The 56,981-nt window shown below is 57.6% G+C and carries 49 protein-coding genes, 1 other RNA gene and 2 pseudogenes (2 of these 52 only partly in view); 17 read left to right on the plus strand and 35 right to left on the minus strand.

Features of this window, described 5'->3' with window-relative positions; translation table 11 throughout:
* A protein-coding gene (locus ACX1DW_RS21465; RefSeq protein ID WP_003298783.1) for an SDR family NAD(P)-dependent oxidoreductase crosses the window boundary here: on the minus strand, positions 1-564 show its 5' portion. It extends 471 nt beyond the left edge of the window; only the first 564 of its 1,035 coding nucleotides appear in the window; the start codon lies at positions 562-564; the stop codon falls past the left edge of the window.
* Between the two features lie 480 nt (positions 565-1,044).
* Here ACX1DW_RS21465 and ACX1DW_RS21470 point away from each other — a divergent pair, with 480 nt between their 5' ends.
* Entirely contained in the window at positions 1,045-2,850 is a 1,806-nt protein-coding gene (locus ACX1DW_RS21470) for a glycoside hydrolase family 15 protein (protein ID WP_003298782.1), read from the plus strand.
* A 60-nt stretch (positions 2,851-2,910) separates the two neighbouring features.
* On the opposite strand, the gene ACX1DW_RS21475 is transcribed toward ACX1DW_RS21470, so the two are convergent.
* From ACX1DW_RS21475 to ACX1DW_RS21515, 9 genes are all read right to left on the minus strand, one after another.
* Entirely contained in the window at positions 2,911-3,909 is a 999-nt protein-coding gene (locus tag ACX1DW_RS21475; protein WP_003298780.1) for an SDR family oxidoreductase, read from the minus strand.
* A 33-nt stretch (positions 3,910-3,942) separates the two neighbouring features.
* Entirely contained in the window at positions 3,943-5,337 is a 1,395-nt protein-coding gene (locus ACX1DW_RS21480) for a vitamin K epoxide reductase family protein (RefSeq protein WP_458992356.1), read from the minus strand.
* A gap of 299 nt (positions 5,338-5,636) precedes the next feature.
* On the minus strand, positions 5,637-5,966 hold the full coding sequence (locus tag ACX1DW_RS21485; RefSeq protein ID WP_032489165.1) for a four-helix bundle copper-binding protein: 330 nt from the start codon (positions 5,964-5,966) through the stop codon (positions 5,637-5,639).
* A gap of 473 nt (positions 5,967-6,439) precedes the next feature.
* Positions 6,440-7,249, minus strand: coding sequence for a c-type cytochrome (locus ACX1DW_RS21490; RefSeq protein ID WP_101153174.1), 810 nt, complete (start codon positions 7,247-7,249; stop codon positions 6,440-6,442).
* A 9-nt stretch (positions 7,250-7,258) separates the two neighbouring features.
* Positions 7,259-8,257 carry a copper resistance protein B gene (locus ACX1DW_RS21495; protein ID WP_458992357.1) on the minus strand — a complete coding sequence of 333 codons (999 nt, stop codon included), beginning with the start codon at positions 8,255-8,257 and terminating at the stop codon, positions 7,259-7,261.
* On the minus strand, positions 8,247-8,537 hold the full coding sequence (locus ACX1DW_RS21500) for a hypothetical protein (protein WP_242100248.1): 291 nt from the start codon (positions 8,535-8,537) through the stop codon (positions 8,247-8,249). Before ACX1DW_RS21500 ends, ACX1DW_RS21495 begins: the two co-directional genes overlap by 11 nt.
* A gap of 24 nt (positions 8,538-8,561) precedes the next feature.
* Positions 8,562-10,403, minus strand: a complete 1,842-nt coding sequence (locus tag ACX1DW_RS21505; protein WP_003298774.1) for a copper resistance system multicopper oxidase — start codon at positions 10,401-10,403, stop codon at positions 8,562-8,564.
* Positions 10,404-10,503: 100 nt separating this feature from the next.
* A protein-coding gene (locus ACX1DW_RS21510; RefSeq protein WP_103455382.1) for an IS3 family transposase occupies positions 10,504-11,657 on the minus strand; the annotation gives its coding sequence in 2 pieces (ribosomal slippage) (positions 10,504-11,411 and positions 11,411-11,657; 1,155 coding nt in all).
* Positions 11,658-11,945: 288 nt separating this feature from the next.
* On the minus strand, positions 11,946-12,155 hold the full coding sequence (locus tag ACX1DW_RS21515; protein WP_015275566.1) for a co-regulatory protein PtrA N-terminal domain-containing protein: 210 nt from the start codon (positions 12,153-12,155) through the stop codon (positions 11,946-11,948).
* Between the two features lie 424 nt (positions 12,156-12,579).
* On the opposite strand from ACX1DW_RS21515, the gene ACX1DW_RS21520 reads away from it, so the two are divergent.
* Complete coding sequence (locus ACX1DW_RS21520; RefSeq protein ID WP_003292635.1) at positions 12,580-13,260, plus strand: heavy metal response regulator transcription factor; 681 nt, start codon at positions 12,580-12,582, stop codon at positions 13,258-13,260.
* Between the two features lie 90 nt (positions 13,261-13,350).
* Here the strand turns inward: ACX1DW_RS21520 and ACX1DW_RS21525 are convergent.
* Together ACX1DW_RS21525 and ACX1DW_RS21530 are read right to left on the minus strand one after the other, a co-directional pair.
* Positions 13,351-13,983 (minus strand): annotated as a pseudogene (locus ACX1DW_RS21525) (three-Cys-motif partner protein TcmP); the annotation flags it as partial.
* A gap of 257 nt (positions 13,984-14,240) precedes the next feature.
* A complete protein-coding gene (locus tag ACX1DW_RS21530) occupies positions 14,241-14,675 on the minus strand; it encodes a hypothetical protein (protein WP_017246346.1) in 435 nt (144 codons plus the stop codon).
* A gap of 570 nt (positions 14,676-15,245) precedes the next feature.
* Between ACX1DW_RS21530 and ACX1DW_RS21535 the strand changes: the two genes are divergently transcribed.
* From ACX1DW_RS21535 to ACX1DW_RS21550, 4 genes are all read left to right on the plus strand, one after another.
* Positions 15,246-16,139, plus strand: a complete 894-nt coding sequence (locus ACX1DW_RS21535; RefSeq protein ID WP_458992358.1) for a site-specific integrase — start codon at positions 15,246-15,248, stop codon at positions 16,137-16,139.
* Positions 16,140-16,331: 192 nt separating this feature from the next.
* Complete coding sequence (locus ACX1DW_RS21540) at positions 16,332-16,571, plus strand: ribbon-helix-helix domain-containing protein (protein ID WP_003089107.1); 240 nt, start codon at positions 16,332-16,334, stop codon at positions 16,569-16,571.
* On the plus strand, positions 16,571-16,981 hold the full coding sequence (locus ACX1DW_RS21545) for a putative toxin-antitoxin system toxin component, PIN family (protein ID WP_003150546.1): 411 nt from the start codon (positions 16,571-16,573) through the stop codon (positions 16,979-16,981). Before ACX1DW_RS21540 ends, ACX1DW_RS21545 begins: the two co-directional genes overlap by 1 nt.
* A gap of 3 nt (positions 16,982-16,984) precedes the next feature.
* Positions 16,985-19,978 (plus strand): Tn3 family transposase, encoded by a 2,994-nt coding sequence (locus tag ACX1DW_RS21550; RefSeq protein WP_003299771.1) that lies wholly within the window; start codon positions 16,985-16,987, stop codon positions 19,976-19,978.
* Positions 19,979-19,990: 12 nt separating this feature from the next.
* Here ACX1DW_RS21550 and ACX1DW_RS21555 read toward each other — a convergent pair whose 3' ends face one another.
* From ACX1DW_RS21555 to ACX1DW_RS21565, 3 genes are read right to left on the minus strand one after another with little or no spacing between them, the layout of a single operon-like run.
* Complete coding sequence (locus ACX1DW_RS21555; protein WP_003089113.1) at positions 19,991-20,203, minus strand: GDCCVxC domain-containing (seleno)protein; 213 nt, start codon at positions 20,201-20,203, stop codon at positions 19,991-19,993.
* Positions 20,204-20,210: 7 nt separating this feature from the next.
* Positions 20,211-20,486, minus strand: a complete 276-nt coding sequence (merP, locus tag ACX1DW_RS21560) for a mercury resistance system periplasmic binding protein MerP (RefSeq protein WP_003150552.1) — start codon at positions 20,484-20,486, stop codon at positions 20,211-20,213.
* 12 nt (positions 20,487-20,498) lie between these two features.
* Positions 20,499-20,849, minus strand: a complete 351-nt coding sequence (locus ACX1DW_RS21565) for a mercuric transporter MerT family protein (protein ID WP_003089115.1) — start codon at positions 20,847-20,849, stop codon at positions 20,499-20,501.
* 74 nt (positions 20,850-20,923) lie between these two features.
* Here ACX1DW_RS21565 and merR point away from each other — a divergent pair, with 74 nt between their 5' ends.
* On the plus strand, positions 20,924-21,322 hold the full coding sequence (gene merR / locus ACX1DW_RS21570; protein ID WP_003089120.1) for an Hg(II)-responsive transcriptional regulator: 399 nt from the start codon (positions 20,924-20,926) through the stop codon (positions 21,320-21,322).
* A 393-nt stretch (positions 21,323-21,715) separates the two neighbouring features.
* On the opposite strand, the gene ACX1DW_RS21575 is transcribed toward merR, so the two are convergent.
* Positions 21,716-22,636, minus strand: coding sequence for a cation diffusion facilitator family transporter (locus ACX1DW_RS21575; protein ID WP_011914465.1), 921 nt, complete (start codon positions 22,634-22,636; stop codon positions 21,716-21,718).
* A 400-nt stretch (positions 22,637-23,036) separates the two neighbouring features.
* Here ACX1DW_RS21575 and ACX1DW_RS21580 point away from each other — a divergent pair, with 400 nt between their 5' ends.
* Positions 23,037-23,267 (plus strand): hypothetical protein, encoded by a 231-nt coding sequence (locus ACX1DW_RS21580; protein ID WP_003282470.1) that lies wholly within the window; start codon positions 23,037-23,039, stop codon positions 23,265-23,267.
* A gap of 227 nt (positions 23,268-23,494) precedes the next feature.
* Here the strand turns inward: ACX1DW_RS21580 and ACX1DW_RS21585 are convergent, their stop codons facing one another.
* From ACX1DW_RS21585 to ACX1DW_RS21595, 3 genes are read right to left on the minus strand one after another with little or no spacing between them, the layout of a single operon-like run.
* A complete protein-coding gene (locus ACX1DW_RS21585; RefSeq protein WP_458992359.1) occupies positions 23,495-26,659 on the minus strand; it encodes a CusA/CzcA family heavy metal efflux RND transporter in 3,165 nt (1,054 codons plus the stop codon).
* Positions 26,660-26,678: 19 nt separating this feature from the next.
* Positions 26,679-27,986 carry an efflux RND transporter periplasmic adaptor subunit gene (locus tag ACX1DW_RS21590; protein WP_011914461.1) on the minus strand — a complete coding sequence of 436 codons (1,308 nt, stop codon included), beginning with the start codon at positions 27,984-27,986 and terminating at the stop codon, positions 26,679-26,681.
* Between the two features lie 41 nt (positions 27,987-28,027).
* Positions 28,028-29,269 carry a TolC family protein gene (locus ACX1DW_RS21595; protein WP_011914460.1) on the minus strand — a complete coding sequence of 414 codons (1,242 nt, stop codon included), beginning with the start codon at positions 29,267-29,269 and terminating at the stop codon, positions 28,028-28,030.
* Between the two features lie 301 nt (positions 29,270-29,570).
* Here ACX1DW_RS21595 and ACX1DW_RS21600 point away from each other — a divergent pair, with 301 nt between their 5' ends.
* From ACX1DW_RS21600 to ACX1DW_RS21615, 4 genes are all read left to right on the plus strand, one after another.
* Positions 29,571-30,890: an OprD family porin gene (locus ACX1DW_RS21600; protein WP_011914459.1), complete on the plus strand. Its 1,320-nt coding sequence runs from the start codon at positions 29,571-29,573 to the stop codon at positions 30,888-30,890.
* 316 nt (positions 30,891-31,206) lie between these two features.
* The gene (locus ACX1DW_RS21605; protein WP_013982153.1) at positions 31,207-31,881 is read left to right on the plus strand and encodes a heavy metal response regulator transcription factor; all 675 of its coding nucleotides are present in this window, start codon (positions 31,207-31,209) and stop codon (positions 31,879-31,881) included.
* Positions 31,878-33,251, plus strand: coding sequence for a heavy metal sensor histidine kinase (locus ACX1DW_RS21610; RefSeq protein ID WP_125883062.1), 1,374 nt, complete (start codon positions 31,878-31,880; stop codon positions 33,249-33,251). Before ACX1DW_RS21605 ends, ACX1DW_RS21610 begins: the two co-directional genes overlap by 4 nt.
* 240 nt (positions 33,252-33,491) lie before the next feature.
* Complete coding sequence (locus ACX1DW_RS21615) at positions 33,492-33,809, plus strand: co-regulatory protein PtrA N-terminal domain-containing protein (RefSeq protein WP_019405735.1); 318 nt, start codon at positions 33,492-33,494, stop codon at positions 33,807-33,809.
* Positions 33,810-33,851: 42 nt separating this feature from the next.
* Here the strand turns inward: ACX1DW_RS21615 and cadR are convergent.
* Positions 33,852-34,238, minus strand: a pseudogene (gene cadR / locus ACX1DW_RS21620) (Cd(II)/Pb(II)-responsive transcriptional regulator); the annotation flags it as partial.
* Positions 34,239-34,330: 92 nt separating this feature from the next.
* On the opposite strand from cadR, the gene ACX1DW_RS21625 reads away from it, so the two are divergent.
* Positions 34,331-35,221: a cation transporter gene (locus ACX1DW_RS21625; protein ID WP_011914454.1), complete on the plus strand. Its 891-nt coding sequence runs from the start codon at positions 34,331-34,333 to the stop codon at positions 35,219-35,221.
* A gap of 86 nt (positions 35,222-35,307) precedes the next feature.
* On the opposite strand, the gene ACX1DW_RS21630 is transcribed toward ACX1DW_RS21625, so the two are convergent.
* Entirely contained in the window at positions 35,308-35,940 is a 633-nt protein-coding gene (locus tag ACX1DW_RS21630; RefSeq protein WP_011914453.1) for an HAD family hydrolase, read from the minus strand.
* A 55-nt stretch (positions 35,941-35,995) separates the two neighbouring features.
* A complete protein-coding gene (locus tag ACX1DW_RS21635; RefSeq protein WP_011914452.1) occupies positions 35,996-36,652 on the minus strand; it encodes an SOS response-associated peptidase family protein in 657 nt (218 codons plus the stop codon).
* Positions 36,653-36,975: 323 nt separating this feature from the next.
* On the opposite strand from ACX1DW_RS21635, the gene ACX1DW_RS21640 reads away from it, so the two are divergent.
* Together ACX1DW_RS21640 and ACX1DW_RS21645 are read left to right on the plus strand one after the other, a co-directional pair.
* Complete coding sequence (locus ACX1DW_RS21640; protein ID WP_014819624.1) at positions 36,976-37,956, plus strand: IS5-like element ISAch1 family transposase; 981 nt, start codon at positions 36,976-36,978, stop codon at positions 37,954-37,956.
* A 357-nt stretch (positions 37,957-38,313) separates the two neighbouring features.
* Positions 38,314-38,955 carry a DUF6685 family protein gene (locus ACX1DW_RS21645; RefSeq protein ID WP_017246259.1) on the plus strand — a complete coding sequence of 214 codons (642 nt, stop codon included), beginning with the start codon at positions 38,314-38,316 and terminating at the stop codon, positions 38,953-38,955.
* A gap of 40 nt (positions 38,956-38,995) precedes the next feature.
* On the opposite strand, the gene ACX1DW_RS21650 is transcribed toward ACX1DW_RS21645, so the two are convergent.
* The 3 genes from ACX1DW_RS21650 to ACX1DW_RS21660 all read right to left on the minus strand — a co-directional run bounded on the left by ACX1DW_RS21650 (position 38,996) and on the right by ACX1DW_RS21660 (position 42,564).
* Entirely contained in the window at positions 38,996-40,240 is a 1,245-nt protein-coding gene (locus ACX1DW_RS21650; RefSeq protein WP_079328581.1) for a helicase/relaxase domain-containing protein, read from the minus strand.
* Positions 40,241-40,503: 263 nt separating this feature from the next.
* Positions 40,504-41,412 carry a DMT family transporter gene (locus ACX1DW_RS21655; RefSeq protein ID WP_019406364.1) on the minus strand — a complete coding sequence of 303 codons (909 nt, stop codon included), beginning with the start codon at positions 41,410-41,412 and terminating at the stop codon, positions 40,504-40,506.
* Positions 41,413-41,850: 438 nt separating this feature from the next.
* Entirely contained in the window at positions 41,851-42,564 is a 714-nt protein-coding gene (locus ACX1DW_RS21660; RefSeq protein WP_011914413.1) for an SOS response-associated peptidase family protein, read from the minus strand.
* Positions 42,565-42,646: 82 nt separating this feature from the next.
* Between ACX1DW_RS21660 and ACX1DW_RS21665 the strand changes: the two genes are divergently transcribed.
* The gene (locus ACX1DW_RS21665) at positions 42,647-43,078 is read left to right on the plus strand and encodes a LexA family protein (RefSeq protein WP_458992360.1); all 432 of its coding nucleotides are present in this window, start codon (positions 42,647-42,649) and stop codon (positions 43,076-43,078) included.
* Positions 43,065-44,345, plus strand: a complete 1,281-nt coding sequence (gene umuC / locus ACX1DW_RS21670) for a translesion error-prone DNA polymerase V subunit UmuC (RefSeq protein WP_458992361.1) — start codon at positions 43,065-43,067, stop codon at positions 44,343-44,345. The genes ACX1DW_RS21665 and umuC overlap by 14 nt, the downstream gene beginning before the upstream one ends.
* A gap of 125 nt (positions 44,346-44,470) precedes the next feature.
* Here umuC and ACX1DW_RS21675 read toward each other — a convergent pair whose 3' ends face one another.
* The 10 genes from ACX1DW_RS21675 to ACX1DW_RS21720 all read right to left on the minus strand — a co-directional run.
* Positions 44,471-44,836, minus strand: coding sequence for a histone-like nucleoid-structuring protein, MvaT/MvaU family (locus ACX1DW_RS21675; RefSeq protein WP_017243953.1), 366 nt, complete (start codon positions 44,834-44,836; stop codon positions 44,471-44,473).
* Between the two features lie 1,095 nt (positions 44,837-45,931).
* Positions 45,932-47,191, minus strand: coding sequence for a site-specific integrase (locus ACX1DW_RS21680; RefSeq protein ID WP_011914403.1), 1,260 nt, complete (start codon positions 47,189-47,191; stop codon positions 45,932-45,934).
* Between the two features lie 162 nt (positions 47,192-47,353).
* On the minus strand, positions 47,354-49,795 hold the full coding sequence (locus ACX1DW_RS21685) for a site-specific integrase (RefSeq protein WP_243364923.1): 2,442 nt from the start codon (positions 49,793-49,795) through the stop codon (positions 47,354-47,356).
* A gap of 98 nt (positions 49,796-49,893) precedes the next feature.
* Positions 49,894-50,272: a transfer-messenger RNA gene (gene ssrA, locus ACX1DW_RS21690) on the minus strand.
* Between the two features lie 133 nt (positions 50,273-50,405).
* A complete protein-coding gene (locus ACX1DW_RS21695) occupies positions 50,406-50,711 on the minus strand; it encodes a hypothetical protein (RefSeq protein ID WP_102838562.1) in 306 nt (101 codons plus the stop codon).
* A gap of 181 nt (positions 50,712-50,892) precedes the next feature.
* Complete coding sequence (locus tag ACX1DW_RS21700) at positions 50,893-53,745, minus strand: FAD-binding and (Fe-S)-binding domain-containing protein (RefSeq protein ID WP_458992362.1); 2,853 nt, start codon at positions 53,743-53,745, stop codon at positions 50,893-50,895.
* Complete coding sequence (locus ACX1DW_RS21705; RefSeq protein ID WP_458992363.1) at positions 53,742-54,413, minus strand: LutC/YkgG family protein; 672 nt, start codon at positions 54,411-54,413, stop codon at positions 53,742-53,744. The genes ACX1DW_RS21700 and ACX1DW_RS21705 overlap by 4 nt, the downstream gene beginning before the upstream one ends.
* Entirely contained in the window at positions 54,410-55,870 is a 1,461-nt protein-coding gene (locus tag ACX1DW_RS21710; protein WP_125866924.1) for a LutB/LldF family L-lactate oxidation iron-sulfur protein, read from the minus strand. The genes ACX1DW_RS21705 and ACX1DW_RS21710 overlap by 4 nt, the downstream gene beginning before the upstream one ends.
* A complete protein-coding gene (locus ACX1DW_RS21715) occupies positions 55,867-56,688 on the minus strand; it encodes a (Fe-S)-binding protein (RefSeq protein ID WP_458992364.1) in 822 nt (273 codons plus the stop codon). Before ACX1DW_RS21715 ends, ACX1DW_RS21710 begins: the two co-directional genes overlap by 4 nt.
* A 94-nt stretch (positions 56,689-56,782) precedes the next feature.
* A protein-coding gene (locus ACX1DW_RS21720; RefSeq protein WP_458992365.1) for an L-lactate permease crosses the window boundary here: on the minus strand, positions 56,783-56,981 show its 3' end. The gene runs 1,496 nt beyond the window's last position; only the last 199 of its 1,695 coding nucleotides appear in the window; its start codon lies beyond the right edge, outside the window — the gene reads right to left on this strand; it ends in the stop codon at positions 56,783-56,785.

Below are 56,981 nucleotides of genomic sequence, written 5' to 3' on the forward strand. Positions count from 1 at the left end.
ATGGTAAGCCAGCGGTATCTCGCTCTCGACCGAGCCGACGTTGACCAGCGTGCCGAAGCCCTGAGTTCTGAACTGGCGCATGGCCGCGTGGCTTCCGTAGATCACGCCCTTGAGATTGACGTCCACAACCCGCGCATGGTCCTCGACGGGGACGTCTTCGAAGCGCCCCAGTGCTCCGACCGCTGCGTTGTTGATCCACACGTCGATACTGCCGAAGCGTTCGATGGCGGCTTGGGCCAGGCCTTGTATGTCGGCTGGTTTGCTCACATCGGTGGTCACTACGAGTGCCGACCCTCCTGCCTCGCGTATCTGCGTAGCCAGTTCTTCGAGCACCGCGGTTCGGCGGGCCGCCAGCACCACGTCGCCTTGCAAAGCGGCAAGCCTGAGCGCCACGCCGCGACCGAAGCCACTGGAGGCACCAGTGATGACGAAGGTTTTGCCAGCTACGCTTGGCTGGTCGCTTGGTTTCAGGCGTGGGGAAACGGCGCAGCCACTGAGTTGCAGGGCGGTAAGCAGAAGCAGCAGCAAAGCCAATCTCTGCGATGAGAAGATTCGCAAAACCATTATTGGTTCTCCTGGCAAAGTCATACGGCCGAATGGTCCGTAACTCCAGTGTTGTACGACTGCCTTGTGCCAGCGCCGCCGCAGGACAGGCGAATAGAACTTTTCAGGCTAGATCATCAATCTAGTTATGGCGCGGAAACTTGATTACATTTCTGTAAGCATAGAACTGAATTATTGAGCTATACGAATGCATGCTTGGAAAAGATTTTGCTATTCGATCTATCGAGTCTGACAATTCACAATCGCAATTGAAACTACTGATTAATCGTGCAGTCGACTAATAACCTGTTTCTTGTATTTTCGCGCGGCTTGCGCTTCGAAAAGCGACATCGTTATGGTTAAAAATAAGCCGGCGTACGTCGGGTTACTCTTCATGCCAACTTCAATGCATTTATTACCTCAACGCGAGCCTGCCGCTTTGAAGCAGCAGTCCAGACTGGCCTTTGAACCGTCTGTAAGCGCACCGACACGAAGAGAACTATGAGAATTAATCAGCAACTGGCAGCTGGAAAGGCAGAATATCCAACGATCGCTTCGCTGGCGGCCATCGGTGATGGTCGCTCCATGGCATTGGTGGGCCCAGATGGCAACGTGGAATGGTTCTGTCCCCAGCGCTTCGATGCCACACCGATGATTTGGCCGCTGCTCGACCGTCAACGTGGCGGGCGGCTACAGCTGTCGACACCGGGTGACGTCAAAACGCATTATCTGGACGATTCTGCAGTATTAGAGTTCGAAGTGCACAGCGCGTCCGGGTCCGCCCGTGTCACGCTTTGTATGGAGTGGCCTGGATCGGACGATCAGCAACGCTTGCTTTGGCAGGTAGACGGCTTAGCTGGCCGCTGTGAGTTCACTCTGCAGTTTGAGCCGCGTCCAGATTTCGGAAGCGTAGCCGGTGAGGCAAGCATTTCAGCCGAAGGGTTAACCTATTCTTATATGGGTCAACAGCTGTTGCTTCAAGCGGACTGCGCACTGTATCCGGACGGCGAAGGCTGGAAGGGAGCGATCTCAGTAGATGCAGGAGGGCGTGCGGGAGTTTCTCTAAGCGTTTCCTTAGAGCAAGATGCCCCACCCGTTCCTGTGTCGATTGAATCTGTACCCGCGCGGATTGAGGCGACCCTGATTGCGTGGCGCGACTGGTGCGCAGCGCTGGAGTGCCCCGCAGCATATAGAGGCGCCGTGGTACGCAGCGCGATTAGCCTTAAGTTATTGATTTACGCACCCAGCGGAGCGGTCGTTGCCGCCGGAACCACTTCCCTACCTGAACACCTGGGCGGGGAGCGGAACTGGGATTACCGCTACACCTGGTTTCGAGATGCGGGGCTGACACTTGGTGCTCTTTTCGGCCTCGGTTGTCGGGATGAGGCACATTGTTGGGCCCAGTGGATGCAGCGAACCATTGAGCAGCATGGGACGCCGCTGGCCGTGCTATACGATGTAAACGGAGCTGCGCCACCGCCAGAACGTAATATCGAAGGGGTTGATGGCTATCGCGGCTCGCGGCCGGTGCGTGTGGGTAACGCTGCTGATGGCCAGTTTCAGCTGGATGTTTATGGCGAGTTGCTGGAGTGCGTGAGCATCTGCGATAGCATGGGCGACGATGCGATGCGGGCGCACTGGCCTCATATGCGCGCCGCTGCTGATTTCATTGCAGCGCACTGGCAGGAGCCTGACCAAAGCATTTGGGAGATGCGCAGCGCGCCGCGCCACTATGTGCACTCCAAGGTCATGGCCTGGGCCGGTCTACAGCGTGCGCTATGGCTGAAGCGCCGCCATGACCTAGACGGAGATGAGGAAAGTTGGGTCAATCAGGCCGAGGCTCTACGTCAGTTAGTCCTGCGCCGTGGTCTCAGCGCCGACGGCAATAACTTCGTCCGGGCCTTCGATGACGATAGGCTGGATGCTAGCCTCCTGTTATTAGCGCGTGTTGGCTTCGTCGAAGGCGGCGATGAACGTTTCGTCAATACGGTCGATATGATCCGCAAACAACTGGACGAAGGCGGCGGCGCGCTACGGCGCTACCCTGCTGAAATTTCGGATGGGCTAGAGGGCCGAGAAGGCGCCTTCTTCATCTGTAGCTTTTGGCTGGTCGAGGCATTAGTGCAAACCGGCCGGCCTCGAGAGGCAAAGGAACTTTACGAACAGCTGCTGCAACGCAAGGGTGAGCACGGCCTGTTCGCTGAGGAGTTCGACACCCGAAGCGGCCAGCATTTAGGGAATGTACCTCAGGCCTTTTCTCATGTCGGTTTGATAAACGCCGCCCTGAGCCTCGGCTCTGCTGATTAACGTAGCTGTAGCCGGTCTATAACGCGCTCTTGCATGGTCTAGTCGTTGCCACCCAGCTAGCTAGCGGGCAATGGCAACTACTGCCGCTACACAAATCACCATTACCAGTGCCAAGGCGCCCGTGGCCAGCTTGCCCACGGATTCGGAACTGAGGCCCAGTGCCTTGTCCTTGGCCTGCGCGCCGAAGCGCCCTTCGAGACGGTGCAGGCCCTCTACGGGATGGAACAGGTTGTCAGGCTGTTCATCACCGGCCGGCGAGTCGGTCATCTGCCCACTCCAGGCCTGCTTGGCCATCATCCGGTCGAGTAGGCCGGGCATGAACATGTTGCCGATAATCGCCTGAAAAGAGGCGCGTCCGATCCACAGTTCGCGCGGCGCATCGGTTGCCGCGCGGACAATCGCGCGCGCTGCCACAGCAGGCGTATGGATCGGTGGGACCGGCTGCGGTCGTTTTTGCATCTTGTTGCGCGACCAGTCGAACTGCGGCGTGTTGTGCGCTGGCAGCTGCACCATGGTCAGCCGCACCCGGCTGTTGGTATGGATCAGTTCGCAGCGCAGCGAGTCGGTGAACCCACGAATGGCGAACTTGGCGGCGCAGTAGGCCGATTGCAGCGGTATCGCGCGATAGGACAGCGCCGAACCCACCTGGACGATGGTGCCGCGGTTGCGAGACTCCATATGCCGCAGCGCCGCCAGCGTGCCATGCACGAAGCCCAGATAGGTCACGTCGGTCACACGTTTGAATTCCGCCGCGCTGATCTTGTTCACCGGGCCGAACACCGTCGCCATCGCCGCGTTGACCCAGATCTCGATCGGCCCCAGTTCCGCCTCGATCCGATCGGCCGCCTGATCGATAGCTTCGGGGTCGGCGACATCCGCGGCAATTGCCAGAACTTTCGCCCCAGCCGCTTCCAGCTCGTTGCGAGTGTCCGCCAGGCCCTGCTCACCACGCGCAATCACGGCGACGCGGTAGCCCGCCTGGGCGAACGCGTGAGCCGTCGCGCGGCCTACGCCTGCGGTCCCGCCACAGATCACGGCGGTCTGTTCACGGTCAGTCATGTCCGGGGCTCCTTTGTGTTCGGTGAAGGTTGGCTACCGCAACAACGCATTCCAGCCGGCATAACGATGGTGAATAGGACCTCTGGGCAGACTCAGGCCGATCACCAGCGCGCCGGCGATCAGACTACCCACGGTCGCGGCGAACCCTGCACCGTCGAGGAAGGCGGGTGATGCCAGTAGCCAGGCACCGATTGGCAGGTTCAGAAAACGCAGCGGCCGTGCCACTTCGGCGCACGCCAGGACCGAGACGGTGAGCAGCAGCGAGCCCATCAGGTGATCACTGTTGGCCATCGCGCCGTCGGTGCCGAAGATCAGGCGGGTTGACATCAGCCAGACGCCTAGAATGCACAGCAGCGCGAGCCCCCAGGGAAGGTTCACTCCGCGAAGGCCTCTGAGAGTCATCGAGGAGAGGCTGCCGTCGAACTCCGGCGTATTGTCCTCACGGGCGCCTTCCATCGCATCGCCTTTGAAGAAAGTTCTCCAAAACGGTTTGCCACGGCGCCGCGCATCCTTGAGGAACTGGCACATGGCAACCAGTTCATCCAGCGCGTAAGGCATCATCACCAGCATAGCCAAGGCTTGAGCCAGGCAAAGCGTGCACCAAGTACCGATGAAGATCGGCTGGGCGATGATGAAGAAGATGCTCACGACGCCCAGGGGCACTACCACCACGCCGAACGCGGCGACCATCCACGGCATGGTCCGCCAGCGCCGGGCATCGCCCATCACCGCCATGAGGAGCTCGATCATATAGGCCATCACACCGATCCCGGCATCGGACACCGGCCAGGCGCGCGACATGTCGGAAGTGATGATGGTTTCCGTGCCGTTGGGCTGGGTGCCGAAGAACGGGTCCCAGGCATTCGAGGTATGGCCAAGCTGATAAGCGGTTAGATAACGTGCGAGCAGAATGCCAATCACGGCGAGAATAGCTATTGGCAGGCGTTGCAGCCAGGTTGAAGGGTTGTAATCCCAGCCCGGTGGAACCGCGGCCTTCTGCATCATCCCGGACATGCTCATGCCGGGCATCATCGGCACCAGAGTGGAGAAGGCAATTACCAGCCCGCCGACCAGCAAGGCATTGCCGTAGCTCGCCGGGGAAGGAGTCCAGAACAGCAGCGGCGCGAACATCAACCACAATCCCATAATCGTGTTGGCCCATTGCGCCCAGCTGATCCGTTTGAGCGAGAGGATGGCGAACAACACGATCAACGCGCCGCTGATGACGTCGTTCCAGGTCATCAGCAGCGCGCGAGTGGCGACCTCGGGTAGATCACGCTCGGTTGCGAGGCGTGGCAGGTCGAGGTCGCCCGGCGCTACGTTCATGTAGCCGAATATGAAGGGCGCACTCAGCACCCAAAAGCCGAGCAATACATTGACGAAGTGGCACCAAAGCGTCGCGATGTGGCGCCGCTCCATCATCTGCATATGCGCATCCATACCCATATCGGACGACATGGCGCCTTGGCGTAGATATTCCCCTTGATGCTCCATAGATCTAGTCCCCAGCACTGAAGTATTGGTTACGTTGCGGCAAGAGAAAAAGCGTTACGGTGTTGCGACCGCGTGCAGGTTTGGGTGAGCTCGGCCAGCGGATATCTAGGCCTTTTCTGCTAGCAAGTCAGCTGGCTTAGCTTCAACTGCACATGCTGGGATATAAGGTCATTCCGGCGAAGCTGCTCTGGCAACGAGATGACGAGCTTTGCCAGAGCAGCAAGTCGCGAATGTTACGCAGCCATGCGCTCGCATTCTTCAGCGCACTTCATGCACGCTTTGGCACACTCTTGGCAGTGATCCACTTGATGTTTCGCGCATTCCTCTCCGCATGCACGGCAGATCTTGGCGCAAAGGGCACAAAATTCTTTAGCGTAATCACTTTCGCGACTCATCAGTATGGCGGCCAACCTACAAATGTCCGCGCAGTCGCGGTCAAGCTCGATGCAGCGTGCCATCATTTTTACGTCATCCTCACGCAGGCAAGCAGAGGCGCACGTTTCGCACACAAGGGCACAGTTCGAACAAGCTTGGATACAGGAAGCGAACATTGAGTTTGTCATTGCGTTCTCCAGGGTTCGATAGTTGTATGTCGTCGGTGCCTACTGACCGATACGGCTCATCAGCCTGTTAGCAGACACTGAATTACGACACGCTCCTACCGAGCCCGTTTCGAAAAACTTCATTACAATGTTGTAAGTTAAATCCAACCGCACCGGGGCTCTGCGGGCGCAGTTGGTGGCGATGTGGCAGTCAGATTGCCTGTACGGCTTCGCTAGTCTGTGCGAGATGATTGAGTGGGAAATGGGGGGCTCCCTGTCGCCAGGACTGGGAGCATCCATTAGAGAACGGCCGGAGCGAAAGCCGCTGAACCATATGGGCAACTAGCCTTGCGGCCTAACTTTTAGAAAGCAATTGCAGAGGCCTCCGGTACCGTTGCGTCGACCAGGATGGCCTAGAGCCGACCCTTATGCTTTTGCTGAGGCGCCTTTCAAAGAGCCTAGTCAGAACCGACTAGGCACACACATATCGGATGTTAGTGCTCGTGTTGCTTCCCGTCTGCGTGCACATGGTTATTTGCAGAGGATTTGCCTTCCGCATCGGCACGGTCATTGTCAGTGCTTTCCTCCGCCGTCTGTGGCTGGTCTGACGCATGATGGTCATCGCTTTCTTTACCACCATGATGCCCGGAGCCTGGTTGGCCGGGTGCTCCACCCGAGCTGCTAGAGCCGTGGTGATCCGAGCCGCCACTGTCGCCCTGATGGTGGTCGCCCGAGGCCATCTCGCCGTGTTGCTCACCATGCCCAGCTGGGGTCTCCCCACCACCATGCTGGTGACCACCGCTAGACGCAACGAGTGCTCGATACGCTCCTTCATCTAGCTCAGGAAGCTTCTGCAGAAAAGCCACCATTCCCCAGATGTACGGATCAGCCATGCTTTTACCCCACGCAGGCATCCCAGTGGCCTTGATGCCATGCTTGATGACCCAAAATGTTTTTGCTGGGTCACCGTATAGCCCCGCTTCAGCCAGGCTGGGTGGAGCGGGATAAAGGCCATTGCTTAGCTCGGTCTCAGCCATGCCTGGCGCCAAGTGACAACCCACACACATCGAGTCGTAGTTCCCCGCCCCGGCGCGGATTTGGTCTTCATCGTCGAGAGATGGCACGACTATGTCTTCGGAGCGAACCTCAATCGAGCGATTGCGAGCAGTTTCCAAGAAAGCGTGCACGGCTCCCGTATGAGGATCATCCGCGGCAACGTTTATTAATCCCGAGAAAACAACACCGGCCACCACCAACAGGCCTAGTGCGCAGAAGGCAGCGAAGCTAATAATTATTCTTTTCATCTAGGGTCCTTAAAACCAAAGCCTGATGCCAGCAACGAACCGCGCCTCATCTACGTCTTCGCCTTCATCTCTCGCCATATCGGCGGTATTACCGTATGCCCGGCTCCACGTGACGCCGATGTACGGTGCGAACTCACGAACGATTTCGTATCGGAGGCGGAGCCCCACCTCTGTGTTTGCGAGACCAGCGCCTACTCCGCGCGCAGGATCGTCCTTGCCATAGAAATTGAGCTCGGCAGTCGGTTGGAGGATCAGCCGGTTAGTGAGGAGAATGTCGTACTCGCCTTCAAAACGTGCTGCTGTCTGCCCACCTTCACCGACGAAGGCGGTGGCTTCCGCCTCAAAGTTATACAGAGCCATCCCCTGGACGCCTAAAGCCGCCCACGTCTGCGGCGACTCGGGCTTAAAGTCCTGGCGAACACCTGCTACCACATCCCACCAGGGGCTGATGGCACGCCCGTAGAGCGCCTGAATTTCCGCATCTTCAGTAACGCCATTCGTTCGCTCACCTTCCGAGCGAAACCAGAACCGATTGATATCGCCACCAACCCAGGCAGTAGCTTCCCAACTGAGGGTGCTACCTTCATTTGCGTTCTGGTACTCAAGTTGATCTAGCAGAAGGAACCAGGCCAGATACTTGTCATGGACTGTATGACCTTGAAGACCAAGGAAAGCCGCTTCTCTATCCGCATCGGTCAATACTGGAATGAACGAGGGATGAACCATGCCGGGCATTTCGAGCGTATCGTCATGCTTCATTTGGCCATGGTTCATCGTGCTATGGTCCATCGCACCATGACCCATCGCAGAATGGTCCGTTTGCCCACCGGAGCCATGATTCTTAGCTGCGGGCTTCGCTGAAGATGCAGGGGCTTGAGCTGCCTCAGCAGGAGGGGTTTGATGCATCGAATGATCCATCATCTCGGCAGCGTTGGCTGTCCCTCCAGCCGCTGCGCTCAACGAAACTCCGAGCGCAATCAGAGCAAAGCGAGAAGGTCTAGTGGTCATGGTGCGAATCCACCTCAGTATCAGTGGCCTTGGGGTCATGATCCATCTTGCCGTGCTCCATTTCTCCATGGTCCATCGAGCCATGATCCATGTCGTCGTGGTTCATTTTTGAGTTAGAGGTGCCTTGTGTCTGAGATGCCGGCTTGTTGCCTGGATTCTGCGATGAAGCCGATGATTGCTTGTGCTGATCATGCTTTTGCTCTGCAAACGCAGCTGACATATTCATTACGCCCAGCAGACTGAACATTAACGCGCTGCCGATAAGAGTTTTACGCTTCATAAAATTTCCCATATAAAGTTCCTCTTACTCGTCCACTCGGACTTCACGAAACATGCCCATTTCCATGTGAAGCAGTAGGTGACAGTGATAAGCCCAACGCCCGAGCGCATCGGCTGTCACGCGGTAGCTGCGCTTCGAACCTGGAGGCATGTCGATCGTGTGCTTGCGAACCATGAACTTTCCATTCTCATCTTCAAGATCGCTCCACATACCATGCAGATGAATCGGATGGGTCATCATGGTGTCGTTGACCAAAGTGATGCGTACCCGCTCGCCATATTTGAGCCGCAGGGGCTCCGAATCAGAGAACTCTATACCGTCAAATGACCAGGAGAACTTCTCCATGTGGCCGGTGAGATGGAGTTCGATCGTCCGACTGGGCTCACGGCCGTCCGGATCGGGGAAAGTGCTTCTCAAGTCGCTATAGGTCAGGACTCGGCGGCCGTTGTCTCGTAAGCCAATACCGGGATCGTTCAGCCTATGAGTTGGGCTCATGGTCTGCATGTCCACCAGTGGGTTATTGGACTCTGAGGGCGGGTGCGATTGCATACCTGCGCTCATCCCAGCCATTCCAGAGTGGTCCATCCCGGACATCCCACCCATTTTGCTGTGATCCATGCCGGCCATTGCGCCCATGTCGCCCATCCCTTGCATGTCACCGTGGTTCATGCCGGACATGTTGCTATGGTCCATCGCGCCCATGTCGCCGCCATGGTCCATGCCCGCCATACCGCCCATGCTGCCGTGATCCATCCCCATGTCGTCCATGGTGATTAGTGGTCGAGGATCGGTTTCTGGAACAGGAGCGCTCAGCCCTTCGGCAACCGCTAGCGTGCCACGGGCGTATCCTGTGCGATCCATCGATTGGGCGAAGATCGTGTAAGCCTCCTCGGTCGCAGGCTCGACAATCACATCGTAGGTTTCTGCCACGGCAATGCGGAATTCGTCGACGCTAACTGGGTTGACGTATTGGCCATCGGCTGCGACTACAGTCATCTTCAGCCCTGGAATGCGGACATCGAAATAGCTCATGGCCGAGCCGTTGATGAACCGCAGACGAAGCTTCTCGCCGGGCTTAAAGATGCCGGTCCAGTTCCCGTCGGGTGCTTGGCCGTTCATTAGATAGGTATAGGTGTAGCCGCTTACGTCGGCGAGGTCGGTGGGACTCATTTTCATCTGAGCCCACATTTTCCGATTCGCAATCGTAGCGGCCCAGCCGTCTTCGCTCACGTCGTTAATGAAGTCTCCGACAGTGCGCTTGTGGAAGTTGTAATAATCGGACTGCTTCTTGAGCTTAGAAAGGATACGAGCGGGATCCTCATCGGACCAATCAGTCAACATCACCACATAATCGCGGTCATAGCTGAACGGTTCGGGATCTTTCGCATCGATGACCAACGGGCCATAGACACCAAGCTGCTCTTGTAGCCCTGAATGACTGTGGTACCAATAGGTACCGTTCTGTTTAACCTGAAACTTATATACATACATGCCATCGGGAGCGATGCCTTGGAAGCTCAATCCAGGCACACCATCCATATTGGCCGGCAAGATCATGCCGTGCCAGTGAATAGATGTATCTTCACTCAGCTTATTCCTGACTCGCAGCGTGACGGTATCCCCTTCACGCCAACGTAGAAGCGGCCCTGGGATAGTCCCGTTGATGGTCATCGCCGTCCGAGCCGCACCGGTGATATTGACCGGCGTCTCCCCAATCAGCAGGTCGAACTCCGTGCCGGTTAGTACGCTGGGCTGGCCGGGGCTACTCACTGCCCAGACCGGAGCTCTCCACAGGCCAAGACCACCAAGGAGGCCTGCGGCAGTCAAGCCTTTAACAAAGGTTCGCCTAGAGGTTTTACGTTGCATGTGTAGGTTCCAATCAAGCTAAGGAGCCAAGCCGAAACCAGCCCTACGGGTTGGTGTTGCCAGCGGTAATTGATCATAGAGGCTCGCGCGCGGTCGGGTTCTACCCCATTTCCACGGACGGTTTGAAAAGGGCTGAAAACTTCAGATCTTGCCGGGCGACTCTACGACGCATTCGTGGGTTATGAAACCGCTCGATGTAGTCGAATAGATCCGCCCGAGCCTCATCACGAGTTCGATACGACTGATGGACAACGCGCTCCCGTTTGAGCTGACCGAAGAAGCCTTCACAGGCAGCGTTGTCGCCGCAATGCCCGACGGCACTCATACTGCACACCAGCGTGTTGCGATTCAGAAAGCGCTGGTAGTCGGCGCTGGTGAATTGGCTGCCGCGATCCGAATGCAGGATCACTGACCAGTCACCCTGGCGCTGCCAGATCGCCATCTCCACCGCTCGAATCACCATCTGCCGATCCTGGCGGTGATGCATCGACCAACCGATCACCAGCTTGCTGTACAAGTCGAGCACCACGCATAGAAAGAGTTTGCCTTCCTGGGTGGCGATTTCCGTGATGTCCGTGACCCACTTGCGCTCTGGTTCCTGCGCGGTGAAGTCGCGCTCCAGCAGGTTTTTCACGCCTGCTGGGCGGCTGCTGGCGACTCTTCCAAAGCCACGCCGCTTCCGGCGTGGCCAGCCTTGAATTCGCTCAGCCGCCATCAGGCGAGCAACTCGGTTCAGGCTGACGGCTTCGCCCTCGTCGAGCAAATCCTCGTGCATTCGTGGCGCTCCGATCACACCCCGGCTGTCCTCGTGAATCTCCCGAATGCGCTTCACCAAGCGCGCATTCTCCTGAGCTCGCGCGCTTGGTTCACGATCCTGCCAGGCGTAATAGCCGCTGGCAGAAACCTTCAGGCAACGGCACATCAATCGTACCGGGTACTCGTTGCGGCAGCGCTGGATCACCGTGTACCGCTCGATGACTCCTTGGCAAAGTACGCTGCCGCGTCTCTTAAAAAATCACGTTCCTTGGTTACTCGGGCCAACTCGCGCTTGAGGCGGGCAAGCTCCTCATCCCGCGGGCTTCCCGTTCCAGGAAAGGCTTTCTCAGTACCTGGTTGTGCCTCCCGCACCCAGCGTGTGAGCAGGTTGGGAGCAACACCAATCTCCATGGCCACCTGTCGACAGCTCGCCCCTGAACGACGAACCAACTCGATGGCTTCCCGCTTGAACTCGGGACTGTATTTCTTGCGTTTCATGAACACTCCTTCAGCTCGGTGTGAGCTTACTCGAAAGTGTCCGTGCTGACGGGGTAGAACCCGTCTGTCTTATCAAGCGACTCGCCTTTCATCGTAAATATGGCATGCCTAAGAAAGACGCGGGATTACATTTTTGTAAGCTTAAAGCGCTTCAGAAATCGCCCAAAAAATCGCCTGTGAGCATGTCAATCTCCAGGTGGAAGCTGCGCAATGGCTTTTGATTTCCGTGCAAGGATCCGGTTGCAACGATACTCAAGGTGCATGGTCACAGTTGCGTAAGGTTTCGCTTCAGCAATTAGCGTGGGCGTGCTTCGCTGAAGTTGCTTTTGAGGCTACCTCCTGGGCTTGGTCCTTCTGGTCAGCCTGATAACTAGCGATCGCTATTTGGCGAGCCTGCTCCATACGAGCAAAGGTACGATCACCACCACCTTCTGCCATTGCATAGGAAGAGCTTGCTGCGATGGCGAGCAGTACAGAAACGGATCTGAAGAATTTCATTACTTGTTACCTCGTTCGAAGACATGGGAGACCCAGCGCAGCTCCATAAATAGGGGCTTTGGCTTGGTCCTGTGTCTAAGCTAACCGAGCGTTCCTGTCAGAACCCTGATTTAGACATTACGGTTTCGTCAGTAATGCATAAAAGCAGTGAGCCCAAGCGAAAGCGCAGGTAGCGTGCATGGTGCCTTTTCGTTCAGGCAAATAGGTCTTGTTTCCAGCGGGCAAAAAAAGGGCGCCATCTAGGCGCCGATAGGCCAAAGGAGCATGGAAAAGGCCAAAAAGCAGAGTGTGGGAGCAACTGCTGATGTAGACGTTAACGCTACAAGCTGTCAGACAGATGATGCGAGCATTACGTTTCTGTAAGGTACTGGCTGCACGCCCTGACAATCGGCACACTGCTCCAAATGCCGGAGGGAATACTTTCATGAAGCTTCTTGTTGCTGAAGACGAGCCGAAAACAGGCACCTACCTACAGCAGGGGCTTTCAGAGGCAGGCTTCACAGTCGATAGAGTTGAAAACGGGACCGATGCTGCTCAGCACGCGCTTCATACCACATACGACTTGCTCATCTTAGACGTGATGATGCCTGGCCTGGATGGGTGGCAGGTTTTACAGAAAGTCCGCGCTGCTGGTAATGAGGTTCCCGTGCTCTTTCTCACCGCCCGAGACGGGGTTCAGGATCGAGTAAAGGGATTGGAGTTGGGCGCTGATGATTATCTCATCAAGCCGTTTGCCTTCTCCGAATTGCTAGCCAGGATCCGTACGTTGCTTCGCCGCGGCAATAATGTCCCCAACCAAACAATACTCAAACTCCTCGACCTTGAGGTCGATCTGCTCAGGCGTCGAGTTACGCGATCGGGGAAACGAATAGACCTAACTGCAAAGGAATTCGCACTTCTTGAGCTATTACTTCGGCGTCGCGGGGAAGTGCTCTCAAAGTCACTTATCGCCTCCCAAGTATGGGACATGAATTTCGACAGCGATACCAATGTGATTGAGGTGGCGGTACGACGGCTGAGAGCAAAAATCGATGATGAGTTCGAACCTAAGCTCATACAAACCGCGCGTGGGATGGGCTATTTGATCGACGCGCCAGACCCCTAGAGCGAAATGCTCGGCATTTCACGCGATGGGCCAAGCTACCGGTACCGATGCGGTTAAGGCGAGCCACCGAGCAAGGAGCGGTGCCGAACCTCAGTTCTCCGAGCTGGATTTCTTCAGCTGTGGCACGAAGAAGATGGGTCTCTGCGGGGGAGCTATCAGAATATCACTGGATTTGATGCTAGTGCCCTTGCGACGCCTGGTCTTGCCATCCTTACCGACCGCCAGCAAATCACCGGTCGCAACAGCGATATCGAGCGCCTGCTTTACGCGAAACTCGTCAGCCATGGTGTAGTTGGTCAATCCGCTCATCAGGCCCAAAAAAGGTTGCCGTTCTACCTCGTAGACCTGTTTGGGCAAGAGCTCTGAAAGTTCTCCTCGGACGCGGTCATCGGTGGCATCGTCGAAGTGATGCTCATCCAACAGCAAATCGTGTTGGCCTGTCACGGCGATATCCCGATTGGCGTCGTAGCCGAAAAAGCTGGAAGGCGACAGCATATGGGAAAAGTTGTTGCCGTATTTCCAGTGGATCTTCTTCATCACATCGTTGGCGCGGTAGTTGTTCGCCAGATTGATAAACCAATAGGCCATCGGGTTGCTGCCAGCAGGGCGGATGAAGAACACGGTCATGTACTGGGCACCGCTTTCCTGTTTGATCCCTTCAGACAGATGGCGTTGGATCAGGTACTGCCAATTGCGAGGCTGATGTGCCTTCAGCTCTTTCAGCATGCCATGCGCTTTTGTTGGTGCAATCTATAAGCGTGCGTCGGTTGCCGGGCATTAGTAAATGAAAGGCTACCGAGACAGTAAAGATTTGAAGTGGGCAGTCTTCAAGCTAATCAGGCGATCTGCAATAAAGCCAACGTCTAACCGAGTCACATTGAAGTCAATTTAGTCGATTAAACGTCTTTATATATAGCGCGCCTCGGTTGCATGCGGCTTTTGATTGGGAATGCAATGGCGGGACATTAGCGCGTGCACGCTTACCGTGGTGCATTGAAACTCAAAATATCCAGTTGCTCGGTCAGCCAGCGATGCGCCTGATATGTACTCTGAAATTTACGAGCTAGGATGCGTACACCTTTATCTACGCTACAGTCACGGAGCGTGAGGCCATGACCTTCTTCGTCGATTTCGTAGGTCTTTGCTTTCATATCGCCGAGCTGCATCGCCAGCAGCCTAACGTCATCGAGTGAATGAATGGGGGCTATGCTGTGCTTGCGCACGTAGGAGCGTACCTTCTCAGAAAGCTCATTGAAGTCATCTGCATTAATGCGGTGGACTATATCATCTGAATCTGGGATTTTCTCCGGATAGTCATCATCAAGTGATACGCAGTGTTCCACACCGTGAATGCTTGCTACTAGGTATTGACCGCCGACTTCGTCGCGCTCGCAGTTAAGAATTAGGATAGACATGATTTTTCCTCAGGTTGTTGTTCTGTTCATAATTCTAAGTTGCTCTGCTTAAAAAAGGCAATAGGCTAACTGTATTTTTATGCAGTCTCTGGTTAACGCCCCGGAGGCCGTTCGGCTGGCTATCTAGTAGAGTGTTCGACCCAAAACTCATAATTTAAAAGTGGCACAAGCAGTATGTCGTGGGCAGTGGTGTCTCGGTAAGCGATCGCGCCAGTCCGTCGCCGACCCAGGCTGTGAGCGCAATTTAAAATTACTCTACTTGGTTCTCGCATTTTAAAATGTGAATCGGCTGAAAGAGTGGAAGCACCTGCTGATACCCGACGCTATCCAGTCGGTCTATGTGCTGCTCCCGGCGGGTTGTCTTGATGGGTCAGGTAACATGGTGCGTTCTTGGCCAACGAACCAAAGTCCGGAATGCGATATAGAAAGGATAGAATTTTTGCACCTTTGCAATGTTTGGCTTTTGGGGTTATATAAAAAATAATGCTCTGGTTGTTGTTTTTTTGTTTTCGTATTTGCAATAATTGATTGTGTGGCATGTGTCACGCAAATAATAATTAGAAGAATAATATGAATGCAGAGACTCAAAGCGCCTATATTAGTTTGGCCAGTAATTTTTATGCGACTCGGATGCAGGGCGTTGAGCTTGATGAGCTCAATATTATTGGTGCTTTACTACGGGCGGCCCCTGATTACCGCCCGGATTATTATCGGCGCCTACGTAACGCTTTGGCGTTTGATCAAAAGCATCGAGGAAATTTCTGGGCTGCCCAAGAAATCAATCGTACGCTCAATCCGGTCACTGTGTTAAATCTGCCGCGAAAGAAAAAGCAGCTACGTCCGCAGAAGCTTTCTACCGCTGATTTCGAAGCGTGGCTACGGTGTCTGGCTGAACGAGATATGCCTGTCGAAGCGGGAGCTTTAATGGTGATATCTCTTACCGGAGCGCGACCATGCGAGCTTAACGGAATTTCTATCGATGGCCGGCGCATCCATATATCCGGTGCAAAGCTTAGCCACAACGGTTTACGCGGCGCTAGCCGAACGCTTGAGGCTGATGGAGACGTCTGCAATATCTTGAGAAACGCTCTCGCTGCTTTTAAATGTCAGCCGCGCAGTATGGATTCAATACGCGTTGCGCTTCACCAAGTCGCTACTGAGCTATTCGGTAGGAGGAAGGTGCCGAGTATGTACACACTTCGTCACCAGTTCGGCTCAAATCTGAAAGCCTCAGGCATGTCCGCAATAGAAATGGCATACGTCATGGGGCACCAGGCTACCGATTCGATTAGCCGCTATGGCGATAAAAGATTTGGACGTGCAGAAGCGGTTAAGGTTAAGCCTGCAAGCGATGCTGACTTTTCAAAGGTGAGAGATACAGTGCCTGCTCGAATGCGTGCGGACGCCGTGGCTCTTAATGATCAGCGAGACTTGGATCGTAGGACTGAGGTCGCTGACGGCTGAGGTGATGTGGTCATTTCAGCGGACAATCATGAATTCCTTAGGCTATAGAGCGTTTGTATCTAGCTCTGGTTTTGATAGCGGTTTCCACCTTTACGTCGTCAACGCTCAGGTATCTGTTCGTTTTGTCGAACCATTGCATCGCCCTTTGTGATTGGCGTATAAACACACAAACACCTATTAGCGGAGAACGCTATGAATACCATTCGCTGGAATGTCGCCGTCTCGGCCGACACCGACCAGTCGCTTCGGATGTTTCTGGCCAGCCAGGGCGGCGGCCGTAAGGGCGACCTGTCGCGCTTCATCGAAGAAGCGGTACGGGCACACATCCTGGAGCTGAGCGCTGAGCAGGCCAAGGCCGCTAACGCCCATCTGAGTGAGGCAGAATTGACCAACGCGGTTGACGAAGCGCTCGACTGGGCACGTAAGCGCTGATGCGGGTCGTGTTGGATACCAACATCCTGTTCAGCGCCCTGATCTCGCCACATGGCGCGCCCGATGCGATCTACCGTGCCTGGCGGGCGGCGCGTTTCGAGGTGGTGACCTCGCGGATGCAACTCGATGAAATTCGTCGAGCCAGCCGCTATCCCAAGCTTCAGGCCATCCTACAGCCCGCCAAGGTGGGCGCCATGATCAATAACCTGCAACGGGCTGTGGTACTGGAGCGCCTGACCATCGAGGTCGAAGCCGATGATCCGGATGACTCGTTTTTGCTGGCCATGGCCTTGGCGGGCGATGCGGACTACCTGGTAACCGGTGATCGCCGCGCCGGCCTGCTGCAACGCGGGCACATCGAACGCACGCGGATCGTCACGCCCGCCGTGTTCTGCGTCGAGGTGCTGTGATCAATGCCGGTCGGTTTTCTGACTCAAGAGCAACGCGACGGTTTTGGCCGCTATGTTGATTCGCCCAGCCGTGAAGAGCTGGAACGTTACTTCCACCTGAGCGATGAAGACCGTGAAGCCATCCAGGTGCTGCGGGGTAACCATAACCGTCTGGGTTATGCCGTTCTGCTGACCACCGTCCGCTTCGTTGGCGTTCTGCCGGACAAGCCCGCCGCCGTGCCGGTGGAAGTCCTGCAGGTGCTTTGCCGACAACTGGCGATTCCAGACCCCGACTGCCTCCAGCGCTATAGCGATCATCGCCGCTGGATACATGCCACCGATATTCAGAACCGCTTTGGCTATCGTCATTTCACCGATCCGGGCATCGGCTTTCGCTTGAGCCGCTGGCTGTATGCCCTCTGCTGGACGGGCACCGACCGGCCGGGAGTGCTGTTTGAGCGAGCCACCTCGTGGCTGTTCACACAGAAAGTCCTCCTGCCTGGTGTGTCTCAACTAGAGCGCTTTATCGCCCAGTTGCGCAGTCGGGTCGAAGAACGCCTCTGGTTTACGCTGGGCCGCAGCGTGACTGAGGAACAGCGATTGCAACTGCAAGACTTGCTGACGGTGGCCGAAGGCAACCGCAGCTCCCGGCTGGATCAATTGCGCTCCGGCCCGGTCATGGTCAGTGGCCCCGCGTTGATTCGGGCACTGCGCCGGCTCGATGACGTGCGCGGCATCGGCATCACCTTGCCGGCGGCGGCGCACATCCCTCCCAGCCGTATCGCCGCCCTGGCCCGCTTCGCCAACACGGCCAAGGTCACCGCGATTAATCGGCTGCCGGCGTCGCGGCGGATGGCGACACTGGTGGCCTTCGCACTCTGCCTGGAGGCGACTGCGCACGACGACGCACTGGAAGTCCTGGAGGCCTTGCTGCGCGACCTGTTCAGCAACGCGGAGAAGGCCGACAAGAAAGCCCGCATGCGCAGCCTGAAAGACCTGGATCGGTCGGCCGCGACGCTCGCCGCCGCGTGCAAGGTCGTGCTGGACAGCTCGATCAGCGATGACAACGTGCGCGCCCGGCTGTTCAACGACCTGCCGAGGACCACCCTGGAAAAGGCCCTGGAAGAGGTCAACGCGCTGATCCGCCCGGTAGATGACGTCTATTTTCTTGCATTGGAAGCGCGCTACCGCAGCGTGCGCCGCTTCCTGCCCGACCTGCTCAAGCACATCCGCTTCGGCTTCAGCCCGGCCGGCAAGGGCGTGGCGGCTAGTCTGGAGTGGCTGCAACTGAACCTGCCGCGCCGGAAGCCAGAGGATGACGCGCCGCAGGAGATCGTGGCCAAGGCTTGGCAGAAGCACATCACCCGCGAAGATGGCTCCCTCGACATGGGTGCCTATGTGTTCTGCACGCTCGATGCGCTGCGCACGGCCCTGCGCCGCCGCGATGTCTTCGTCTCGCCCAGTTGGCGCTATGCCGACCCGCGCCTTGGCCTGCTCGACGGTGCCGAATGGCTGGCGGCGCGACCGATCATCTGCCGGTCACTGGGCCTGACCATCGACGCCAAAACCACCCTGGACGCCTTGTCCGTCGAGCTGGATGCAACCTGGCTGGCAGTAGCCGCGCGCCTGCCCGACAACCCGGCGATTCAACTGAGCGAGAACACCGAGGGCAAGACCGAACTGTCGCTCGGGGCGCTGGACAAGCTGGACGAGCCCTGCTCGTTGCTGCAACTGCGGGCGGCCGTGTCTGACCTGATGCCGCGTGTCGATCTGCCGGAAATCCTCTTGGAAATCGCCGCCCGCACTGGCTTTTCCGAGGCCTTCACCCATGTCTCCGAACGCAATGCACGCGCCGACAACCTGGTCACCAGCCTCTGCGCGGTGCTGTTGGGCGGGGCCTGCAACACCGGCCTGGAGCCCTTGATCCGCACCGACAACCCGGCGCTGCGCCGTGACCGGCTGTCCTGGGTCAGCCAGAATTATATCCGCGACGACACCCTGTCAGCGGCTAACGCCATCCTGGTCGGAGCGCAAAGCCAACTGGAACTGGCCCAAGTCTGGGGTGGCGGCGAGGTCGCCTCCGCCGATGGCATGCGCTTCGTCGTACCGGTGCGCACCGTGCATGCCGGCCCCAATCCGAAGTATTTCGGCACCGGCCGGGGTGTCACCTGGTACAACCTGATTTCCGACCAATTCTCCGGCCTCAACGCCATCACCGTGCCCGGCACGCTGCGCGACAGCCTGGTGTTGCTGGCGGTCGTGCTGGAACAGCAGACCGAGTTGCAGCCGACGCAAATCATGACCGACACCGGGGCCTACAGCGATGTGGTGTTCGGGCTCTTCCGCCTACTTGGCTACCACTTCAGTCCGCGGCTGGCCGATGTCGGCGGTACCCGCTTCTGGCGCACGCGCCCGGACGCGGACTACGGCAAGCTCAACGGGCTGGCCCGCCAGTCGGTCAAACTCGACCTGATCGCCGAGCACTGGGACGACCTGCTGCGCCTGGCCGGCTCGCTCAAACTCGGCCGGGTGCCGGCGACTGGCATCATGCGCACGCTGCAAACGGGAGATAGACCCACCCGGCTGGCCCAGGCGCTGGCCGAATTCGGGCGGATCGAAAAGACTCTGCACACGTTGACCTATATCGACGACGAGTCCAAGCGCCGCGCCACCCTGACCCAGTTGAACCGAGGCGAAGGCCGGCACAGCCTGGCCCGCGCCGTGTTCCACGGCAAACGCGGCGAGCTCCGCCAGCGCTACCGCGAAGGCCAGGAAGACCAGCTCGGTGCTCTGGGCCTGGTGGTGAACATCATCGTGCTGTGGAACACCCTCTACATGACGGCGGCCGTGGAACGGCTCAAGCAGCACGGCTATCCAGTGCTGGAAGAGGATTTGGCCCGGCTATCGCCGCTGATCTACGAGCACATCAACATGCTCGGGCGGTATTCCTTTGCGGTACCGGAAGAAGTTGCGCGCGGCGAGCTGCGGCCACTGCGTAATCCAGACGACGACCTGTGATCCCCCTAAACGCTATGAGCAACACCCAAGCTGCTGCTGGATCGGCGGGCACTTCACCGAGCCGAACGAACAGAAAACGCAGCAATCCCCTGGGTTGGGGCGCAGCAGCGCCTTGCAGTTGCTGCACTCGTAATAGAACTGGCAGGCGTCCGTGGGCATGGTTTCCGGCTTGGCGAAGCCGCAGCGCGGGCAAGTCAGCACGGACTCAAGGACAATGGCGCTCATCGTGACCTCACTTCTGCACTGTGGAGGGGTATCCCGCGTTCGCGGTCGCCTCAGTCAGTGCCTCGGGCTGGGCCTTATCGGGATCGTAGGTGACGGTCGCCGTCTTCTGGTCGAAATTGACCTGGACGTCACTCACGCCGGACACCTTCTCCAGCGACTTCTTGACCGTGATCGGACAGAGTCCGCACGTCATGTTCTGCACGTCGAGCGTGACGGTTTTCGGGGGAGCCGCCAGCGCCACGAAGGGCAAGGCGAAAAGCACGGCGATCAGCAGTTTGCGCATGGTTAATCTCCTTCAGTAGAACAGCGGGGCGAGCCACGGCACGGCCAATAGGCCGAGCAGCAGCACGCTGACGATCCAGAACACGAGTCGCTGTCGCACGAGCGTGCGCGGATCGGCGCAGGGTGTACCTGGCGTACAAACCTGTGGCACCAGGTAGAGCTTGCGGAATGCCAATCCCAGGAACAGTAGAGTCAACCCGATGAAGAGGGGGCGTAGTGGCTCCATCATGGTCAGAGCGCCCACCCACGTACCGCCGACACCGAGTGCCAACAGCACCAGTGGCCCGACACAGCACACCGACGCACCGATGGCGGTCAGCGAACTCGCGACCAGCGAGCCTTTCCCGGTGAGTTGCATCCCCATTCCCATCTCCTGAGCCTGATTGCCTAGGTGCTATTCTAAACTCCGTATCAAAGTACGGAATCAAGGAGAAAGTGATGGCCACAGAGCTGACCATTGGCAAGCTGGCAGACGCCGCCGGGGTGAACGTCGAGACGATCCGCTACTACCAGCGACGCGGGCTGCTGGATGAACCAGCCAAACCCTTGGGTGGCCATCGGCGCTATCCGGTGGACATGGTGAAGCGACTGCGTTTCATCAAGCGGGCTCAGGCGCTGGGTTTCACGCTCTCGGAAGTCGGTGGACTGCTGACGCTGGATGAGTCGTGCGCCTGTGCCGAAACGCGAGCACGGGCTGCACGCAAGCTCGCGTTGATCGAGCAGAAGATGGCCGACTTGGTCGTCATGCAGCAACTGTTAGGCGAACTGGTGCAGCAATGTGATGCGGGAGACGGCGGAACGATCTGCCCGATCATCGAGGCACTGATCAGAGAGTAATGCCTGGCGGGTGAGCTGGAGATCGGAAAGCCCCTTTACGGTGGGATTCAGAGCTTACGTTGGTTTTTGGTTCCATTGCTCCCCAAACCCCTACATGAACCGTTTCCAGATCGCACCCGAAGAGTGGGCGTTAGAGGCGCTGTTCGGCGAATCATTCGTTCGCTACCGCGCCCGCGTCCGCCGCTGGATCTGAGCGTTGTCAGTGGTAGTGGCTAGGAGACTTGCTATCGCGTCAGCCTGCGGCAGGTGCACTTGAGTTAGCTGAATTTTATCGTGACGAGCTGCTTATCTATATACCTGAAATATGTCGCAGGTCGAGGGCATAGCGCCAATAAGTGATATTCGGCTATTCGCTCTGTTAATACCTTGTTTTAATTGTAGCGCATAGTAAGCTTATGCTTCGCTGCAGTGATTGTCGGTCTGCTTGGTGTCGAGACAAACACTGCCGTCTAGCTCCATCTCGAGTGTCGAGTGGCTGATTTTGAATTGCTCATGGAGTACACGTTTCAAATCAGTCTTCACTCGTTCGATCCCAGGCAGACTCGCCTTCTTGATGACAACATGTGCTTCCAGTGCAATTGTATGCTCAGCGATTTCCCAAACATGCACGTGGTGAACGCCCTCGACGTCGTTTACTTGTTCCATGACATTGATTATATCAGCGACGGAAACGCCTTCTGGCGCGCCCTCCATTAACAGATGGATGGTTTTAGGCAGCATGCTAAAGCCTTGCCAGAGCACGTAGCCAGCAATCATCAGTGTCAGTACAGTATCCGCCCAGTACCACCCATACAGAAGTATCAATGTCCCGGCGATAACAACGCCGACGGAGGCCAGCGCATCCGACACATTGTGCAAGAATGCCGCCTTTATATTCATGCTGTTCTTGGACATTGTGTAGGTGAGAAAGGCCGTGACGATATCTACAACCAAGGCTATTCCCGCGACCACGACCACTGTCCAACCTTCAATGGGCTGCGGGGAAAACAACCGGCCTATGGCCTCGTAAATAAGATAGAGACCGACGATGATCAGGGTGACCAAGTTGATCAAAGCCGCTATGGTTTCACTGCGTCGATAGCCAAAGGTTTTAAATGCATCTGGCGGTCTGCGACCGATCTTACGTGCGATCAGCGCAATAACCAGTGATGCGGCATCGCTCAAATTATGTAGCGCGTCAGCAATGAGTGATAAGCTACCAGAGAGTATTCCACCGACTATTTGTGCCAGTGTTAATGCGGCGTTAACGCCTATAGCAGCAATTAGACGCTTATCGCCTATAGCTTCGGTGTTATGGTTATGTTCGTGGCCCATTGGTTTTTAACCACCCTTAAAAATCTAAAAAAAGACTAAGCACAGGAAGCCAAACGGTCGTCTATAGCAACAAATAAATATACTAGTGCCTTTGTACCGTCTGACACGGAGACAGCCTCCAAACCGTTGACAGAAATCCGACCATCATCGCCCGAGTTCGTGCGCCATTGCCTTCAATACGCCGATAACTGGCTAACCCTTGTCATGATCTGAATATGACAGATTTGTAATCTTCACATCATCTTTCGTGGTTCAAGCTGCACAGCGGAAGATTACATTTCAATAATGTAATGTTTGGCTCACACTGCCGTTATCTTCAGTCGCGCAAAATTCGTTAGAACCTGTAGAGCTCACCGGGAAAGCTCAACAAGCCACTTTGAATTTAGCGAGGGCTGCCCATATGAATCTGTTGAAAGCTATTATTGTTGGATCGGTAATCTTCGGCTCCGCATTATCCTATGCAGGAGACGGCTACGATCGTTCAATGAAATTTAACGAAAAGTTTCGTGCAGAACAAAAACGGATTCACGAAACCGAGTCTGGTGAAGAAAAAATAGACGGACTAGAAGCTAAGAATCCGCGCCCGGATCAGAGCAATATGCAAATAAAGAAAGAATCCAAAACTGAATAACCGCTTCACCCGAACAATCTTCGCCTCCGATAGCTTCCGAATCCCGTTGGTAAAGCTGTATTTAAGCGCCTTTCGAGGCGCTTTTTTTGTTTCTCGATAACGTACCCGTCAGTCGTTACCAGCGCATTGGGGCCACAAATCCTTTCAGTGAACCCTTCGAAGCTTCGATTGGATATTCATAAAAAGGCCAGGCATCAAGCCTGGCCTACGTTGGGAGAAAACCAATATCAGCTCGCGTCCTCATCCTCTTCGTTGCGTTTCATGCGGCGCTGCAGAGCCGTGTAATAGAGCGCAGGCAATACCAGCAGCGTCAGTGCTGTCGAGGACAGGATGCCGCCAATGACCACGGTCGCCAGAGGCCGTTGGACTTCCGCGCCGGTCCCTGTGGCCAACGCCATCGGGACGAAGCCGAGCGACGCCACCAACGCCGTCATCAGGACCGGGCGTAATCGCACCAGTGCGCCTTCACGCACAGCCTCGGATAAAGGCCGGCCCTCCTCTAGCAGCCCCCGAATGAAAGCAATCATCACTAGTCCGTTCAGCACTGCTACCCCCGACAACGCGATGAACCCGACGCCAGCCGAAATCGAGAGGGGAATGTCTCTCAGCCAGAGCGCAAGAATGCCCCCGGTAAGCGCGAACGGAATGCCGGTGAAGACGACTAGCCCATCACGCAGGGTGTTGAACATCATGAACAGAAGCACGAAGACCAGCAGTAAGGCGAGTGGGACGACCAGCTGCAGGCGCTTGGCGGCAGCCTGTAGCTGCTCGAATTGCCCACCCCAGGTCGTCCAATAAGCGGGCGCTACCGGGTTTCGCTCGGCGATTGCCGCAGACGCGTCTTGGACGAAACTGCCAATGTCACGCCCCCGAACGTTGGCACTCACCACAACCAGACGCTTACCATCCTCACGGCTGATCTGGTTCGGTCCCAGCACGAATTCCAGCGTGGCAACTTCAGCCAGCGGGATGAAGTCGATTCGGTCGCTAGCTCCGCCCGCCACCGCCGGCACCGGAATCGGCAAGCGAGCTAGCACATCCGGATCGGCACGCAGCGTATCGGAAAGACGAACAACGATGTCGAAACGGCGGTCACCCTCAAAGAAGGTTCCAGCTTCCCGTCCGCCGATCGCAGCTGCGACAGTATCCTGCACATCGCCGATGTTGAGTCCGAAGCGTGCCGCCTTGTCGCGATCCACATTGACGCTCAGCAGCGGGAGGCCCGTTGTCTGCTCGACTTTTACTTCGGACGCGCCTGGTACGTCCTGAAGTATCGCCGCGATGTCATCAGCCGTTTTGTTGAGAATATCCATGTCGTCCCCGAACACCTTAACGGCCACATCGCTGCGAACTCCGGAAATCAGCTCGTTGAAGCGTAACTGGATCGGCTGAGACATCTCATAGTTGCTGCCTGGTACAGATGCGGCCGCCTTCTGGATGTCCTCAATGAGCTGCTCGCGGGATTTGTCCGGATCTGGCCATTCTTCCTTGGGCTTGAGCATCACATAGCTGTCCGAAATATTCGGCGGCATAGGGTCAGCCGCGATCTCTGCGGTGCCGGTTCGGGCAAACGTACGCTTGACCTCCGGGACCTGTTCGGCAATTGCCTTTTCGAGCCGCTGCTGCATATCCACGGATTGGGAGAGGCTGGTCCCTGGAACGCGCAGAGCTTGAAGCGCAAAATCACCCTCGCTGAGGCTCGGAACGAACTCGCTACCCATTCGCATGGCCAGCAGCGCAGACAGCAGCACGCTAGCGACGGCGCCACTGAATACCAATGTGCGATGACGCATGACCCAGTCGAGCACCGGTGCGTAGCCATTGCGCGCGGCACGCATCAGGCGGTTGTCCTTCTCTTGCACTTTACCGGTGACAAAAAGGGCAACAGCAGCGGGTACGAAGGTGACCGAGAGAATCATGGCGCCCAACAGTGCGATTACCACCGTGAATGCCATGGGGTGGAACATCTTCCCCTCGACACCGGTGAGCGCAAAGATCGGCAGGTAGACCACCATGATGATCAGCTGGCCGTAGATCAGCGGACGCCGTGCCTCCTTGGCCGCCGCGAATACTTCGTGGAAACGCTCACTGCGGGTCAGAATCCTGCCATGTTTTTCCTGGGCGTGGGCAAGCCGGCGGATTGCGTTTTCGACGATGACCACCGCACCGTCGACGATGATGCCGAAGTCGAGTGCCCCTAGACTCATGAGGTTGGCACTGACCTTATTAGTCGCCATGCCGGTGAAGGTGAATAGCATGGAAAGCGGGATGACCATCGCTGTGATTAGGGCTGCACGCAGGTTGCCGAGGAACAGAAACAGCACGGCGATAACCAGGATTGCGCCTTCGATTAGGTTCTTGCGAACCGTGGCGATGGCCTTGTCAACAAGGTCGGTCCGGTCATAGACCGTTATGGCGCTCACGCCTTCTGGCAGGTTCTGGTTGATAATCTCCAAACGCTGCGCGACTGCCTGCGACACGCTACGGCTGTTTTCTCCCACCAGCATAAAGGCGGTCCCGAGGACCACCTCGCGTCCATTGTCGGTGGCCGCGCCAGAGCGCAGCTCGCGACCGATCCCCACTTCGGCAATATCGCGTACCCGCACGGGCGCACCGCCTGCGTTGCTCAGGACGATATTGCCAATGTCCTCGGGGGAGCCGAGCTGGCCGGGTGTGCGGATCGACAATTGTTCGCCATTACGCTCGATGAAGCCGGCGCCGACGTTGGCGTTGTTACGTTCGAGCGCAACTACAAGTTGTTCCAGAGTGATTCGGTACGCGGCCATGCGCTTCGGATCGGGCGCTACCTGATACTCTTTGGCGAAGCCACCGATCGTGTTGATCTCGGCAACGCCTCGAACGTTTCGCAGCTGCGGCTTGATGATCCAGTCCTGGATTTCACGCAGGTCGGTCGGCGTGTAGGGCTGACCATCAGGACGGCGCGCCTCGGGCTCGGCCTCGACCGTCCAGAGGAAGATTTCCCCCAGGCCGGTGGAGATGGGACCGAGAGTGACCTCCACGCCCTGCGGAAGCTCGTTGCTCGCGGCCTGCAGCCGTTCACTCACCAATTGCCGGGCGAAATAGAGATCGGTGCCATCATCAAAGATTACGGTGATCTGAGCGAACCCGGAGCGCGATAATGAACGTGTCTGGCGCAGGTGGGGCAAGCCGGCCATCGCCGTCTCGATGGGGAAGGTAACGCGTTGCTCGGTTTCAAGCGGCGACGCGCCTGGGACTGCGGCGTTAATTTGAACCTGTACATTGGTGATGTCGGGCACAGCGTCGATAGGTAAGCGCTGATAGCTATAAACCCCGACGCCCGCCATGCCCAAGACCGCCAGCAGCACTAGCCAGCGCTGCTCGATGGCGAAGCGAAGAATACGTTCGAACATGAGTTAGGTATCCGGAGGATCAGTGAACGTGCTCGGCGGAGCCTTTGCCGAGTTCGGATTTCAGGATGAAGCTGCCAGCGGTCGCGATCTGTTGGCCGGCCTGCAATCCGTCACGAATTTCCACGCGATTTTCGTCGCGCTGGCCCAGCGAAACCGGGTGCGCCTGGAAGCCGTGCGGCGTGCGAACGAAAACCGTCGGCGCGTTTTCGACGGTCTGGACCGCCTCGACTGGAACCGTGACCGGAACACTACGTCCGTCGGCGCTAACTCGGACCGTCACGAAAAGACCGGGACGCCAAGCCCCATCGGGGTTGGCCAGGGTCACGCGGGCTGTCGCGGCACGCGTCTGCTCGCCCAGCAGGCTGCCCACATGGGCGACCTTCCCCATTGTTCGCACGCCTAGCTCGCCGGCAACAACTTCGACTTCTCGGCCGACGGTTACGCGCATCAAATCACGGGCAGGTACGCTGAACGTGGCCCAAACCCGCGACAAATCAGTCAGAGTGAAGACGCTGGTCGTTTCATCTGCACGTTCGCCCAGCACAATATGCTTCTCGACGACCACTGCATCGAAAGGTGCACGGAGCTCGTAGCGATTACCCACACCGGCGTCACTTCCGCCGCCCAGCGCCCGGGTTTTTTCCTGGGCATTACGCAAGTCGATTTCTGCTACGCGCAGGCTCTGCTGGGCCTGCAAATAGTCCTGTTCTGCAGAGATACGCTCCTGCCACAGGGTGCGCTCACGCTCGAACAAGATGCGAGCCAGTCGGAGGCGCTGCTCGGCGGCAGCCAGCTCACTACGCTGTTCGGACAGCTGCTGGCTGGCGATAACCGCCAGCAACTGGCCCTTCTTCACTTGGTCACCCAGGTTGACCGAAACCGATTCGACAACGCCGGCCACACGGGGCACGACATGTGCGGTACGGTCTTCGTCGAAACGCAGCTCGCCCGGCAAAGATACAGACGAGCCGATTTCAGCCGGTCCGGCCTTGCTTAGCTGAATGCCTGCGGCACGTATCTGCTCTTCGGAAAGCTCAATCTCACCTTCGGCATGCGTTTCGTTGCCGTGCTCGTCCTCCTCACCGCCATGACCGCTTTCGTCACCATGGCCGTGGCCATCGCCTTCAGCGTCATGACCGTCTTCGTCCCCATGGTCGTTCTCAGATTCCTCGTGACCGCTTTCTCCATCCTCATGCGCGTGGCCATCCTCGGCGTGCTCAGCCTTGTTATCGCTGGCCTGCGCCTCAAGAACGAAGCCCTGTTTTACGCCAACGCCGGTCAGCAGTACCAAAGCGACCGCCAGAGCGATTCCCGTCTGTTTTTTCATGCAAGCTCCCCCACCGCCAATACGTAATGGCGGCGTTTCGGTCATTCGAAGGTAGTGGTAGGTCCGTACAGCCGCTCGATACGCGCCCAGGCGTCGACCACGGCTTGCAATGACTGCAGATAGCGCGTGCGTGCATCGATCAGCGCACGCTGTGCGTCGAGCACGTCGAGGAATGCGAAGCGGCCCAGACCGAAGCCACGCGTTGCCGCTTCCACGGTTCGCTGTCCCGCCGGCAGAATCCGGTTGCGTATCTCCTCGACGTCCGCACGTGCGGTGCGCCAGTCGCGCAGGGCCTGTTGGATCTCCGCACGCACACGCAGCTCGGCCGCATTGCGAAGATCACGCGCCTGTTCCGCCCGCCGTGCGGCCGCCAGAACATTGCCTTGGTTACGATCAAACAAAGGCAGCGGAACAGAGAGGCCGACGAGGTTGACGCGCTCACGCTCGATTTCGTCGTACTGGCTACCGATACTGACGCTTATGTCCGGGTAGCGCTGGCTTCGCTGAAGCCCCAGCTCGGCTTCACTCAAGGCCACTTGGCGCAGAGCCCTACGCATATCGGCACTCTCACGCACGCGCGCCAATAATGCAGATTCGCTAGGCACATCTGGCAGGTGTTCGAAACTGCCCAGCAAACTGCCAAACTCCGGTGCGTCGGTCCCGAGCAGGCGCGCTAGCATCTGTCGAGCGTTGTCCCATTCCTGGCGTGCTCGCCGCAGGTCCAGTTGTACGGTCGCCAGTTGCATATCGGCGCGCGTCGCCTCCACTGGCGAAACTTTTCCGGCATCGACCTGTGCATCGGCGACCTTAGCAGCCCGTTCGGCCAATGACAGAGAGGCCTCGGCCAGTCGCATGCCTTCTTGGGCGCGCAGGGCGGCGAAGAATGCCTGGATCACATCTGCACGTAATCCTTGGCGTCGAAGGTCGAGATCGGCATCCACCATCGAGCGATTAGCATCCGCCACGCCGATTCGAGCGCCGCGCTTGCCGCCCAACTCGATCGACTGGGTGATTGTAATTGAGCGGGTCTGGCGGTCGGACTGAGTGTCTTCCACCTCGAACCCTAATTCCGGGTTCGGGATAACCCCAGCTTGGCGGCGCAGACCGCTTGCGATGCCGATCTCCGACCGCGCAGCGGAAAATTCTGGGTTGCGTTCATACGCAAGGGACACGGCCCGCTCCAGTGTCAGACCGTCTTGCGCGCCCACCTCGAGCGACATTAGTGCCAGCCCGAGCCCAAGCAGCCCGCTAGCAAGCAGATACAAGCGTTTCTTTTGATACATACGCAACACTGCAGTGCAGTGCCCCCTTCGTCGATAGCGTTTCCTCAGCCGCACTAAACCGGCCAGATAGCTGATGGCTAAGCGGCGTGACTTTAGATAAGCGCGGATATCGGCCGGGTGACTACGACATTACAAATTTGTAATCCAAGGAATATCTGCGATTGCACCGCTCAAGATTACGAGATCGTCATTTACCGCTAATCCTGCGGTCATTTACAGGGGAAGATCATCGCCCGGCACTCGAACAAAAAGGCGAAGGCGTCATTCGAGCGCTGACATGCCGTATATCAGGAGCATCATCATGAGCAAAAAGGCCGCCCTTTCACTTACAGCCCTTTCACTGGCACTGGGCAGCGCCCCGGTCTTTGCCCAATCGGAAACAGCGGAGGGCTTCATCGAAGGCAGCACGCTTTCGCTGATAAATCGCAACTTTTATTTCAACCGAGATTTTCGCGACGGTGGGAGCGCCACCGGCAATGGCTATTCTGAGGAATGGGCTCACGGACTGATGGCATTCTTTGAGTCCGGATATACCCAAGGCTCGGTGGGGATCGGCGTCGACGCCTTCGCCATGCTCGGCCTCAAACTCGATTCTGGATCAGGACGTTCCGGTGCTGGCGGAACCGTCGATCTTCTCCCCTACAATAGCGCCGGCGATGCCGAGGATGACTTTTCTCGAGTAGGGGGGGCCGTGAAAGCACGGTTCTTGGGCACCGAGATCAAGGCAGGCGATGTATTTCCCGCTACTCCTGTCGTGCACTTTGGTGACGCACGGCTGCTGCCGGAGTCTTTCAAGGGTGTCACCGTTGTGAACAACTCGCTGGACGACCTCACCCTCCAGGGCGGCCGCCTGCACGCGATGAGCCAGCCCAATACCAGCAACACGAACGATGACTTCGTCACGTTTTATGGCGGCGGCGTCGACTCGCCTTGGCTCGGCTACGCAGGCGGCGACTATAGCGTGAACGAAAACCTCAGTCTTAGCCTGTATACCAGCCGGCTGAAGGATGCCTGGGATCAACATTATTTCGGTGTCTCGGCCACCTATCCACTTTCCGATGCCGTCGTGCTGCTGGGCAGCTTCAACTACTACAAGGCAACCGACGAAGGTCGGAAATTGCTGGGCGAGTTTAACAACAGCATCTGGAGTTCCAGTCTGGGTGTCGCCTTCGGCGCGCACACCGTCACGGCGTCGTATCAGCGAAACAACGGTAACAACGACTTTGACTACTTGCGCCAAGCGGACTCGATCTACCTGAATAACTCCATCCAGTACAGTGATTTCAACTCACCTAAAGAGCAGTCCTGGATGCTGCGTTATGACCTGAACATGGCGGGTTACGGCATACCTGGGCTTACGTTCATGACTCGCTACGCCCGCGGCTGGGGCGCCGATTACAGCAACGCAAATGAGGTATATATGCGCCAAGACGATAACGGCGCGCCTCTGTCCGGACAGAAGCGCTGGGAACGCGACGTCGAAGCACGCTACGTTGTACAGACAGGCTCGTTCAAGGACCTCTCTCTGCGGGTGCGCCAGGCTACAACACGGGCGACTGCTTTCGAGTCCGACCTCAATGAGGTTCGATTCATCGCCGAGTACCCGCTCTCGATCCTGTGAAGCACTACGAGCAACACCACATCTTCTTTTTGTGCTCCCTTGGTTTGAAGATGTGTTTCAGGCGCCCGTAGGGCGCCTTTTTTTGCTTAAGTGCACCTCCTTGCGCTGCGGGCCAACCAAATGACAGGTAGATTACAAATTTGCAAGACAGCCCCGCAGGACTTTTACCGCGTTAAAGTGCTTCCCGCTTCCCTAGGCTGATCTTTACGGCCTGCCTTCCATGCTGGGCAAGCCGCGTTAGTCTTGGCCTAGTTGCTACATGAATAATTTTTTGGTTCCGCTTACCGCGCACCTCATTGCTGAGTCATCTGAAAACATGCGCATTCTGGTTGTAGAAGACGAGATTAAAGCTGCGGAATACCTGCAGCAGGGTCTCATCGAGTGTGGTTACACGGTCGATTGCGTAAGTGATGGGCTCGATGGATTCCACCTGGCACTGCAGAACGACTATGACATCGTGCTGCTAGACGTGAATCTGCCAACCATGGACGGGTGGGAGGTGCTCGAACTCATCAGGCGACGTAAGCAGACACGCGTCATCATGCTGACGGCCAATGGCCGCTTAGAGCAAAAGGTCCGCGGCCTGGAGTCGGGCGCCGACGACTATATGGTCAAGCCGTTCCAGTTCCCCGAGCTGCTCGCTCGTATCCGAACATTGTTGCGGCGAGGCGAGGCGGTCGCACTCCCGAGCAATCTGCGTGTAGCCGACCTCGAACTCGACCCGGGCCGGCATCGGGCCTACAGGAGCGGTCAGCGTATTGATCTCACCAGCAAAGAATTTGCGCTACTGCATCTGCTCATGCGCCGGACTGGCGAGGTTCTCACGCGTACCGAAATAACCGCCCTGGTGTGGGACATCAACTTCGACTGCGATACCAATGTGGTGGATGTTGCAATCCGTCGCCTACGGATGAAGGTGGACGAACCCTTTGGCGATCGCCTGATACACACCATTCGCGGTGTCGGCTACGTGCTGGAGGCGCGGCCTTGAAGCCACTCAGCCTCGCATCGCGTCTCGCGCTTCAAATCACATTGACCGGCGCCGTCTTGGTCGCGCTGTTGATTGCACTGAGCTACTGGGTACTTGTGCGCCAACTGGAACTGCGCGCCCAGGAGGAAGTGACGGCCAAGCTCTCGCAGATCGATCATGGACTCCTAGAAGACACCAAAGCCCGTATGGGCCGCTCCTGGCAACACGCACTGAGCGATACGGTACTCGGCCATGACAACCTTTCGATTACCGTCATCGGCGATAGAGCCAAACCCCCCATTTTTAGTATCGGCCGGTTCGCCCATGCGCCGCAGCAGATGGATCTTGTGAACAGAGACGGTGAATACCTAGGCTGGACCACGGAAGACGGCGTGCAGATGCTAACCGGGCGCAAGCAAATACAGGTCCCGGGACTGGCTCCAATGACGCTTTTACTTACGCAAGATCGCAGTGCCGATCAACTGCTAGTGGCTGCATTCCTGCGCTCGGCCTTAGTGACTGTGCCGATGCTGCTGATGTTGATCGGGTTGGCTGGATGGCTAGTTGCTAACAACGGTTTGCGACCGCTTCGCAAGTTTCGGGCCTTGGCGACAAAGGTATCGACGCAGGATCTGTCACCCCGAATCCGCAGCGATCAGCTTCCACTAGAGCTTCAGGAATTGGCGCACAGCCTCAACGTAATGCTTCATCGACTCGATGACGGAGTTCAGCAACTGTCACAATTCTCGGACGATGTGGCCCATGAGTTGAAGACTCCCCTAAATAACCTGATAGGCAAGGCGCAGGTGACATTGGTGCGTGAGCGAAGCAAGGAGCAATATAGGGAAGTGCTCGAATCGTCGGTCGAAGAGCTCGAACGCATGGATCGAATCGTGTCAGACATGCTGTTTCTCGCCCAGGCCAGCCACGCCAGCCCAGCACTGAAACTCGAACAACTATCCCTGGGAAGTGAGGCGAATCGCGTCTGTGAATACCTCGAAGTCCTCGCCGAAGAAGCCGGAGTCGCAACGACGGTAACGGGCGATGCCATAGTTCTAGGAAATCGGCTTATGGTCCAACGGGCCATTTCCAACCTGCTATCCAACGCGTTGCGGCATTCGAATACTGGCAGCACGGTCGAAATTAAGATACTTGAGAAGGACATAGACATCGTCTCGCTGGCTGTCACCAATCATGGCGCGACTATCGAATCGGATCATCTCCCGCACCTGTTCGACCGCTTTTACCGCGTTAACGGCATACAACCTCGTGGGGCAGGATTGGGGCTAGCTATTGTCCGTTCAGTGATGAACCTCCACAAAGGCCACGTGGCCGTCGCCAGCAAAGACGGTCGGACCACATTCGAACTCACCTTTCCTCGGCACGCCTGATTCAAAGTGATACGGCTTGGTACCCACTCCCCATCAGACCAACGCCATACATTTAATGCATGCATGTAATGCATGCATGGCCTAATCGAGCGTGGGATGGTCTACAAAAACGATGAGTTTAAAACAGAGCCGAATCGGCAGAAAGCGATGGTTAATTACTGCTTTGTAATGCGAAGAACATCTTCTGGTAAGGGTCAACCCTTTAATCTAAAGGTATCTACTAACCCAAGAGGGTAACAAATGAACCGCCCTGCTAAAGTAATCCTGCCGTTCTTTCTGGCCGCTGCTTCTTCGCTCGCTATGGCTGAAGACGGAGGGGAACTAACAATGCAGCGCCTTGAGAGTGCGTCAGTAACAAATCCCACCCTTAAAATACTTGTTAAAGAAGGTAAAGTGCTGAGCATAGCACCTGCAGGGACGACCGGTACGACCGGAATGATTCAGAGTTATAGAACTAACGGCAAAGTTCAAACGTACGAGATGAAGGTTAAGACCCCTGATGGGAAGATCCATACGGTTGAGTTTTTGAGCGCCCCGGTTGGTATAAACAACGGCTAACAGGCCAGTAAGCCCCAACGCCATTAATTTAATGCACGCGTCCTCGCTAATGCCAGCGAGAATTCCACAAGCCTCAACTTCCCGCCCATCACTGCAATTAGCCCGCAGTGATACGAGTTGTCGTTCGAGTGACTGCAGAGCGGTTATCTGCGACTTGACTTGAGAAATGTGTTCATCGAGCAAGGCATTAACGGCCGTACAAGGCTGGCGAGGGTCATCCTGGTAGCGTTGGAGTGCGTGAATCTCTGGAAGTGACAGATTCAGGATTCGGCAGCTCCGGATGAAGGCTAGCCGCTCGCCATGCTTCTCGGTGTAGACACGATAGCCGTTCGCCTGGCGATCAGGCGGTGGCAGCAAGCCCTGCTGCTCATAGAAGCGGATCGTCTGTGTATCAATCCCTATTAGCCTTGCTAATTGACCAATGCGCATCGTGTGAATCCTTATCGGCTCTGCATTATTGACCTTGTAGTAGCTATAGGGCTTTTAATGACCCCATCTTCGATTTCAAGTGGAGCCGTATCATGAGCAAGTCCGATGGTCCCTGCGGCTGCGATGCGACACCAGCCGCCGATGCCGGTGTGCAAAATCATTCCGATACGACGGGGCAATGGGTCAGTGTTTACGCCGTGCCCAAGATGGATTGTCCATCAGAAGAGCGAATGATCCGCTTGGCGCTGAATAGTTTGGACGGAATTCGGAAACTGACTTTTGATTTATCGGACCGTCGATTAGACGTCATGCATGACGGGGCCGTTGAGCCCATAACTACAAAGCTGGCGGCGTTAGGGCTAGGCGCCACACTTCAGAAAACCGTCACTGCAGACCCGGAGATGATTAAAGCCGTCGAGAATTCGGCGGAATCTACACAGGAGTCCCGCTCCCTACGTTTACTGTTAGGCATCAACGCCTTCATGTTCGTGGTAGAGATGACTGCTGGTCTGGTCGCCAGGTCCGCGGGTCTGATTGCCGACTCGCTCGACATGTTCGCTGACGCGGCAGTGTACGGCCTAGCCCTTTATGCGGTGGGGCGTAGCGTCAGCCTGCAGGTGCGTGCTGCACACCTTGCTGGTGTGCTCCAGCTGATTTTGGCTCTCGGCGTGCTCGTAGAGGTATTTAGACGCTTTGTATTCGGCAGCGAGCCCGAGTCGCTGATAATGATGGCCGTCGCATTCCTGGCATTGCTCGCCAACATGGGTTGTTTGCTGCTGATTTCCAAACACAGGGAAGGCGGGGCCCACATGAAAGCGAGCTGGATATTTTCCGCCAATGATGTGGTCATCAACGTGGGCGTCATAGTCGCCGGAGCGCTCGTCGCTTGGAGTGGATCCAACTACCCAGACCTGATTATCGGTACTGTTGTGGGATTCATCGTTCTCAACGGCGCTCGGCGTATTCTGGCGCTCAAGAGCTGAAGGAGCTCCCGTTACAGAAAAAGGGTGTCGTCATGCCTGTAAGCCATCCGGGTCTAGCGGCGACAGCTAGAACTGGCGACGCAGCTTTAGCCATTAACGGATGGTGGGTATTGCAGAACGTGGGCTGCAAAGTCCATCAGCGAGACGAAGCCGCACTGATCGGCTTTTCCTTCACGCTGTAGGTGGTAGCCCCGCATGCCTTGCCCAATTGGACCAAGCATATCGGCTTGCAACGTGTCACCGATCATTGCGATGGCGGAGGCTTCGCAGCCAAGCTGTTCGATCATCTGACGATAGATTGCAGGCTCAGGCTTTATTGCCCCAACCTCAAAGCTCCATCCGTAAACATCGAACGACGGCAGTAACAGTTTGGCTGGAATCGCATATGGGGCTGCGAGATTGGAGCACAACGCGAGCTTCAGGCCGGCGTTCTTTAGCTGATTTAGCGACTCCAACGCATCATCGAAAAGGCGAACGCTGGCCAGCTCGGTGAAAAGGTCGCTTTCAAGGCTAGCTAACTCAGAGTTGCTCAACTGCGCACCGAAATAATCGGCAGCTCCAGCCAAACCCAGATTTCGAGTCATCAGAGTCCGTGCGTCATCCGGCCTTGGTGTTCTGCCCTGAAGCCGCAGGTGCTGCATCAGTTGGCGGAAAGGATGGCGACGCTCATCTATCTGGAGAAGCGTGCCAAACACATCGAAAACTACTGCTTGTATCATGCCAGTACCACTACCGTTGGAGGCGAACCGACCACCCGAAGAGCGATGCCGCCCCTCAGTTTTCTGAACTGGATTTCTTCAGAGGTGGCACGAAGAAGATGGGTCTTTGCGGGGGCGCTATCAGGATATCTGTCGACTTGATGCTTGTGCCTTTTCGACGCCTTGTTTTGCCGTTCTTGTCGACCGCCAGCAGATCACCGGTCGCGACAGCAATGTCGAGTGCCTGCTTTACGCGAAGCTCGTCAGCCATGGTGTAGTTGGTCAATCCGCTCATCAGACCCAAAAAAGGTTGCCGTTCTACCTCCCATAGGCCCGCTATCCCTAGCAGCCGCCCATCGGCACGGGAAATTCGAGTAGGAATAGCCTTGCCTGTTCGCCAGTCGGGCTCATAGATCGCCACCGCAGGGATGATGCAGTGCTGTGCCTTCTTCCATGCCTCCCTGAATGACCGCTTGACCGAGGCCGTCTCAGAACGGGCGTTGTAGGTGGACCGTGCCAGCTTTTTGTCGGCCCAGAAGGGCAGGAGCCCAAACACTCCCACCTCAGCTTCAAATGGCAACACGGCGTCATCGTACGGGTCGACATTGCGAGGCTTGCGCAGGAACGGCCCGGCATAACCTGGCCACAATTCGAGCTTCTCCTGAGCGTCGAACTCGACACCAAACTCTTCTTGGAGACGCTCTGGGGTAGGGGCTTCGTAACGACTGCACATAACACACCTCTCATTCGTCACTGTGCTGCTCGGTGTTGCGGCCCGCAACGCCTTGGCGAGTGGGATCTATGATTAGGACAATCTCTCGCGGCACCCCGCTTACTGAGTACATCCTTATACTGAACGCCTGCCTCCGACGATGGTGAATGCATGTCGATAGATCAGCCCCTCCCTTTCTGGCGCAGAGCAGGAACATTTCTATGGGACTCAGTGCGTGAGGACTGTGGGTATCCTGCAACGCTCATGAAGCTGATTAAGGAAACTCTGAAGAAGACTTCCTGATTTGGCAAAATGCCCAGACTCTCCACCCGCCCGAGTTTCCGATGAAGCAGATGACCTTCGCCGACGCCGAGTACGCCGGTAAGCGCAAGCAGACCCGCAAGGAATTGTTCCTGATCGAGATGGATCGGGTTGTGCCATGGAAGGGTTTGATTGCCTTGATCGAGCCGTATTACCCCAAGGGCGAAGGCGGCCGACCCGCCTATCCGCTGATGGCGATGCTGCGCGTACATCTGATGCAAAACTGGTTCGGCTACAGCGATCCGGCGATGGAGGAAGCGCTGTACGAGACCACCATCCTGCGTCAGTTCGCCGGGTTGAGACTGGAGCGCATTCCGGACGAGACCACCATCCTCAATTTCCGCCGGCTGCTGGAGAAGCGTGAGTTGGCGGCCGGTATCCTTGGCGTGATCAATGGCTACCTGGGAGATCGCGGCCTGTCGCTGCGCCAAGGCACCATCGTCGATGCCACGCTGATCAATGCGCCGAGTTCGACCAAGAACAAGGACGGCAAACGCGACCCGGAGATGCACCAGACCAAGAAGGGTAACCAATATTACTTCGGCATGAAGGCCCACATCGGAGTGGATGATGAGTCGGGTCTGGTACACAGCGTAGTCGGTACGCCAGCCAACGTGGCGGATGTCACTCAGGTCGACAAGTTACTGCACGGCGACGAAAACGTCGTTTGCGCCGATGCCGGCTACACGGGCGTCGAAAAGCGCTCCGAACATGAAGGCCGGGCGGTGATCTGGCAGGTCGCGGCACGCCGCAGCACTTACAAGAAGCTTGGCAAGAGCAGCCCGCTCTACAAAGCCAAGCGCAAGGTCGAGAAGGCCAAGGCGCAGGTGCGGGCGAAGGTCGAGCACCCGTTTCGGGTGATCAAGCGCCAGTTTGGTTACACCAAAGTTCGCTTTCGAGGGCTGGTGAAGAACACGGCGCAGTTAGTGACGCTGTTCGCCCTGTCGAACCTGTGGATGGCGCGCCGACATTTACTGGCGAATACAGGAGAGGTGCGCCTGTAATGTGGGAAATGGCCGGCGCGAGGTGCTCGCGGCGGCTAAAAATCCAGAAAAAATGGATGATTCGATCGTTTTTTAGACGAATCGCCGCTTTTAAAATTGGCAGGGCTGAAGTCAGCCAGAAATACGTGACTACTTCAGACCATCCTTAAGAGCCCAGTCAAACTTAATTCGCCCATCCAGGAAACAGCAAAAGGTATTGGCGCAGGAGCGGTTGTTAGGTGGCACGACTTCGGATCTCTTATTTATGAGCGCGGGATATATCGCGACAAGCTGAATGGATGGACCCACTGCCGCACCTATGGTCGGTATGGCTCGACTAGCATCGAATGCGCCCCACTATTGCGCGTTGGCAGCGAGATGCAGATCCAACGGTGGCGGTGCGATATCCAACAGGTAGATGGCTTCTCCGCGTCGAAATCCGAACTCAAGGAGTTCGCCACCATGGATGACATGGTGGTAAGGAACTCACCCGAGATGATCGACGAGATATCTCCGGCGAAGCTGGCGAAGAATCTGGCCTGGGATGAAATTCGGATCATCAGCCACGTCGATCACGATTATTTCGCCACTTGGGCTTGGGACGGACGCGTCTTTCTGATGAACTCCGGCGGTTCGCATCACTTCGCAGCTGCCAAGTACATCGCGGCGCGGCTTGAACAGCCGGTTGAGCTGACCGGAACCTATAAGATCTACGGGTTATGTGAGCAGGCTATAACAGAACTCAGGCGTGAATACGGCATGTTCGTGTTGTCGCATGAGCCTGATGCTTGGTTGGGGTTCAACGAAGCTATGGCTCGCTTCAAGGCAACGTATTATTGGAAGACATTGCCCCGCCCGCACAACCACCAGCGTTGCGCAATTTTTTTACCGCTAAAGGAGAAGCGCTCTGCCATGGTTGCGAGGATTCTCAAGGAAAACAATTTCCAGGACCTAGGCGCTTACTTGGCTGGCCTAGCTGCCCAGTCACAAGCGGTCATCAACAAAGTCAATCCGCCATAATTAGGGTAGTCCAGACCTCAGCGCAACTATCCAATGATAGCTAGTGATCATCCTGACTCTCACAAAGTTTGAGATTGGGATTATCCAGCATCTCAGTTGTGAATACGTCGCCGGGTTTTTTGAGCATATAACCCTTCAGTGTTTTCGTTTTACGAGGTCCAAAGACTTCGCACGTCCAGATGTTATGTCCGTTGCTCTTCTTAACGTGAAGCTTCAGCTTTTCGAACGACTTTTGGACCTGCAGCCATGGCTGTCCTTCGCCAGCCCTCGCTGAGAAGAGGGTCGGATGCTCTTGGGCATACCTTCTGAATATTTCAGGAGTCACCAGAAAAGCCGTGCCGTTGACGGTGTGAACCTTGGCTTTTGCATCATTGATAATGATCTTGTGGGTTCCTACACCCACTTTTAGCCAGTGCATGAAAAGGTGACCTAGCGTGTCGCCGATCGGGCCAGCGATGGTAGCGGTCGCGGCAGTGTCTGACTGAGCTTCGACCTCGGACGCCGCCGGCATCGCCGGGGCGGGTACCGAATTGGTCGGCGCGTCACGCATATCCATCAGATCCAGAAGGTAGTCCGTATCATCTACCTCATCGGGTTGCGGTCCATGGTCACTTGCGGGTTCGTCCCCTTGAGGCTCTGCCGCAACGGCATCGCCGCCCCCGGCAGTAAGGCTGGGCTTTTCCTCCTGCGCTTCGGAAGCTGCGGCAGGGGCTGCTTCTTCGTTGAGGACTTGCACCGAGCCGCCAAAAGGCTCCGGGCGGTCTTCGCCAGCTGCCCATATGAGTGAAGGTGAAACTCTCAAGAACGTGAATGCGTTCTTCCATCCCGTAGGGCTCAGGATTTCGGCATCCCAAATAGCTTTGCCAGCAGGATTCGCAACAATCAGGCCGTTATCCTGAAAGACATTGAAGAGAGTGGAGTTGCGGTCCGGAACACCCTCAATCCCTTGGCTGAGGAGGTGAGCACGCAGCCGATCCGAAACGGTCTTGCTGACCAGCCAGATCGCATCGGCCGTGATCCAGCCATCGGAAGCGTCTGGCTGATTCAACTTGAGCTCGTTCTTCACCAGGTAGCGCAGCCCATCGAGGAGCTGACGCTGAAGAGTGTTACGCGGTGCTGCCACAGCTCTGTCTGGATTGCCGCCAAGCTCATGGGCGACCGACGCCTGGTCAGACCTTACAACGATGTCCCCAAGAACCCCAGCGTGCTCAAACTGGCCAGCCAGTACGTACAGCAAAGCACCCCAGAGCTCTGGATTGGATGAGATCCATCCGATACCATTCAATCAATGTACCCATAGAACGCATACGCGGAATTCGTGTGTGCGTTGATTCGTGAGCGGCAGAGAGAGGGCATTCATTGGTGAAGCAGCGCTGCGGGGTTTAAGAGTGCTCAGCGAGCCTGCTCGAAGAGCCGGCGCCGTGCTGAAGCACGTGAACCGAAACGCCGCTCTGGCCCGGTAGCTGCCAGTCGTCACCGGCGGCAATCGGCCAAATGCTGCCTCCGGCAGCTACCGACCAAAGCCTCCACAGAATTCCATCCAAATACTCATTGGCGCCTAGCCCACGGGGCAAACAGGGCGCGCAGCAGGCGGGATAAGAACTTGGGTACATCAATCTCGGCGATCAGCAGAGCTGAAAAGATGAGAGCTGCACCGGCCAGGGTTCTTCCATCCAAGGTTTCGCCAAGGAGCATCGCTCCCGCGAATGCTGCGAAGATGGGCTCGAACAGGTAGGTCAGGGCTACTTTTTCTTCTTCGAGATACTTCTGCGCAGCACTCTGAACCGCGTACATGAAGGCTGTGGCGAGCAACGCGCAGAACAGAACTCCTTCCCAGAAGGAGGAATCCATTGGGGCCCATTCGGCCCTAGCGTCGAAAAGTGCAGCAAAAAGGTATCCAGTAGCGCAGGTAGCCAGCGCAATGATGACCGTAAGCATCGAGTCGTACTTATGCGAGAAGAAGCCAACCGTGAGCACATATGCGGCAAAAAAGACTGCACAGCACATGATCCAGATGTCACCTGGATTCAGAGTAAGCCCGGCCCTCGTAACGATCAGATAGAGCCCTGTCAGCGCGACGGCGCAGCAGAGCCAGATTCGAGGCTCGACGCGCTTCCGAAAGAGAGCCCACTTGAAGACCGGGATGAGCAATACATCCAGGCCAGTGATGAAGGCGGTGTTGGTGATGCTGGTGTGCTGAAGCCCGACAGTCTGGAAAATGTTACCCAAACACAAGGGTAGACCTATGGCCACGCCGGCCAGGAGCGTTTCTTTGTTGATCAGTTTCAGCCGTCTGAAAAAGATCACGCAAAGCACTAGCGTAGCGAGTGCGAACTTGTACCCCAGGAATACGAAGGGTGACCCGTCCGCAACACCCACTTTGGTGAAGGCAAACGAAATCCCCCAGAACGCGGTTCCGAGGATTAACAGGCATAGATATGTCTGACGAACAGGCATGCGAAAACCATCCATTCAAATTGGAGTGGTTAGAGCATGCGGAGAGGCCGCAAGAAAGCCCGAGTTTGCCTTCAATCTCTTCTCTAACGTTAAGGCAAGTCGGTAAAGCGCTTTCATCTGCCGCTATTAATCAATCTGGGGCAGCAGGCTGTCAACAGGTGCTACAAACCAGTCTGCAGCAAGCTGCCATCGACAGATGGCTACAACATGGCACCCGATGCACTGTCGCCAGCTTCCGCTTCTGGCCGTAAGCGGAAGCGGTGCTATCTGCCCCTAAGAGGTGTGTTCAAGCTCGTCGTTTGAGCTTTAGCGAATTTCCCTGGCTCACTTTTCTAAACTGACGACTCACCGTCGCGCGAGCCCATACAGTGGCGGGCCTGAAAGCAAAGCTCGCACTTGATTTAGGTTGTCACCAACGGTCATTGAAGCGAAATGCCTTTATACCAGCGGCTGGGCGATCCTATTGATAAGTTCCGGCCCATCATTCCGCACGTTCCCGACGTCCTTACCCACCGGATGCCACTCGAATTCCTCGACGCATAAACCATGCGCCAGTGCTAGCTCCTCAGCCTTGAGCGGCAAAAGCTCCTGCTGCATCCAGAGCGCAGCGTACTCTGGCGATAGAACCAGAGGACGCCGATCGTGAATATCGAGCATGCCGGCAGCGCTAGATGACGTAATGACAACAAAGCCGTCGCCGTCTCGGGGTTCCAGCGAGGCGCCTCGCTGAAACCGCCCGAGCGCAGCGAAAAACATCGGCTCGCCGCTACGGAGCGTGATGTAGTAGGGCTGCTTGATCTTCGGGTTGGCCGCGTCCTTCTTCCACTCGTACCAACCATCAGCGGGCACTATTGCGCGGCCGGTTTGCCAGATATCGCGAAAGAACTTGCTAGTCGCGGCCGTTTCCACCCTGGCATTTATCGCTGGTGGTCGCTTCCCCTGTGCCCACAATGGGGCGTAACCCCACTTGACCGGCTCCATGCGCAGGCCATCATCGTCCTGGTGCAGGAGCTGAACCAGTGATTGCGGACACACGTTGTAGCGTCCGATTGGCTCAGGATTCACGCTGCCACGCAATGGCAAGGGCAGCTGCATCGCGATCTTGTCCAGGTACTCATAGGCGATTCGGTACTGAGCGAAACGTCCACACATGGGTGCCCCCGCACATCTGGTTCAATTGACCGGACTCTAGCTTCAGAATACTGTATATGCATACAGTTATGAGGTCTGTGCCATGCCCATCCATATGTTGGGACCTGCTGCTCCCGCCACAATTGCACTGCCGTTTTTCAGTTTCTGCGTGCCCGCCGGATTCCCGAGCCCAGCGCAGGACCACATGGAGGGGAGCATCTCGCTCGACGAGCTGATGAACATCCGAGCTCCGCATACCTACCTGGCGCGCGCAGACGGGGAGAGCATGATCCAGGTCGGCATTTTCGACCGAGACATTCTGATCATCGACCGGGGACGGGAGGCAGAAAAAGGGGAGGTGATCATCGCAGCGCTGAATAACGAGCCTCTGGTCAAGATTTTCGACCGAGCCGGCAGCCAGGTCATTCTGCGCTCGGCTAATCCGAAGTTCCCGCCGCGGTACCTCCTCGAAAGCGAAGAACTCTACGTATGGGGCGTGGTGTCATACAGCATCCGAATCCATGGCAAGTACTGAGCGGGCCATCGCCCTCATTGATTGCAACTCGTTCTACGCCAGCTGCGAGCGTGTCTTTCGACCAGACTTGCGCCGTACGCCTATCGTCGTGCTTTCGAACAATGACGGCTGCGTGATCGCGCGCTCGGCCGAGGCAAAGCAGCTCGGTATCAAAATGGGCGTGCCGTATTTTCAGATCCGGCGCGACCTGGAGCGTTGGGGCGTTGGGGTGTTTTCCAGCAATTACGCGCTGTACGGCGACATGAGCGAGCGCGTCATGACGGTCATCGAGAGCCTGGTGCCTGCGGTTGAGGTGTACTCAATCGACGAGTCGTTTGCCGACCTTACCGGTGTGCCAGACGTCGAAGTGCTCGGCAGGCGGATCCGCGCTGAGGTACTGCGCAGCACAGGTATCCCGGTCGGGGTGGGCATTGGGGGGACCAAGACGCTCGCCAAGTTGGCGAACCATTCAGCGAAGCGCTGGCAGAAGCAGACGGGTGGGGTAGTGGACCTTCTCGACCCGGTGCGGCGCGACAAGGTGCTGCGCGTGACTGACGTCGGCGATGTATGGGGTGTCGGTCGCCGGATGACCGAGCACCTGAACAGGTTGGGCATACGTACTGCTTGGGATCTAGCTAGCGCGGATGCCTGGACCCTGCGCAAAAAATTCAGCGTGGTCATCGAGAAAACCGCACGCGAACTGCGCGGGACGCCGTGCCTCGATCTGGAGGAGGTCGCGTCACCCAAACAGGAGATCTGCTGCTCGCGGATGTTCGGCAAGCGCCTGCGCGAGCTTGAGCCAATCAAGGACGCAGTGGCGGCATATGCCGCTCGGGCCAGCGAGAAGCTGAGGGCACAGCAGTCCATGTGCAAGCGCGTCCGAATCAGCATCCGTACCGGCATGTTTAATCCCGACGAGCCCAAGTTCGCGAAAGGCGTCGTGTGTGAGCTGCCGTATCCCACCAACGACACCCGCTACATCATCCGGGCGGCGATCGCTGGGTTGGAACACATCTATCGCGATGGCTTTTCGTTCAGCAAGGCAGAGGTCCTGCTGATGGACCTCTGCCAGCGCGGCGAGTACACCGACGATCTATTCGCCCAAACCCAGCCCGCCGCGTCGGAGCGCGTTATGGGCGTGCTCGATGCAATCAACGCCAAGTGGGGCCGCAATACCCTCCGGCCCGGCCGCGTAACCACCGCGCCGGACTGGGGCATGCGACGGGAGATGATGAGCCAAAGTTTCACGACCAGGCTGGATCAGTTGTGGGTGGTGCGGTGCAACTAGGCGAGTGCATGCGAGGACCGATGAATTCCAGGTACTGGTTGTAGTGCGATCGCTTGCATCCGTTGACCGCTGAAAGCGTAAAGAAAAAGCCAGGCAGTGCCTGGCTCTTGTGTTGGTCGGATAGCTTACTGAAGCCAACCCTCTACCTTTTCGGCGCCGTGCTTTTCTTTCCAAGCTTTCAAAATCTTATGATTGCCACCCTTCGTCTCTACCACCTCTCCAGTTTCTGGGTTTTTGTAAACCTTAACTTGGCGCTGCCGACGAGGCGCTTGAGACGTCGGGGTGGCGCTGATGCTGGTGCGGCTGGGCTGCGGATCCAATATTGAAATAATTTCGCGCAGGCCTACGTCATATTGCCCCATCAAATTGCGGAGTTTTTCCTCGAACTCGATTTCGCGCTTGAGTTTGTCGTCATTCTTAAGAGCATCAAGCTGCTTGAGCTGGGCTGCGAGCTGGGCTTCTAGAGCTTTGAATTCGGCGAGTTTGGACATGGGTAACCTTCGGAGAACGAAACTGCTTTGTGTGTCTCAGTCTACCGCTTGGGCACGGAGGGAGAAAACTAAGGACCGACCGATTTCGTGAGTAATTCAGTCATCGAGAAGGCTGGTACAGGGATGGCGCTGCGGAGTGTTTGTCAGCCAGAGAGGTGCGTACTTCCTGACATATGAAGTGGTGGGTTAGCAAAATGGGAGGTGACCAAGCGGCGGCCGTTGCATAGAAACGTCGCGCATCCCGTAGAGGAAGCGGACGTGAGCAGGCTTCTTCTGCTTTAGCAGAGGTAGCCATGCATAGCATCGAAATTGGAGCTAGCCATTTACCTGCGGCAAATGAAGAAAGCTGCCTTTTTTGACAACAATGGCAGCCGCTTCGCGAAGGCAGTTGATCATTTTGGTCTTATTGCTCGGTCTCGCTCCACATTCGTTTCGCTTACCTGCAAACGCCCAAAATGCTCAACTGCCCCATACTTGAAGGTTTCAAGTATGGGGCGCGGGGGCATACTTGAAGGAACGCTTCGCTGCTTCAAGTATGCCCCCGCAATTTTGTTGTCAAATCATAGCCGCCAGGCGTTGCCTGGCCGAAATGGCGATTGTGCACAGACGTGAGCTGCGCCATTCGCGGGCGCTGCCGCCCCGGCCTCAATCATAAGCCCGATCACTGCGGCACACTTGTCTTACGACCGCCATGTCACATGACTCGAGTGCTGCAGTCTCGCCGTGTCACTCGTAGGGCTTGCGGCAGTTAGTGAGTGTCGATGCGCCGGGTGACCGTGCCGTGTGTCTGTCACAGTGGCGTTATGAAGCGGTGTCCGGTCTGATGCCAAAGCGCCCACGCTTCAACTGAAATTTGTGTGGCAGCAGCCGACTGTCACGGAATTCTCGTCGCAGCGGATGCAAGTTCTTCGATGGTGGACTGTGCTCAGCGATAGGGCGTGCCAACCGTCGCCGCAAGCGATGCCCGGAGTTGCGTGAAAATTCGGTTTCTTTCCTGTTGTGTTCAGAACGAAAAAGGCCGCAGATTGGCTGCGGCCTTTTATTCATCCTGTCTCATAATCATCTCCAGGCGATGATTGTTTTGAACGCTACGCGCTAGCAAGGCTTTTGCTTAGTTCTCCTTCCTCGCTTTCCGCGTCCGGCTTGGTTTGCGAGCAGCTTTTTAAAATGCTCCCAGCGGATCTGCTCGGTCTGTGCGTTGTATGTCAGTCCCCGTTCCATCTGCTCCAGTAATCTCAGACTCAGTGGCTGCTCCAGGTAATGGTCTGCTGTGACTTCTGGTGCACCACCCTCATGGCCGAGCAGATAGGCGATCGTGGATGGAGATATGCCTGACCGTTCCAGCCGAACGGCAAACGAGCGACGGAGACTTTTAAAATTGAGCCCGCCATTAACCGCCGGCGGACAGTGCTGACCGATGTATCCTGTACCCGTGCACGGCCCGCAGAAAAACCGACTTGGGTCGCGGGAGTATAGGTGCTTTGGATCGAAGCTCAGCTCGTTGAAAAGCAGAGCGTCATTGCCATCGGCCTGGCGCCGTTCTTCTACGAAATTTAGAAAGCCCATCTCCACTAGCTTCGAGCAGATTGGAATCTGCCGAGCCGACGGCCCCGTCTTCAACGACTTGTTGTAGCCATTATCGTTGATATCGATAAGGTCTACGCCGTGGACATCCTGGATCACATCATGCACACGTAGCTGGCAGAGCTCGTTAAGCCGCGCGCCGGTATAGAGCCCAAGCGGGAGCAACCAAAACCGATAGGGCTTGGCGTCCTGGTTGATTTTCGGCAGGTCGCCTGCGAGATACTTTCTGTAGGGCCAGCCTGAGAACATCTGATTCAGATTGCTATCCAGAAATGGCTTGGTGATTTCGGCGTGTTTTGTATTGCAGGTCGCGACTTTGATCGCCTCGGTAATCAGCTTGCTCTCAAGTGCTTCGTCCAGCATTCGATTGAACAACTGATAGTAGGTCGTGAGGTTTGCGCCTTTGCTACCCGACGCAGCGTTCTGCTTGAGTAACGACGGTAGCTGATCCTTCAGACGCTGTACGTCGGCCCGATCAAGCTCAGCAACTCGGCGGGTAGGATTATCTTGCGTCAGAGCGATTTTTAGTTTCTCCATCCGCGCTCGAAGCATGTGCTCGGATTTCCCTGCGTAATTGTTTTCTCGCAGAAAGCGGGACAGCGTTATGTCCATGAACTCGGTAAGCAAAGGAGAAGACTGAAAGCGGTTTATCGCATCCGTAATCGCTGAAATGTTTGCCAACGCGATTCGCAAGTGTTCTTCATGGCCGGGTTCGACGATAAGACTCAGGCCTTTGTAAAAAGGAATGGAGAGGGGGGCAGTTACATTCATATATACCTCACAGTGGGTGAGGCTTGAGATTATTACTGGATGGATAAACAGTCAAGATAATCTATTAGGATTTACCATGCGATAGTTTTTATTGACAACTTGTCAATAATCGCAAGATGAGCAAAAGGTAAGAGCGAGCCCCTACCTTTTATTAGCTGAATATTATGCGTACGTTTTCCAGTGTCGCTTAGCAACCCGCACGCTGGGGAAGGGGGTGCCAACCGGGCGACCGACATTGAAAACGCCCTGGCGTTCTCGTAACTCTTGATAGTGCCGGTAATGGATGTGTCCCAGCCCTAGCCCGAAATCGAGCTTGTCGAGCTCGTCTTTGAGCACGTCAGACGGATAGCAGTCGCCGTACCCACCGGTGGTACTTTTATCCGAGTGGCCTACAAGCGCTTTGGCTTTCGCCAGGTCAAGGTTCTGTCTGCGAAATTGATTGATAAAGGTGTGGCGCAGACCGTGGTACGTCAGGCCGTCATCTCCCAGGCCGCAAAGCCCAAGGTAACCCCGGCTAATCTGGCTTGAGCCGAGAAACCAACGGCTCGCAACATGCCCGGGAGAAAGGTCGCCGTATACCCGAATATTGTCGAAAAGCGGAGCCTTGCCGTCTCGCTCGACAGCTTCCAGGCGTGCTTGATGAAACTCCAGGAAGCCCGACTCGATAAGCTGCCGGTGAATCGGCACCAACCTTTCCGAATCGGACGTCTTCAGCTGTTTCGACCCGCTTCGATTGATGCTGATGAGCCAGACGCCGAGTTCTTGCCGAATGTCTTCGAGCCGTAGCTGGCACAGCTCACTTAGCCTTGCGCCTGTAAAAAGGCCAAGCAGCGGCAGCCAAAACTTGTAGTCATCCAAGCGCCAGCGCGGCGGCGTGGTCAGTGTGTAGGCCGGACCGTGAAGAAGTTTCTCGATCTGGCTTGGGCTATACGTGCGCTTCCTCGGCGCCTCGGCTCCTTTGGTGCTGAATGCCAATCCGGCCGCGATATTTTCGGTGATGTAACCCTGATCATGAGCGTAGGTGACAAGGGCCCTTGCCAGCTCAAAAAACTTTTTCGCAGTGCGAGGGTTGATTGGCTCGAACTTACCGTCGCTAATGATCTTACTTAGCGGCTGGTTACGCGTGGCACGGAGGCGATGCCGGTTCTTCGGATAGCTACGCAGATGATCGCGTAGCGTGTTGAATTCAGCGCGAGTCAGCGTCTCGACTTGCCGGTGCCCGCCAAGCAGCTCGCACAGGCCTTCCAGGCGGGCCTTTGCGGTAATGCGAGTCCGCGGGTTAGCCCAGGCGCCTTCACGAATTTGCCGTTCTTCGTATTCCTTTACCAAAGCTGCGAGGCTCAACCCTGCGTTTGAACCACGCGCCGGCGAGACAATGCGATCGTTGACGGAGGGTTGCGTAAAGAGGGTTTCAAGCTTGGCTTTCTGCGCGTCGGGCAGAACGCTCCCGAGCGCATTCAGCAACGCGAGCGTGCCTGGATCCTGTGGCGGTGCCACAGCATCTGTCGGCGAGTTCAGCTCCGGAATCGTCTGCATAGGCTCGGCGGTTGCAGCAGAACCCAACATCCGCCGAACCAGGTCACCGATTTCCTGCATGGCTTGGGCGTAAGGATCTTGGTGATCGTCTTCCTGAAAGTAACGCAACAGCACCTTATCAACCTTCTGCAGCGTATACGTCAGCATGAGGACCGCAATGATGATGGAGCTAGTGAGCAGCTCAACCCGAAAGCTTTTCTTTTCTCTCAGATGCGCTTTCATGCACAGCGGATCGAGTTCGATAAGCATCACATAAAGCCCGGACTCTTCCTGCATCAGGAACGCACGATCAATGATGCGCAGCTTCAAATGCATCGCGTTGGCTTGTTGAAGATGAAAATGCAAAGCTTGCCGAGACTGCGGTAGTGCTGGGGGGATGTGCATGAGATTCCGACCCTGGTCTGGGCGGGCATGGCACAGGTATTCATAAAGCGTCATCGCTGCAAACGCAGGAGATTCTTTCGAGTAGCGACCTGGAGAGGGTGGGACAGTCTCAAGCACATCAAGGGCGGCGTAAATGTACCGGGCAGCGTCGCTGGCGACGTTGTGATTGCAGGTTCCGAGCGGCCAGTCGAAGCGTACGAACCCAACGCCAAGCGCTTTTACCAGTGCGGGCGTTGGTGTCAGTGCGAAGAAAATTTCGCCCCCTGGCTCGTGGCTATAGAGCACTACACGCTCGGCACTCTCTTTCATCATGCGAGCGTCGGCGACCGAAAGGTCTTGGTTCGCGAGCTTCATGGGCGACGGGCGGACTTTCCAAACTCGGTCGGCGAATTTAAGTGCTTCCGCTACCGCAAGGTGAAACCTTTGGAGGTCAACCAGCAGGCGGTCAGAAAAGAGCTCGACGTAGTGCTCGGTTGCCTTGGCAAGGAACTGCTCGAAAGAAGCATTCAGGTACTTAGCGAGATCGCGGGCTAGGGCTTCGTCGTGACTTAGCGCCCACCGGATTTGCGCGGGCAGCTTGGGGTTGGCTGCGAAATGCTTTGGGAAAGTCAGGTAGTACTGGAAGCCGGTTTTGGCTTGATAGACGAGGTGCGGAACACCTGTTTTGCTTTGGCGCTGGGACATGATGGCATACCTTTTGGATTCACAGACGGACTGTGAGTAATCCAATGCCATCAAATCTGGTCTGAAACCCGCGTTCTAGACGGGTTTCAGTGTTGAATTGGTGGAGCCGGGGGGATTTGAACCCCCGTCCGCCAGCTCTCCGCTATTGGTTCTACATGCTTAGCCAGATCTACTGAGTTAACTCCGCGCCGCCCGATTGGCAGGGTGCTTGGAGCGAGCTGTATGAGATTTAGCCGTTACGTCTACAGCGAACTTGGCGGCGATCCTGTTCTATCTGACGGTCATTTCGGGTTTACAGGCATCCCCTAGTGACCGCTGGAGCCGAAGCTACCAGATGAAGGTTAGGCGGCTAGCGCGTACCCTTCGTAGTTGTCGTCGTTGGCAACTATAAGTTTGCAACAGTTTATTTACGAGTTCTGTTACCAACTCGGCATGCCCCTCAAGTTTCGTTACCGGCGTCGAATCCTAATCGGCCCCTGGTGCAGCTTGTGGTGCTGGGCGCGAGTGTACGGCGATCTCTCTGCGCTGTCGATCATTTTGTAGCCATGCTGGTTGCAAAATGTACAGCTTGGCAGCGGCAGGATCGCTCGCACGATCCCGCCGGCCTGGCTTAGTTGCCGGCGCCGGAACCGGAGCCGCTGGTACCGCCGCTACCGGTGCTGCCCGGGCCTTTCAGCTCTTGCAGTGCCTTGGTGGAGTGCGCGATGCAGGCCTCTGTATCGCCGGATTGCTGGGCTTGGCGAGCCTGTTTTACGTACTCGTCGACTTGACTCTTGGCCGGCTCACCCAGGGTGGCGGTGTTGGCGGCCATGTTGTCGTCAATTTCCTGCAGGTTGAGCTGACACAGGTCGTCTTGGGCGAAGACGGCGGGGCTGGCGAGCAGTACCGCGGATGCGAGCAGTGCATGAACTTTCATTGTGGGTCCTCCAGTCTTGTGGACTTCCCGGGCCTGCCTGAGAACTGCTGAAACGGCGGCGCCGAGTCGAATCGAACCCGTCAGGGGCTCTAAAAATCCGACTGCGATTGCGCAAGAGCGTTCATCGAAGCGACACAAACGAAACGGCCCCGCTCCGCTGAGCGGGGCCGTAACGCTGGTGCTAGAGAGGCTGGCCGGCAGTTTTACGACGCGTTACACGATCCACAAGATAGACCAGGCCGTGATAGTCGATCTCGCCATGACGTGACAGGCCGATCTCGCAGGTGCGGCTGGTGGAGATGCCTTCCTCGCAGATCTGCACGGCGTTCTTCAGGCTGCGCAGTGCGTGCTCGTTCAGCTCCGGTGTGGTGAAGCCCTTGTCGCCGGCGAAGCCGCAGCAGTGGATGCCTTCCGGTATGACCACCTCGTTTGCGCAGCGGCGGGCGATATCGATCAGCGCCTGCGCCTCTCCCAGGTGCTGGGTGCTGCAGGTGACATGCACGGCGATCGGCTTGTCCTGCGGGACGAAGTCCAGCTTGTCGAGTAGATGCGTGCGGATGAAGCGCACCGGGTCGTACATGTCGAGGCGTTGATCGGTCAGGCCCTGGACCAGGCGCAGGGTGCAGGGGCTGGTGTCGCAGTAGATCGGGTCGAGCCCGCCGCGACTGGCCTTGAGCAGCGCGTCGAGCATTTCCTGGCGCTTGCGTTCGCCCTGCTCGGCGTAGCCCTTGGAGGCGAACGGCTGGCCGCAGCACAGGTCGTTCAGCTGTTCGGGGAAGATCACCTGGTAGCCGGCCTTTTCCAGCAGGCTGCGGGTCTTGTCGAGCAGCGGCTCCTGTTCCTGATCGCGCGCGGCCGGACCCATGGCGCGGGTGACGCAGGCGGCGAGGTAGACGACCCGAGGGCGCTCGTCGGTGGGCGGCGCCTTGGGCAGGTTCAAACGTTGCAGTGGCTGCGGCGTAGCCGGCGTCCACTGGGGCACGCGGCCCTTGCTGGCGCGGGTCATGGTCGCCGACAGCTTGGCCAGGTTGCGCGTGCCCATGATCAGGTGTGCGCCGTTGGCCACATGCAGCATGAAGCGGGTGCCTTGCACGGCGGTGGCGAAATGCTCGGCCAGCCAGTTGGCGGTACCGGTTTTGCTTGCCTCACGGCCGCGCAGCTTGCGTACCAGATCGCCGGTGTTGATGCCGACGGGGCAGCGCTGGGCGCAGAGGCCGGTGGCCGCGCAGGTGTCGACGCCGTGGTAGTGGTAGAGCCGCTCGATTTCCGTGGTGTCGACACCGGCGCGCTTGCGCGCCTGGATATAGCGCCAGATGACGATACGCTGGCGTGGCGTCAGGGTCAGCCCGTTGGATGGGCAGACCGGCTCGCAGAAGCCGCACTCGATGCACTTGTCGACGATCTCGTCGGCGGCCGGCATCGGCTTGAGGTTCTTCAGGTGGATGTCCGGGTCTTCGGAGAGCACCACGTCCGGATTGAGGATGCCGGTGGGGTCGAGCAGGCGCTTGATCTTCCACATCAGCGCGTAGGCCTCGCTGCCCCATTCCAGCTCGACGAAGGGCGCCATGTTGCGCCCGGTGCCGTGCTCGGCCTTGAGTGCGCCGCCGAACTCGACAGCCACCAGCTGCGCCACTTCGCCCATGAAAGCCTCGTATCGGGCGACCTGCGCCGGATCGTCGAAGCCCTGGGTGAAGACGAAGTGCAGGTTGCCTTCCAGCGCGTGGCCGAAGAGGATCGCCTCGTCGTAGCGGTGCTTGTCGAGCAACTCGATCAGCCGATTGACGCCCTCGGCCAGACGCTCGACCGGGAAGGTCACGTCCTCGATGATCACCGTGGTGCCGGTCTGGCGTACGGCGCCGACTGCCGGGAACGTGTCCTTGCGGATCTTCCACAGCTGGTTGTAAACGACCGGGTCCTCGCTGAAATCGACCTGCTTTTCCACCGGGAAGTGCGCGATGGAGGCCATGATCTGGTTGATCTGCTCGTGCAGTAGGGTCTGGGTTGCGGCGCGCGATTCGATCAAGAGCGCGCAGGCGGTCGGCGACAGTTCCTTCACCCACTCGGGCATGCCGGCCTTGTGCTCGACCGAGCGCAGGCTGCGCCGGTCGAGCAGCTCCACGGCGGACACCGGCTGCTGCTTGAGCACCGGCACGGCGAGGCAGCAGGTTTCCACGTCGGGGAACACGACCAGCGCGCTGGCCTTGTGCGGATGGTCCGGCACGGTGTCGTAGGTCACCGCGCTGATGAAGCCCAGCGTGCCTTCGGAACCGACCATCAGGTGGTTGAGGATATCCAGCGGCTCGTCGTGGTCGACCAGCGCATTGAGCGAGAAACCGGTGGTGTTCTTCAGCCGGTACTTGTGGCGGATCTTTGCCGCCAGTTCGGCGTTGGCGCGGGTTTCGCGGCCCAGCTCGGCCAGTTGCTCGAGCAGGGCGGCATGGCTCTGGCGGAACGCGGCGACGCTGGCGGCATCCTCGCTGTCGACCACGGTGCCGTCGGCCAGCACGACGCGCAGGCCGGCGAGGGTTTTGTAGGTGTTCTGCGCCGTGCCGCAACACATGCCGCTGGAGTTGTTGGCGACGATGCCGCCGATCTTCGCCGCGTTGATCGAGGCCGGGTCGGGGCCGATCTTGCGCTGGAAGGGTGCGAGCACGGCGTTGGCGTTGGCGCCGATCACGCCCGGTTGCAGGCGGATCTGCTCTCCGCCGTTGCGAATCTCGCGGCCGTTCCAGTTGTCGCCGAGCACGATCAGTACCGAGTCGCTGATCGCCTGGCCGGACAGGCTGGTACCGGCGGCGCGGAAGGTCACCGGCACGTTCTCGGCATGCGCCAGCTTGAGCAGCCTGACCACTTCGGCTTCGGTTTCGACGCGTACCACCAGCTTGGGTACCAGCCGGTAGAAGCTGGCGTCGGTGCCGAAGGCGAGGGTGGAAAGCGGGTCGTCGAAGCGGCGCTCGACCGGGATCAGGCGCTCGACTTCACGGAGAAACGCCGCCGGCAAGGGCGCACGTTCGAGCTGGGCGGCCGCGTTCATGCGTCCTCCAGGATCAGCAGGACCAGATCTTTCGGCCCGTGGGCGCCATACGCCAGCACCTGTTCGATGTCGGCGGTTTTCGACGGGCCGGAGACCAGCAGGGCATTGGTCGGCATGCCGGCGGCCCACTGGAACTTCTGCTGGATCTCGTAGAAGTTGTCGTGGATTTCGCTGGCCTTGAGGATGGCGAAATGCACCGGCGGCACCAGGCTCATCAGGCGTGGTTCCTCGCGGGTCGGCCACATGATCAGGCTGCCGGTGGAGGCGATGGCGCCGAGGGTGCCGGTGAGGCTGGCTGGGGTGTCGTTGAACAGCTCGTCCTTCCAGTCCTCGACCGAGCGGTCGTAGGCCTTCAACGTGGGCAGACCTTCACGACCGGCGCAATGCGCGGTGAAGCGCTGGCCGTACGGTGTGGTCGGGGCGATCAGCAGGCTCGGCAGCTGGCGATCGTGCAGCAGCTGTTCGAGCAGGGCGGGCCAATCGGCGTCCGTGGTCAGGTGAATCTCGGTGTGCACCGCTTCCATCAGCTGACGCAGGCGGGCGATGCGCTGCTCCGGCGCGTAGCTCCAGGGCTGGGTCACCAGCGACTCGTCGTAGTCATCGACGATCGGCGTGGTGCCTTCCAGGCTTTTCTTCAGCTTGGCGAGAATGTTGGCCTTGGCGCTCATCGCTTGCCCTCCAGGTGTTCCTTGGCCAGCTCGTGCAGCGAGCGGGCAGCCGGTTTCGGTGCGCTGTGGTTCTGCGTCCAGGGGCCGATGTTCGATGGCGTCAGGGCGCGCAGGCGTGTGGCGAAGAAACCGAACAGGCGGTACAGCGTCGGGCTGGTGTTGAGCAGGCGCCAGCCGGCCCAGATCAGCCGTTCCTGCCTGGAGTACTTGCTGCCCTGGCCGCGCATGACCTTGTGCGGATCGTCCGGCGCCTTGACGTTTTCCTCGCGCAGGCGGCGCAGGAGGGTCGGAATCGGAATCTTCACCGGGCAGACTTCGCCGCAGGCGCCGCACAGCGACGAGGCGCTGGGGTGATCCGGCACCTTGTCCAGGCCGACCATGTGCGGGGTGATGATCTTGCCGATCGGCCCGGGATAGACCTCGCCGTAGGTGTGGCCGCCGACGCGGGTGTACACCGGGCAGTGGTTCATGCAGGCGCCGCAGCGGATGCAGTTCAGCGTTTGGCGCAGCTCGCTGTCGGCGAAGGCCTGGCTGCGGCCGTTGTCCAGCAGGATCAGGTGCACTTCCTGCGGGCCGTCGAGCTCGTGCGCCTTGCGCGGGCCGGAGATCATGTTGACGTAGGTGGTGATCGGCTGGCCCAGCGCCGAGCGGGTCAGCAGCGAGAGCAGCGGGACCACGTCGCGCAGGTTCTCCACCACCTTTTCGATGCCCGTGACGGCGATATGCACCGGCGGTACGGTGGTGCTCATGCGGCCGTTGCCTTCGTTCTCCACCAGCAGCAGGGTACCGGTCTCGGCCACCGCGAAGTTCACCCCGGAGACGCCGATATCGGCCTCGAAGAACTTCTGCCGCAGCGTGCGGCGGCCGATCTGAATGAGTTGGTCGACGTCCTTGGTGTACTCCACGCCGAGCTTCTCGTGGAACAGGGACGCGACCTGGCCGGCGTTCTTGTGGATTGCCGGCATGATGATATGGGAAGGCTTTTCGTGATCGAGCTGGACGATGTACTCGCCCATGTCCGATTCCAGGCATTCGATGCCATGGCCGTCGAGGAAATGGTTCATCTCCATCTCTTCGCTGACCATCGATTTGCCCTTGATCACTTGTCGCGCCTCGTGAGCGCGGGCGATCTCGAGGACGATGTTGTTCGCCTCGTCTACCGTCTCCGCCCAGTGCACTTTCACACCGTTGCGGGTCAGGTTGGCTTCCAGCCGCTCGAGCAGTTCGGGCAGCTTGGACAGTGCGCGGGCGCGGATATGGTTGCCCATCTCGCGCAGCCGCTCGCGTTCGTCGGCATCGCTGAAGGCCGCGGCGCGCTTGGTCATCAGCGAGTCCATGGCGGTGCGGAAGTTGCGCCGCAGCTGCTCGTCCTTCAGCGACTTGCGGGCACGGGCGCGGAAATCCGGGTCGCCGGCGTTTTCGATCTGAATCGCGGGAATACGCTGTTCGGCGTTCATCGGGCACCTCCGGTGCGTTGCCAGAGGAAGCTCGCCAGGTGCTGGCCGCGCAGGGCTTCACGCTGCTTTTCCAGTGAGCCGTTGATGTTCATCAGGCAGCCGCAGTCGGCGCTGACCACCTGGTGCGCGCCGGATTCCTTCAGCGCACGGGTCTTGTCCAGCACCATGGCGCCGGAGATATCGGGCATGCGCACGCTGAAGGTGCCGCCGAAGCCGCAGCATTCGCTCTCGTGGTCATGCTCGACGCGCTCGACCTGGCCCAGCTGGGCGAGCAGGGCGCGGCCGTGCAGATGGGTATTCATCTCGCGGCGGGCCGAGCAGGAGGTGTGCAGGGCGACCTTGGTCGGCGTGCCGGCATCCTTGAACTCGACCTTGCAGACATTGAGCAGGAACTCGGCCAGCTCGAAGGTGCGCTCGGCCAGCGCCTGGGCCTTCTTCAGCGTGGCCGGCTCGTCCTTGAACAGGTCCAGATAGTGGTGGCGCAGCATGCCGGCGCAGGAACCGGAAGGGACGACCACCGGCCAGTCGTTGGCGAACAGCTCCAGCTGCGCGCGGGCGACCTCTCGCGCCTCGTCGGTATAGCCGGTGGTGTAGGCCGGCTGGCCGCAGCAGGTCTGGCCCTGCGGGTAGTGCACGGTCAATCCTTCGCGTTCGAGCAGGTGGATGGCATCCAGGCCAGCCTCGGGATAGAACAGATCCACCACGCAGGTACCGAACAGGTAAACCTGGCTCGGCTTGGCAGGATATTCGCGTGGTTTGGGCAGCGGCGGCGCGACGCGGGTGGCGTTCGGCGCGGCGTTGTAGAAGAGTTCTCTCATCGGCTTGGTCTCCGGGTGGGCCCGGTTATCCGCAAACTGCGGGAGGTTGAAGCGCTCTTGCCCCGCATGAGCGGGGCAAGGTTTCACGGTTGTCTTACTTACCGACCAGCGGGTCGGTCACGCCCATCACGTAGATCGCGATCAGACCGATCGCCCCCGTGAACAGTACGTAGTACAGCGTAGGCCAAACGGTCTTGCGCAGCGTGGAGCCTTCGCGGCCGAGCAGGCCGACGGTAGCGGATGCGGCGACCACGTTGTGGATCGCAACCATGTTGCCCGCAGCCGCACCGACG

This window comes from Stutzerimonas sp. KH-1, from assembly GCF_054483855.1.

Excerpts from the sequence above, each read along its gene's own strand:
- ACX1DW_RS21470 (WP_003298782.1), top strand. The coding sequence starts at position 1,045 with ATGAGAATTAATCAGCAACTGGCAGCTGGAAAGGCAGAATATCCAACG.
- ACX1DW_RS21475 (WP_003298780.1), bottom strand. The coding sequence starts at position 3,909 with ATGACTGACCGTGAACAGACCGCCGTGATCTGTGGCGGGACCGCAGGC.
- ACX1DW_RS21480 (WP_458992356.1), bottom strand. The coding sequence starts at position 5,337 with ATGCAGATGATGGAGCGGCGCCACATCGCGACGCTTTGGTGCCACTTC.
- ACX1DW_RS21485 (WP_032489165.1), bottom strand. The coding sequence starts at position 5,966 with ATGACAAACTCAATGTTCGCTTCCTGTATCCAAGCTTGTTCGAACTGT.
- ACX1DW_RS21490 (WP_101153174.1), bottom strand. The coding sequence starts at position 7,249 with ATGAAAAGAATAATTATTAGCTTCGCTGCCTTCTGCGCACTAGGCCTG.
- ACX1DW_RS21495 (WP_458992357.1), bottom strand. The coding sequence starts at position 8,257 with ATGACCACTAGACCTTCTCGCTTTGCTCTGATTGCGCTCGGAGTTTCG.
- ACX1DW_RS21500 (WP_242100248.1), bottom strand. The coding sequence starts at position 8,537 with ATGAAGCGTAAAACTCTTATCGGCAGCGCGTTAATGTTCAGTCTGCTG.
- ACX1DW_RS21505 (WP_003298774.1), bottom strand. The coding sequence starts at position 10,403 with ATGCAACGTAAAACCTCTAGGCGAACCTTTGTTAAAGGCTTGACTGCC.
- ACX1DW_RS21515 (WP_015275566.1), bottom strand. The coding sequence starts at position 12,155 with ATGAAATTCTTCAGATCCGTTTCTGTACTGCTCGCCATCGCAGCAAGC.
- ACX1DW_RS21520 (WP_003292635.1), top strand. The coding sequence starts at position 12,580 with ATGAAGCTTCTTGTTGCTGAAGACGAGCCGAAAACAGGCACCTACCTA.
- ACX1DW_RS21530 (WP_017246346.1), bottom strand. The coding sequence starts at position 14,675 with ATGTCTATCCTAATTCTTAACTGCGAGCGCGACGAAGTCGGCGGTCAA.
- ACX1DW_RS21535 (WP_458992358.1), top strand. The coding sequence starts at position 15,246 with ATGAATGCAGAGACTCAAAGCGCCTATATTAGTTTGGCCAGTAATTTT.
- ACX1DW_RS21540 (WP_003089107.1), top strand. The coding sequence starts at position 16,332 with ATGAATACCATTCGCTGGAATGTCGCCGTCTCGGCCGACACCGACCAG.
- ACX1DW_RS21545 (WP_003150546.1), top strand. The coding sequence starts at position 16,571 with ATGCGGGTCGTGTTGGATACCAACATCCTGTTCAGCGCCCTGATCTCG.
- ACX1DW_RS21550 (WP_003299771.1), top strand. The coding sequence starts at position 16,985 with ATGCCGGTCGGTTTTCTGACTCAAGAGCAACGCGACGGTTTTGGCCGC.
- ACX1DW_RS21555 (WP_003089113.1), bottom strand. The coding sequence starts at position 20,203 with ATGAGCGCCATTGTCCTTGAGTCCGTGCTGACTTGCCCGCGCTGCGGC.
- merP (WP_003150552.1), bottom strand. The coding sequence starts at position 20,486 with ATGCGCAAACTGCTGATCGCCGTGCTTTTCGCCTTGCCCTTCGTGGCG.
- ACX1DW_RS21565 (WP_003089115.1), bottom strand. The coding sequence starts at position 20,849 with ATGGGGATGCAACTCACCGGGAAAGGCTCGCTGGTCGCGAGTTCGCTG.
- merR (WP_003089120.1), top strand. The coding sequence starts at position 20,924 with ATGGCCACAGAGCTGACCATTGGCAAGCTGGCAGACGCCGCCGGGGTG.
- ACX1DW_RS21575 (WP_011914465.1), bottom strand. The coding sequence starts at position 22,636 with ATGGGCCACGAACATAACCATAACACCGAAGCTATAGGCGATAAGCGT.
- ACX1DW_RS21580 (WP_003282470.1), top strand. The coding sequence starts at position 23,037 with ATGAATCTGTTGAAAGCTATTATTGTTGGATCGGTAATCTTCGGCTCC.
- ACX1DW_RS21585 (WP_458992359.1), bottom strand. The coding sequence starts at position 26,659 with ATGTTCGAACGTATTCTTCGCTTCGCCATCGAGCAGCGCTGGCTAGTG.
- ACX1DW_RS21590 (WP_011914461.1), bottom strand. The coding sequence starts at position 27,986 with ATGAAAAAACAGACGGGAATCGCTCTGGCGGTCGCTTTGGTACTGCTG.
- ACX1DW_RS21595 (WP_011914460.1), bottom strand. The coding sequence starts at position 29,269 with ATGTATCAAAAGAAACGCTTGTATCTGCTTGCTAGCGGGCTGCTTGGG.
- ACX1DW_RS21600 (WP_011914459.1), top strand. The coding sequence starts at position 29,571 with ATGAGCAAAAAGGCCGCCCTTTCACTTACAGCCCTTTCACTGGCACTG.
- ACX1DW_RS21605 (WP_013982153.1), top strand. The coding sequence starts at position 31,207 with ATGCGCATTCTGGTTGTAGAAGACGAGATTAAAGCTGCGGAATACCTG.
- ACX1DW_RS21615 (WP_019405735.1), top strand. The coding sequence starts at position 33,492 with ATGAACCGCCCTGCTAAAGTAATCCTGCCGTTCTTTCTGGCCGCTGCT.
- ACX1DW_RS21625 (WP_011914454.1), top strand. The coding sequence starts at position 34,331 with ATGAGCAAGTCCGATGGTCCCTGCGGCTGCGATGCGACACCAGCCGCC.
- ACX1DW_RS21630 (WP_011914453.1), bottom strand. The coding sequence starts at position 35,940 with ATGATACAAGCAGTAGTTTTCGATGTGTTTGGCACGCTTCTCCAGATA.
- ACX1DW_RS21635 (WP_011914452.1), bottom strand. The coding sequence starts at position 36,652 with ATGTGCAGTCGTTACGAAGCCCCTACCCCAGAGCGTCTCCAAGAAGAG.
- ACX1DW_RS21640 (WP_014819624.1), top strand. The coding sequence starts at position 36,976 with ATGAAGCAGATGACCTTCGCCGACGCCGAGTACGCCGGTAAGCGCAAG.
- ACX1DW_RS21645 (WP_017246259.1), top strand. The coding sequence starts at position 38,314 with ATGCAGATCCAACGGTGGCGGTGCGATATCCAACAGGTAGATGGCTTC.
- ACX1DW_RS21655 (WP_019406364.1), bottom strand. The coding sequence starts at position 41,412 with ATGCCTGTTCGTCAGACATATCTATGCCTGTTAATCCTCGGAACCGCG.
- ACX1DW_RS21660 (WP_011914413.1), bottom strand. The coding sequence starts at position 42,564 with ATGTGTGGACGTTTCGCTCAGTACCGAATCGCCTATGAGTACCTGGAC.
- ACX1DW_RS21665 (WP_458992360.1), top strand. The coding sequence starts at position 42,647 with ATGCCCATCCATATGTTGGGACCTGCTGCTCCCGCCACAATTGCACTG.
- umuC (WP_458992361.1), top strand. The coding sequence starts at position 43,065 with ATGGCAAGTACTGAGCGGGCCATCGCCCTCATTGATTGCAACTCGTTC.
- ACX1DW_RS21675 (WP_017243953.1), bottom strand. The coding sequence starts at position 44,836 with ATGTCCAAACTCGCCGAATTCAAAGCTCTAGAAGCCCAGCTCGCAGCC.
- ACX1DW_RS21680 (WP_011914403.1), bottom strand. The coding sequence starts at position 47,191 with ATGAATGTAACTGCCCCCCTCTCCATTCCTTTTTACAAAGGCCTGAGT.
- ACX1DW_RS21685 (WP_243364923.1), bottom strand. The coding sequence starts at position 49,795 with ATGTCCCAGCGCCAAAGCAAAACAGGTGTTCCGCACCTCGTCTATCAA.
- ACX1DW_RS21695 (WP_102838562.1), bottom strand. The coding sequence starts at position 50,711 with ATGAAAGTTCATGCACTGCTCGCATCCGCGGTACTGCTCGCCAGCCCC.
- ACX1DW_RS21700 (WP_458992362.1), bottom strand. The coding sequence starts at position 53,745 with ATGAACGCGGCCGCCCAGCTCGAACGTGCGCCCTTGCCGGCGGCGTTT.
- ACX1DW_RS21705 (WP_458992363.1), bottom strand. The coding sequence starts at position 54,413 with ATGAGCGCCAAGGCCAACATTCTCGCCAAGCTGAAGAAAAGCCTGGAA.
- ACX1DW_RS21710 (WP_125866924.1), bottom strand. The coding sequence starts at position 55,870 with ATGAACGCCGAACAGCGTATTCCCGCGATTCAGATCGAAAACGCCGGC.
- ACX1DW_RS21715 (WP_458992364.1), bottom strand. The coding sequence starts at position 56,688 with ATGAGAGAACTCTTCTACAACGCCGCGCCGAACGCCACCCGCGTCGCG.